Here is a 55,104-nt window from a genome sequence, read left to right as displayed (position 1 = left end):
ATCGCGCGGACTTCCTTGATCACGTTGATCTTGGATGCGCCTGCCGATTTCAGGATGACGTCGAATTCGGTCTGTTCTTCGGCCGCGTCGCCGCCGCCGTCGCCTGCAGGACCAGCCATCATCACCGCGCCGCCTGCGGCGGGCTCGATGTCGTATTCGTCCTTCAGGATGGTTTTCAGTTCTTGTGCTTCGAGCAGCGTCAGGTTGACGATCTCTTCTGCCAGCTTTTTCAGATCAGCCATTTTCTCATGCTTTCCGTTTAGATGTGTTCCAACGTCGGGTTTTCAACCCACTTGCCGGATCGTTCCAGTTGCTTATGCCGCTTCGGCCTTCTCTTCGATGGTCGAAAGGATGCTCGCGATGTTGCTTGCAGGCGCGCCGATGGCCCCGGCGATGTTCGAAGCAGGTGCGCCGATGCAGCCCACGATCGACGCGATGAGTTCATCGCGCGAGGGCATTTTCGACACGGCCTCGACACCGGCCTGGTCCAGAGCGTTCTCACCCATTGCGCCGCCAAGGATCTGGTACTTGTTGTTATCCTTGGCAAACCCCTGGGACACCTTGGCCGCGGCCACGGGATCCTCGGAATAGGTCAGAACGGTCATGCCCGTGAGGTATTCTGCAATGCTTGCGCACGGCTTGCCCTCGAGGGCGATCTTGGCGAGCTTGTTCTTGGCAACGCGAACAGATGCATCGGCCTCGCGCGCACGCGCGCGAAGATCCTGCATCTCCACAACTGTCAGACCCGTGTAGTGGGCAACCACCACGACGCCAGAGCTTTCGAAGATCTGGCCGAGTTCCTCGACCACTTTCTCTTTCTGGGCTCTATCCACAGTTTCACTCCAAATTTGGGGGTTTCCCCCCGGCTCAGTAGAGGGTGTGACGGATGTCACGCCCGTTTCGGGTCCAATTTCAGGGTCCCGAGCCGAAGATCACCCGAAGGCGGCGCCTTCGTCCGGAAATCTCATCTCGTTCCCCATCTCGGGAAGGAATTATTCAAGGGGCGTCGCCCCCGGAACCCTCCGTCTCGGACAGGACAGGGCCGGTGTTCTGGCCCTGCCATCCCCGGCGGACATGGCGCCCGCCGGAAATCTCTTGATCGCCGCGCTCAGCCTGCTGCGGAGGCGTCGGCGACGTCGATGCTCACGCCCGGCCCCATCGTCGAGGTCAGGCTGATGCGCTTCAGATACGATCCCTTGGCGCCGGCCGGCTTGGCCTTGGCCACCGCGTCGATGAAGGCGCGCACGTTCTCGATCAGCTTGGCCTCGTCGAAGGACGCCTTGCCGACGCCCGCGTGGACGACGCCGGCCTTCTCGGCCTTGAACTGCACCTGGCCGCCCTTGGCCGCCTTCACGGCCTCCGCCACATCCATGGTCACGGTGCCGACCTTGGGGTTCGGCATCAGGTTGCGCGGGCCCAGGACCTTGCCCAGGCGGCCGACGATCGGCATCATGTCCGGCGTGGCGATGCAGCGGTCAAAGTTGATCTCGCCGCCCTGGATGGTCTCCATCAGGTCTTCGGCGCCCACGATGTCGGCGCCGGCGGCCTCGGCCTCCTCGGCCTTGGGGCCGCGGGCGAAGACGGCGACGCGCACGGTCTTGCCGGTGCCGTTGGGCAGGCCGACGACGCCGCGCACCATCTGGTCGGCGTGGCGCGGATCGACCCCGAGGTTCATCGCGATCTCGATGGTCTCGTCGAACTTGGCGTTGGCGTTCGCCTTGACCAGCTTGACCGCGTCCTCGACGCTGAGGTTGCTCTTGCCGTCGAAGGCTTCGCGCGCGGCGCGGATGCGTTTTCCGGGTTTTGCCATCTTACTTCACCTCGATGCCCATGCTGCGCGCGGAACCGACGATGATCTTCATCGCGGATTCGACGTCATTTGCGTTCAGATCCTTCCACTTGGCCTCGGCGATCTCGCGGACCTGCTTGACGCTGACCGAGCCGGCGGTCTCGCGGCCCGGGGTCTTGCCGCCCGATTTCAGCTTGGCCGCCTTCTTGAGATAGTAGGCCGCCGGGGGCGTCTTGATCTCCATCTCGAAGGACTTGTCCTGGTAATAGGTGATCACGGTCGGGCACGGCGCGCCAGGCTCCATGTCCTGCGTCTTGGCGTTGAACGCCTTGCAGAATTCCATGATGTTGATGCCGCGCTGCCCCAGCGCGGGGCCGACGGGCGGGCTGGGATTGGCTTGCCCGGCTTTCACCTGGAGCTTCATCGTGCCAGCGAGTTTCTTGGCCATTGGCCTTCTCCTGTCTTAACAACGGCTTCGGGGCGCGCCCCTCTGCCACTCGGTTGTCGTGGTCCGGTCCGGGCACCGCGGCCCCCTCGCCTTCCACATCATGCCCGCGACCGCGGGCTGCGGACGCCGGACCGAAGCCCGGGCCGCGCGCTTCACGCCTGCTTGGTGACCTGCGTGTATTCCAGTTCGACCGGCGTCTGCCGCCCGAAGATCGACACCGACACCTTGAGGCGCTGGTTGTCGTCGTCCACTTCCTCGACCATGCCGTCGAAATCCTCGAACGGGCCGTCGTTGACCTTGACCTTCTCGCCGACCTCGAAATGGATGAGCGTGCGCGGGCTTTCCTCGCCCTCCTGCACGCGACCCAGGATCGCCTGAACCTCGGCGTCGCGCATCGGCATGGGACGGCCCTGCGGCCCGAGGAAGCCGGTCACCCGGTTGATCGAGTTGATGAGGTGATAGCCCTTGTCCGACATCTCCATGTGAACCAGCACGTAGCCCGGCATGAAGCGGCGCTCGGCGGTCACCTTCTTGCCGCGGCGCACCTCGATCACCTCTTCGGTGGGGACGAGAACCTCGTCGATATCGTCCTCGAGACCCTGCTCGGCGACGGATGTCCTGATCTGCTCGGCGATCTTCTTCTCGAAGTTCGAGAGGACGCTCACCGAGTACCACCGCTTTGCCATGCCGACCCAATTCCTCGTCTCGACCGGCCAAATGCCGGTAATTCCAGTCTTTTATCCGGCGCCCGATCAAAGCGCCCTGAACAAAAAGCGGCGCGCAACCCGAATCGCCGCGCGCCCTGTTCATGTGATGAGCAGCCGCTTACCGCGCATTCCGGGACGTTTCAAGGGGGCGCGCGCAGTTTCCGACGTATCGGCGGCGTCCCCCGCCCCGCGGCGGCGCGCCGTTCAGCCGAAGAAGCCCAGGATGGCCTGCAAACCGCTGCGGATCCCCAGATCGACCAGCGCAAAGAAGACCGCCGTGAGCGCCGCCATGATGAACACCATGACCGTGGTGAGGAAAACCTCGCGCCGGGTGGGCCAGACAACCTTGCTGACCTCGGCGCGGGTCTGCTGGATGAACTGGAGCGGATTGGTGCGTGCCATGCGTTGCCTACTCTCGATGCCTGTTCGGAGCGGACGGGGCCGCGTCGGCCCCTGCCCGTCTGCGCGACATACGCGCCGCGCCGTCCGAATTCAAGGGGTCTGGGGCGCGTCGTCCTTGCGGCCGCGGAGCTCGGCCGAAAGCCGGTCGAACGGATCGGGCCGTCCGGCAAAGGCGTCGGGGTTCAGGTTCTCGCGGCTGAAGTCCGGCAGGTAGAGCCCCGCCGTCCAGCGTTCCGGCAGCCGGTCGAGAATCGCATCGAGCCGCAGCGCGCCGCGATCGAGCGTCGCGCGCAGACGCTCCGCCCGCTGCGGCCAGCGCGCGTCGAGCCAACGGTAGAAGCCAAGGCACGCCGATGACGCGCCGTCATGGCCGGCGAGGATGAAGACCACCAGACCCAGCCAGAACAGGGCCAGCAGAACCAGCGGAACGAACCAGGGCCAGAAATAGAGCAGGCTGACCAGAAGCCCCCCGAGCGCGATGCGCCGCAGCCTGCGCCGGGCGCGCACGCGCTCGGTCCGGGGGGGCGCCTTGGCGACGGGCGCCTCCTCCTCGGGTATCTCGACAGGCGCCCCGGCGTAATTCTCGACCCGCGTAAGGCAGGCGAGGTCGTCGTCCGTGACATCGCTGTCCGCCCTGCGGCGACGTTCGGGCGCCGGCGGCGGCGGCGCGACGGCCTCCGCCTCCGCGGCCTTGCGGTTCGCGGCGAGCGTGTCTGCGATGATCGCGTCGACCTCCTCGTCCGAGAGCGTGATGCCCGGCGACTCGAGCGGATCGAGTTGCAGGCCAAAGCGCAGGGCGCGCCGATCCGCATCCCGCATCAAAATGTCATTCAAGCCAGACATGGCAGCCCAACTTCCCGTGTGACGCCCCCACGCACACCCGGTCCGCCCGCAGGCCGGGACCGATTGCATTATTTCTACGGCGCGATTCTGGCGAAATTAAGGCAGACTTGTCCAAGTCGAGGCAATCGCGCGGAAATTCGTCGAAAACGTGGCGGCTGTCCTGCGTCAATCGCGACACATGACGCCCCCGGCCGGTCAGGGGCGGCTTCGGCGAGAGTATTTGAAGCAAGAAGCAGCGGGGCGTGGCAGGGGCAGCAGGGTTCGAACCCGCGACCTACGGTTTTGGAGACCGTCGCTCTACCAACTGAGCTATACCCCTTCACGCGGCTCGGGGATTAAGCCAACTCGGGCGGCGGCGCAAGGGGCGATTGGAGATATCGGCCCCCGAATACGAAGAAGGGCGCCTTCCGGATGGAAAGGCGCCCTGGTCCTGTCTCTGCCCCCGGTGCCGACCGGGCTCTCGTCATTTGCCCTTGGCGAACGACCGCCACCCCGCGCACACGGGCGACATCGCTAGTGCGATGTCACTCGATGATCTTCGCGACCACGCCGGCGCCGACGGTGCGGCCGCCTTCGCGGATGGCGAAGCGCAGGCCGTCTTCCATCGCGATCGGCGCGATCAGCTCCACCTCGAACTTCAGGTTGTCGCCCGGCATCACCATCTCCGTGCCCTCGGGCAGCGTCACCGTCCCGGTCACGTCCGTCGTGCGGAAGTAGAACTGCGGGCGGTAGTTGGCGAAGAACGGCGTGTGACGGCCGCCCTCGTCCTTGGTCAGGATGTAGGCTTCGGCCTCGAACTTCGTGTGCGGCGTCACCGAACCCGGCTTGCACAGCACCTGCCCGCGCTCCACGCCGTCGCGGTCGATGCCGCGCAGCAGCGCGCCGATGTTGTCGCCCGCTTCACCACGGTCCAGCAGCTTGCGGAACATCTCCACGCCCGTGCAGGTCGTCTTCTTGGTGTCGCGGATGCCCACGATCTCGATCTCGTCGCCCACGTTGATCACGCCGCGCTCGACACGGCCGGTCACAACCGTGCCGCGGCCCGAGATCGAGAACACGTCCTCGACCGGCATCAGGAACGGCTGATCCACGGCGCGCGCCGGGGTCGGGATGTATTCGTCCACCGCTTCCATCAGCGCGCGGATCGAGTTCTCGCCGATCTCGGGGGTCTCGCCGTTCATCGCCGCCAGAGCCGAGCCGCGGATCACCGGCACGTCGTCGCCGGGGAACTCGTAGGAGCTGAGCAGCTCGCGGATCTCCATCTCGACCAGCTCGAGCAGTTCCTCGTCATCCACCTGGTCGACCTTGTTCATGTAGACCACGATGTAGGGGATGCCCACCTGGCGGCCGAGCAGGATGTGCTCGCGCGTCTGCGGCATCGGGCCGTCGGCGGCGTTCACCACCAGGATCGCGCCGTCCATTTGCGCCGCGCCGGTGATCATGTTCTTCACGTAGTCGGCGTGGCCGGGGCAGTCCACGTGCGCGTAGTGGCGGTTGTCGGTCTCGTACTCGACATGCGCGGTGCTGATCGTGATCCCGCGGGCCTTCTCCTCGGGCGCGCCGTCGATCTGGTCATAGGCGCGGAAGTCGCCGAAATACTTGGTGATCGCCGCCGTCAGCGTCGTCTTGCCGTGGTCAACGTGACCGATCGTGCCGATGTTCACGTGCGGCTTGCTGCGGTCGAACTTTTCCTTTGCCATGGTGCTGGCTCCTCTTCTCTGTCAGGGTGGTGGGGACAGACCCCACCCTACGGGTGCTGGGCAGGGCGGGGATCACCCCCGCCACCCGGGCGCTTGGCGCGCCGTTTATTGCGCCGTGCGGCAAAAATCAAGCGTTTCCGAATGCCTCTCAGCCGTCCTCCTCGGGCGTCGCGGCAGGGGCCGTTTCGGGTCTGGCGCGGGCGCGGACGGCCTTGGGCGTGGGGCCGCCGAACCACTTCTTCGCGTGCATCTCGCGCACCATCCAGTTCTGGATCAGCTTGGCCGCGTTGCGGCTGAGGTTGCGCATCTGCACCTCCTTGGACTGGGTGAGCCCGGAGCCGAGGATCGTATTGCCGGAAATCGTCTCCACGACGGTGATCTGCTCGGGCTCTTCGTTCAGCTTCTTGCCGGCTGCGTCGTCCCAGACGGTCACGTTGATGATAAGCGCGGATTTCGGGGACGCGACCACCGGCACGCCCGGCACCGCCAGCACGTAGCCCTCGACCGACGCCGCGATGTGATAGAACCTGTCGCCGTCATAGCGGCGGAACCGCTCGTCGATGGCGGCCTTCATCGACGCGATCCATTCTTCCTTGCTGGCGTCGCGCGAAGCCGGCCCCTTGGTCAGGTTGGGAGCGACGACCACGTCATGCCCGAGCTTGAAATCGCCAAGGTCGACCGGCGCGCGGTCGAGATCGTCCGGGTTGGTGCAGCCCCCCAGCACCGCGAGCAGCGCGAACAGGGCCAACAGGCGCGTGAACAGGGATCGGGTCATGGGACATCCTCGCAGCAAAGACTCCCTGCGGATACAAGAGCGGCGCGGCGCGCGCAATGCGCGCCGCCCGATTTGTCCGCGCAGGCGCGGGCGGCTATATCTGGACCACCAGGAGCCGGAGCCCCAGATGCGCAGCGATAGTCCCGTTCACGTCCCCCTCGTTACCCGCCCCATGGGCGTTCTGGCGAGCCTCGGCGCCGCGCGGCGCAACGTGCTCAGCATCATTCCCGAACTCGCCACCCGGCAGCCGATGGTCTCGGGGCGCACCGGCAAGCGGTGGCACATGGTGATGGATCCCGACGCGCTGCGCCGGGTGCTGCTCGAGGAGATCGAGAACTACCCCAAGTCGCTGGTGACGAAAAACCTGCTGAAGCCGGCCATCGGCGAATCGCTCTTCATCGCGGAGGGCGCACATTGGCGCTGGCAGCGGCGCGCGGCAGCGCCGGCGTTCTCGCACCGCAACGTGATGAACCTCGCGCCGATCATGTCCGCCGCCGCCACCCGCAGCGCCGAGCGCATCGCCGCCGCCGGGCCGCGCGCGGTGGACGTCGCCGCCGACATGGTGCGCACCACCTTCGACGTGATCGCCGACGTCACCTTTTCCGGCGACGGCAGTTTCGACGCGGACGCCGTGCACAACGCCATCGACGCCTATATCGCGGAGGCGGGCAAGATATCGCTCTTCGACATCCTCGGCTTTCCCGACTGGGTGCCGCGCCCGGGCCGCATCATGTCGGGCGCGGCGTTGCGTCAGATGAAGTCCATCGCCGACGAGGCCGTGGAGGCGCGCCGCGCGCGCGGTCCCGAGGGCGTGCCGGACCTGCTCGACCTGCTGCTGGCGGGCGAAGACCCCGAGACAAAGCGCAGCATGAACACCGCCGAGTTGTGCGACAACCTGCTGACCTTCATCGTCGCCGGGCACGAGACGACCGCGCTCACCCTGGCGTGGTCGCTCTATCTCTGCGCCTTCGACCCCGACGTGCAGGACCGTGCGCGCGCAGAGGCGCAATCGGTGTTGCAGGGGCGCGCCGCCACCGGCGAGGACGTGGCGAACCTGCCCTTCATCCGCCAGATCGCGGACGAGGCGCTGCGCCTCTATCCGCCCGCGGCGATGGTGTCGCGCACCGCGCGCAAGGCCGATACCCTTTGCGGGCGCGAGGTGCGCGCGGGCGATACAGTCATCCTGCCGATCTACGCGCTGCACCGGCATCATCAGCTCTGGGACGATCCGGACGCGTTCCGCCCCGACCGCTTTGCCGATCGCAAGGCGATCCGGCGCTATACATACCTGCCTTTCGGCGACGGGCCGCGCGTCTGCATCGGCGCCAGTTTCGCCATGCAGGAGGCGGTGATCGTGCTGGCGACGCTCTTGTCGCGCTTCCGCTTCACCCCGGTGGCGGGCCGCGATCCCGAACCCGTGATGATCCTCACGCTACGCCCCGAAGGCGGCGTGTGGTTGCAGGCCGAACCGGCGACGCGGCCCGAATGACGCCCCCCTGCCCCCGAATGTCGCGCCGCGGCGCAATCGCTGTTATCATGCCGCCCGACAGGGCATGATCTGCCCGCGTCGCTCTGAAAGAGGGAACGAATGGTCCTGAATCCCCGCGTCAGCGCCCAGCCCGGCCGCAGCGAAGATAGCACGAACACGATCATAATTCTGAGGTTACCCTCCGATTCCTCCATCCAGCTTACACATTACCGCGCATCTCACGAGTCCACCCAGAGGAGATACCCATGTCCTATCCCATCGACCTTTCGGTGAAACCCGACGTCTCCCCGCATTTCGACGCGGCCAGCAACACCATCAGCTACATCGTGAAGGATCCCGCCAGCGATCATTGCGCCATCGTGGACAGCGTGCTCGACATGGACTACGCCGCCGGGCGCATCACATATGACCACGCCGACGGGCTGATCGCCGAGGTAAGGGAGCGGGGGCTCACGCTCGACTGGATCATCGAAACCCATGTGCATGCCGACCACCTCAGCGCCGCGCCCTACATCCAGGAGAAGCTCGGCGGCAGGATCGGCGTCGGGGCGCAGATCCTCGTGGTGCAGGAGACCTTCGGCAAGTTGTTCAACGAGGGCACCGAATTCCAGCGCGACGGCAGCCAGTTCGACGCGCTGTTCGAGGACGGCGACACCTACATGATCGGCGACATGCAGGTTTTCACCATCTACACGCCGGGACACACGCCCGCCTGCATGGTGCACGTGATGGGGGACGCGGCCTTTGTGGGGGATACGCTCTTCATGCCCGATGGCGGCTCGGCGCGGGCCGATTTTCCGGGCGGGGACGCCGGGACGCTCTATGACAGCATCCAGAAGGTGCTGGCCCTGCCCGATGAGATGCGCCTGTTCATCTGTCACGACTACGGCCCCGACGGGCGCGAGATCGCCTGGGAAACCACCGTGGCGGAGGAAAAGGCGCACAACATCCATGTCGGCGGCGGCAAGACACGCGAGGAATTCGTGCGCTTTCGCACCGAACGCGACGCCACGCTTGCCATGCCGCGGCTCATCATTCCCTCCCTGCAGGTCAACATGCGCGCGGGCGAAGTGCCGAAGGACAAGGACGGCAGGCCGATGCTCAAGGTGCCGATCAACAGGCTCTGAACCGGCGCGCGCTCAGTCCCAGGGCTTCGGGTCCGCGGGATGCGCCCCCGGCCCGCCGGGGCGGAACCAGACCACGAAACCGCCCGTCGCGCCCCAGTCGCCGTCGATGTCGCGGTAAACCACCTGCCGCGGGATCACGATCGTCGCGCGCCGCCTGTCGTCGCCGGGGCGCCAATCGCGTTCGCTGACGACGCAATTGCCGGTCTGCCCGGCATAGTCCGGGGCCGGCGCGACCTTGCGCAGGAAGGTGAGACCGTTCGCGACCGCCTCCCCGTCCAGCACCACCGCGCCGGTCGCCACCACGTCGCGCGCGCGTCCGCGAGTCATCACCGACTGGCTTTCGCTTTCGGCCCAGACGCCGCAAACGCCTGTTTTCCCGCCGATATTCACAATGTCCAGCGCAACGCTGATCCCGCCCGGAGACGAGAACGTGCCGCCCCCCGTGACCGGGGCCTCGCTCAGCACATGGGTGCCGGCGGGCTGCGTGACCGTGCAGGCCGCCACGAAGGACATGACCGCAAGGCTGGTGGAAAGAACTGCGCGTCGCATGGCGTCACCCTTGTTCATGAATACCCAAAGCTCGCGCCATTGAGGCCCGCGAAGCGCCGGATTGCAAGGGGCGCCCGCGCGATCACGCCTGCGCGCCCGCCGCGAATTCGGCGGTGTCCTTCAGCATCTCGGGATACCATTCCTCGATCGTTTTGGGAAAGGCCGCCCGGATGCGTCCCACCTGCTCCGGCGTGAGGTCGTCGCGCCACACGCCCGCCTGCCCCTTGGCGAAAAAGTTCTGCATGCCCTCGGGACGTTCGGCAAAACCCTTTTCGCGTTCCTGCTTTTGCATGTTTGCAAAGCTGGTGGCCTTGATCGCGCGCGCGAGCTTGGGTTTGTTCACCTGCACCCGCAGGAATTTCGACAGCAGGTCGCTGAAGGTCTTGCCCGGCCGCGCGAGCATGTCCTCGTAGCGCACGACATGGCGCGGCAGCCCCGGCGCGCGGGTCCAGCTCGCCACATGGCCGTCCCAGCTCCCGAGTGCTTCGTAGATGCCGGCGGGCGTGCCCATGATCGTGTCGGGGTTGGCCATCCGCTCGATCGCGGTGTCGATGTCGCAATTCTGGTGCCGCGCGAAGGACGGGGCGAGGTCGAACGGGTTGCGGATGATGTAGATCGCCGCCGCCGTCACCTCGGGCGGGATCAGATCGACGCCCATGAACTTGATCGCCTGGCAGTGGGTCTTGACGAAGTGATGGTCGGGCTTGGACGCCGCAATCAGGCGCAGCGCCCGCGGACGCACCTTCAGCCATTCCTCTGGGTCGCCGGCGCTGAAGCTGCCGCCCGCCGCGCGGTCGAAGAAGTCCTGCCGCACGTCGCCGGTGGTGAACTGGCGCAGGTTGTTGATGTCGGGCGCCTGCCCCGCAGGCATCATGTAATGCGCCAGCAGGCTGCGCATCCAGGTGTTGCCGGACTTCGGATAGGAGGCCAGCCAGATGATGCGCCGTAAGTCTTCCATCAGAGATACCCGTGCTTTTTCATGACCTTGCGATGCGCCCGCTTCACCCGCGCCACGAGGTCGGGGGCAAGGTCGCTCTCCCACTGCCCGCTCGCGCCCTTGGCGAAGAAGCGTTCGCTCTGCTTCGATTTCTCGACGAATCCGCCCTGCGCTTCCTGCTTGGACAGTTCCTTGAAGCTGGCGAATTCAATGGCTTTCTTCAGCCGCGCCGCATCCACCGGCACGCCGATATGCTTGAGCAGCTTCCCAAAATGCGTTTCGGGATCGGCCAGCAGGTCTTCGTAGCGCAGCACCAGCACCGGGTAGGGCGACGGGCTCGTCCAGCTTTCGACATGTTCGGACCATGTGCCGAGGAACTGCGCCACGCTGCTTTCGTCGGCGGCGTTGGCGTTGTCCACGTTGGCGATATGACTGACCGCCGTTTCCGGGGTCATGCCGTAATGGCGCGCGTAGGACAGCACCATGTCAAGCGGGTTGCGCAGGATATAGACCGCCGAGCGGGTGAATTGGTCCGGGATCAGCGGCACGCCGCGCGCCGCGCTGCGGATATTGTGGGTCTTGACGAAATTGACGTCGGCGTTGTTGGCCACGATCGCGCGCAACACGCGCGGGCGCAACGTCAGCGTCAGGTCCACGTCGTTGAGGTCGATCGGACGCCCCGCGACCTTGCGATACATCGCCGCCACGGTATCGCCCATGCAGAACCGGTGCGCCTGGTTGATCGGCAGCGGCGCGTCCGGGTTGGCGAGATAGTTGGCGAGGAAAATGCGCGCCCACGTGTTGCCGGATTTCGGGTAGGAGGCCAGCCAGATGATGCTCGGTTTCATCAATCAATCCCGATAGTCGCTTTGGGTTGAGACCACATAAAAGAAAACGGGGGGGACATACATCCCCCCCGTCCGGTTTTCCCGAAGGAACCTGTGCTTAGAAGCTCAGGTTGATCGCGGTACCGATGACGGTGCCTTCGATCTCGGTCGCTGCCGTGGTTTTGTCGTCAGCTTCCGCCCAGATCGCGTAGATGTCCCAGTCAACGCCCGGGCCCAAGTCGCGGCTCGCGCCGATGCGGTAGGCGATGTACTCTTCTTTCGCGCCAGGCGCGGCAGCAGTACCAACACCACCGGTTCCGGAGCTTTCACCTTGGAAGGTCAGAGCTTCGAACGCCCAGGGGCCAGGTGCGTCGTAGGTTGCACCAAAGCTCCAGCCTTCCTGGTCGCCAAAGCCGTTCCCATAGCCGTTGTCGTTTTCAGCATAGTGAGCACCAACGGTGAAATCACCGAAGCCGATCTGCGCACCGATACCCCAAGTGTCGAGGTCGCCTTGGTTGACAAGTTGACCATCACCGGTGCCATAGCGTGCGCCGATGTTCACGCTGGTGGTGCCGAAGGTCTGGCTGTAGTTCACGCCGATATCAAAGATGTCCTTGACGCTGGCGGCGTTGTTGTTGTTGGCGTTGTTGACAGCGTTGCCGCCGTTGTTACGCGCATAGGACACACCGACGGTCAGGCCGTTGAAGGACGGCGTGTAGTAGGTGATACGCTGCGTATCGTTGTTACGACCAACTTCGGTGTAGGCCGAAACCATCGCGCCGCGGAAGATGCCGGGGAGCGGGCCACCGGTCGAAGCCGAGAGCGGAATGAACGCGGAGACCGACGGCGAGTTGATGGCCATCGAGGTCACTTCAGGTGCGGCAACCATCGATTTGTAACCGGCGGAGTTTTCCGAACCGATGTCGATGCGGCCAAGCGTGTCACCCGAGATCGACATGTAGGTTTCGTCGATGCCGTCCGCACCGCCACCACCGTTCTCACCTTCCATCTGGATGTTGATCCCGAAGGTCAGGCCATTATCCAGGGTAACGGAGGGTGTGAAGATGATTTCGCTGGACGAGTGGAAGCCGATGCCGTCGTTGTCGACTTGGCCAACGCCGGTGCCGGACATCGTGCCGCTCAGGTCGGTGTAGGCGACGTGCTGGCTCATGAAACCGCCCCAGGCCAGGTCCCATTGTTGGGCCGTTGCCGGAGCAGCCATTGCGCAACCGATGATCGCGCTGGTGCAAAGCAGATGCTTTTTCAAGGTGTGTCCCTCCTCATAAGCAGGAATGTGTGTCATGATCCGCCGCCTCCATAGATCGACGCGGCTTGGGCATCAAATGCCGCCTTTCGCCCCCTTCTGTCAACGCGCGCCGCCAGCCCCGCGATGTTGTTGCCCCGGTTGTGGCGCATAAACCACACAACCTGCCCCGCGCGGGCGCAAGCGCGCCGAAAACCTCGGAAAATCAGGCGATTTCAGGGCGTCGGGACGGCGCGCGCTGTCGCGAGGACCGGGCTGGCTCGCCCCCGTTCGGGCCGGAAAGGTCGGGTGATTCCACCGAATCCGCGCGCTCGAACGCAGCTCGGCGCGATCCCGCCGCGCGCCTTGGCTCACGTCGCGCGCAGTCCCAGAATCGCGCGCGCCTGCGCCGGCGTGGCGACGGGGCGGCCGTATCGCGCGCAGATGTCGGCGGCCCGCGCGATCAGCGCCGCGTTCGACGGCGCCAGCGTGTCGCGGTCCAGCCGCACGTTGTCCTCGAGCCCCGCGCGCGTGTGCCCGCCCGCCGCGATGGCCCATTCGTTGACCACCACCTGGTTGGCGCCGATTCCCGCCGCGCACCACTGCGCTTCGGGGGCGCGCGCGCGCATCAGCGACACGTAGAAATCGAATACCTCGCGGTCGGCGGGCATGGCGTTCTTCACGCCCATCACGAACTGCACGTAGAGATTGCCATAAAGAGCGCCCGCGCGATGCAGGCGGATCGCGTGAAGGATATGGCTGAGGTCGAACGCCTCGATCTCGGGCGTGACCTCGTGCGCGCGCATCTCTCCGGCCAGCCATTCGACCAGGTCGGGCGGGTTTTCATAGACGCGGGCGGGAAAGTTGTTGGACCCCACCGACAGCGACGCCATGTCGGGCCTGAGCGGCAGCATCCCGCCGCGCGTCCGCCCCGCCCCGGACCGCCCCCCGGTCGAGAACTGCACGATCATGCCGGGGCAGTGTTTTTCCAGCCCCTCCTTCAACGCGGCGAAACGGTCGGGGTCCGAACTCGGCGTCCCGTCGTCGGCGCGCACATGGCAATGCGCGATGGCGGCTCCCGCCTCGTATGCGGCATGGGTCGATTCGACCTGCTCGGCCACGGTGATCGGCACCGCCGGGTTGTCGGCCTTGGTCGGCACCGACCCGGTGATCGCGACGCAAAGGATGCAGGGGGCGCTCATGGACGGGCTCCTTTCGGGGGCAAGGCGGCGGGGAATCGGCGCCGCATCTTACAATTCGCCCGCTTCCTCCAACACCTTGCGCGCCGAGCGGAAGCACTCGATCCCCTGCGGCACGCCGCAATAGATCGCGACGACATGGACGATGGCGCGAATTTCCTCCTTGGTCACGCCATTGGTCAGCGCGCCGCGGCAGTGGGTCTCCCATTCATGCCACTTGCCCAGCGCCCCCAGCATGGCGAGGTTCATCATGCTCCGCGTGCGCGGCGGGATCGCCTCGTCGCCCCAGCCGAATCCCCAGCACCAGGCGGTCATCGCCTCTTGGAACGGGCGGTTGAACTCGTCCGCGGCGGCGAGGTTCTTCTCCACGTATTCCGCGCCCAGCGTGGCCTTGCGCTGCTCCAGCCCCTTGCGGAACAGGTCCTCGTCAAACATGTCTGCCATGATGCTTATCCTTTCATGCGTACCGGGCGGGCGCCCCGCCCCTGTCGCGCCCATCCTGCGCCCGCGATCCGGCGAACCGCAAGCCTTGCCGGCGGAATTGGCATCCCCCGCGCGAATCGCGCAGTATGATGGCGAAGCCGCCATCACATGCCCAAGACAGGAGCCGCGCCATGATTTCCCACACCGTTCCCGCCCATACCCAGGCGCTCACCAATATCGCCCACTGGCAAGAACGGGTCGAACTTGCCGCCGCGTTCCGCTGGACCGCGCGCCTGAACATGCACGAGGCGGTGGCCAACCATTTCAGCCTCGCCGTCAACGACGACGGGACAGAATTCCTGATGAACCCCAACCAGGTGCATTTTTCCCGCATCCAGGCCTCGGACCTGCTGCACCTTGACGCCAACGACCCCGAGGCGATGGAAAAACCCGGCGCCCCGGACCCGACCGCGTGGGGGCTGCACGGCTCGGTGCACCGCCACGTGCCGCATGCGCGCTGCGTCATGCACGTCCACTCGATCCACGCCACCGTCCTGGCCAGCCTCGCCGACAGCACGCTGCCGCCGATCGACCAGAACAGCGCGACCTTCTACAATCGCATCGTGGTGGACGAGGGCTATTCCGGTCTCGCCTTCGAGAGCGAGGGCGAACGCTGCGCGCAGATGCTGACCGATCCCAAGGTCAAGGTGATGGTCATGGGCAACCACGGCATCCTGGTGCTGGGCGATTCGGTCGCGGACGCGTTCAACCGGATGTATTACTTCGAACGCGCCGCCGAGACCTATATCCGCGCCCTGCAAACCGGCCAGCCGCTGCGCGTCCTGTCCGACGAAATCGCCGAGAAGACGGCGCAGGAGCTCGAAAGCTACCCGGGCCAGGGCGAACGTCACCTCGCCGAACTGATGGCGATCCTCGACGAGGAGGGTTCGACCTACGCCAGCTGAGCGACGGCCGCCGCCACTTCCTCGACCCGCGCGACGTTGTCCCGCGCCACCGCGCCCGAGCGCATGAGGATGTTGTTCTCGAACCCCACCCGCAGCTTGCCGCCCGCGCGGCACGCTGCGAGCAGGCATTCCGTCTCGGCGCGCCCGAAGGCGCAGACCGCCCAGTCGGGGGACATGTCCCGCGCGCGCATCTCGTGCAGGAACGGGTCGAGGTCCGCGGGCGCGCTCTCCTGTCCTTCGCTGTAACGCCCGAGCACGAAGATCAACTGAAGCGCCGGATCGCTCACCGCGCCCGCGCCCAGCGTCTCCGCCAGGAGCGCGACGTCCGCCACGTCGTAGAGGATATGCTGCACCGCGATCCCCGCATCCGCGCAGCGCGCGTAGAATTCCCGCGCCTCCGCAGCGTCGATATCGCTGCGGATCTCGCGGATCGACACCGAGACGAGCCGCGCCCCCGCGCCAAGCGCCACCGCCATCTGGTGCTGCGCGCCATAGCGCCCGGCGGCCTCGGTCGTGACCTGCACCACCATGCCCGGCACAGAGTCGGACAGCCGCGCCAGCGCCGCGCGATAGGCCCCCGCGTCAAGCAGATGCGCGCCCTCGGCGTCCCGCAGGTGGAGGTGCAGCCCGTCCGCGCCCGCCTTGAAGCAGGCGCGCGCGGTGGCGACCACCTCCGGCAGCGTCACCGGCAGCGCCGGGTGATGCGCCTTGCCGTGGCGCGCGCCGTTCGGCGCGACCATCAGCCGGGGCAGCGGCGTCATTCCAGCACCGCGCGGAAGGCCGTCCCGAGTTTCTCGACCAACTCGTCCAGTTGCGCATCGTCGAGGATGAAGGGCGGCGCGAGCAGCACGTGATCGCCGCGCTTGCCGTCGATCGTGCCGCCCATCGGGTAGCACAGCAGTCCCGCCTCCATCGCCGCCTTCTTCACCGCCTTGTTGACGCCGCGCGCCGGATCGAAGGGCTCTTTCGTCTCGCGGTCCTCGACGATCTCGAGACCGCGGAACATGCCGCGCCCGCGGATGTCGCCGATATGCGGGTGCTGCCCGAAGGCCGCCCGCAATTTCGCGTCCAGCGCCTCGCCCAACTCCGCCGAACGCCGGGTCAGCCCGCCCTCGGTCAGCTTGCGCAGCACGGCAAGGGCGGCGGCGCAGGCGACGGGGTGGCCGATATAGGTGTGGCCATGCTGGAAGAACCCGCTGCCGTCCCGGATCGCGTCGTATATCGCGCCCGAACAGAGCGTCGCGCCGATCGGCTGATAACCCGCGCCCAACCCCTTGGCGATGGTCACGATATCCGGGCGCACGCCCTCCCGTTCGCAGGCGAACAGCGTGCCGGTCCGGCCCATGCCGCACATCACTTCGTCAAGGATCAGCAGCACGCCGTGACGGTCGCAGATCTCGCGGATGCGTTTGAAATAGCCCGGCGCGGGGGGCACGGCGCCCAGCGTGGCGCCGACAACGGGCTCGGCGACAAAGCCGATCACCGTCTCGGGGCCGACCCGCTGCAATTCCGCCTCGAGCTCATCGGCGGCGCGTCGCCCGTAGTTCTCCGCGCTCTCGCCGTCCTGCTGTTCGCGATAAGCGTAACAGGGCGCGATATGGCTGGTGTCGATCATCAGCGGCGCGAAGGGCTCCTTGCGCCAGGCGTTGCCGCCGGTGGCGAGCGCGGCCAGCGTGTTGCCGTGATAGCTCTGCCTGCGCGCGATGAAGCGGCTGCGCTCGGGCTGGCCGGTCTCGAGCATGTATTGCCGCGCCAGCTTCAACGCCGCCTCGACCGCCTCGGACCCGCCCGAGACGTAATAGACCCGCTCAATCCCTTCGGGCGCGTTGGCGATCAGCAGATCGGCCAGTTCCTCGGCCGGCTCGGAGGTGAAGAAGGACGTATGCGCATAGGCCATGCGCGCCGCCTGGTCCTGCACCGCCTTGATCACGTCCGCGTCGGAATGGCCCAGGCACGACACCGCCGCGCCGCCCGACCCGTCGAGATAGGCGCGCCCCTCGGCGTCGTAGAGATACGCGCCCTCGCCGCGCAGGGCGGTGCGGGGCGGGGTGCGGGAATGGCGGGGGAAGACATGGCTCATGGTGCGGCCTCCTGACCGGACGGTGAGTCGCGCGCATCCGCGACCATGAGGTATGAAACATATCAATCTAATATTGACAAGAGATGAAACACTTGAAACACTGCGACGCCATTCCTTTGGTAGGGGAGTCCGGGTGGAAGACACGTTCGAGGCGCGGCTGACGGCGCAATACGACCGGCTGAGCGACCGGCTCCGGCAGGCGGGCGATCACGTGATGGCCAACCCGCTGGACACCGCCACGCGCTCGCTGCGGGCCATCGCCGCCGGTGCGAACCTGCCGCCGGCGACCTTCTCGCGGCTGGCCCGCCGGCTCGGCTACCCGTCCTTCGACGCGCTGCGCGACTCCGTGCGCCTCAAGATCGACCGCCAGATCGACCGCCCGCATCACAGTTTCGCGGACCGTGCGCGCGAATTGCAGACCGGCGACGCAACCGGCGCGCTTGACTTTCTCGGCGCGCATCGCAACGCTTGCCTTCTGAATATCCGGGCGCTGGCCGGTGATATCGACCCGGCGACGCTGAACGACGCGGTGGACCGCCTGCTTGGCGCGCGCCGGGTCGTACTGATGGGCGCACTGGGATCAACGGGGATCGTGGAACATATGGCATACATGGCCAATTTCCTGACCGACAACTGGCGCCTCGCGGGGCGGATGGGGGCGTCGGTGGGAAGCGCGCTCGCCGGGCTGTCCTCGCGCGATGCGCTGGTGATCGTGACCAAGCCGCCGTTCGCGCGCAAATCCATCCTCGCCGCTCGGCAGGCGCGCGCGCAGGGCGTGCAGGTGCTGGTCATCACCGACAGCCATGCCTGCCCCGCCCTCGCCGACGCCGATTGCGCGCTGCTGGCGCCCAGCGACAGCCCGCATTTCTTCTCGTCCTACGTCGCCACGCTGTTCCTGGTCGAAACGATCATCGGCATGCTGGCCAGCCGACTCGGGTCCGAGGCGGCGGGACGAATCGCCGAGGTCGAAAGACAAAACCGCCTGCTCGAGGAAGCGGGCGGCTGAACCACCGACGAACATCAACAACAAAGGGAGAAAATGATGTTTTCAAAGCTGAAACTCACACTGGCCGGCGCAGCCGTCGCCGCGATAATGGCCCCGGCGGCGCACGCCGAAGAGTTCATCACCATCGGCACCGGCGGCGTCACCGGCGTCTATTACCCCACCGGCGGCGCGATCTGCCGCCTCGTCAACAAGGAGCGCAAGGAACACGGCATCCGCTGCTCGGTCGAATCGACCGGCGGGTCGGTCTACAACATCAAGACCATCCGCGCCGGCGAGCTCGAATTCGGCGTGGCCCAGTCCGACTGGCAGTACCACGCCTATAACGGCACCTCCAAGTTCGAGGAGGACGGCCCCTTCGAGAAGCTGCGCGCGGTGTTCTCCGTGCACCCCGAACCCTTCACCGTCGTGGCGCGCGCCGATTCGGGGATCAAGACCTTTGACGATCTCAAGGGCAAGCGCGTCAATATCGGCAACCCCGGATCGGGCCAGCGCGGCACGATGGAGGTGCTGCTGGACGCCAAGGGCTGGACCACCGACGATTTCGAACTCGCGACCGAGCTGAAGGCGGCCGAACAGTCCGCCGCGCTCTGCGACAACCAGATTGACGCGATGGTCTACACCGTCGGCCACCCCTCGGGGTCCATCCAGGAGGCGACGACCGCCTGTGACAGCGTGCTGGTCGAAGTGGCCGGCCCCGTCGTCGACAAGCTGGTCGAGGAAAACCCCTTCTACCGTACCGCCACCATCCCCGGCGGCATGTATCGCGGCAATGACGAGGACGCCAAGACCTTCGGCGTCGGCGCCACCTTCGTCACCTCCGCGGATGTGAGCGAGGACGCGGTCTATGCGGTTGTGAGCGCGGTGTTCAACAATTTCGACACCTTCAAGGGCCTGCACCCTGCCTTCGCCAATCTCGACCCCGAGGAAATGGCGACCGCCGGCCTCTCGGCGCCGCTGCATCCCGGCGCGGCGAAATACTACAAGGAAAAAGGCTGGATCGAGTGATCCGGACATGACCCCGGCCGGGGCGCGGACCTCTCGCGCCCCGGCCAACCAATTGACGCGCCAACGATAAAACCAAGGCCAGCGCAGCCAATGCGCGGCGGGACAGGGAGACTTCGGCATGGCCGACCAACCACAGGGCAAGGGCCCGCTCAGCGAAGAAGAACTTCAGGAACTCGTCGCCTCGTCCGACGCGGGCGGGCGGAACCCCTCCGCGCCCTCCGTGGCGATGCTGCTGGCCGTGGTGGCCACGGTCTGGTCGCTCTTCCAGGTGTTGCTGGCCTCGCCGATCTCGAACTATGTCCTGCCCGGCGATGTGGTGAACAACTCGCGCCAGATCCACCTGGCCTTTGCGATGTTCCTGGCCTTCACGGCCTACCCCGCGTTGAAATCCAGCCCGCGCACCTACATCCCCATCCAGGACTGGATCATGGCCGCCGTCGGCGCCTTCATCGCGCTCTACGGCTTCTTCTTCTACGAGAAGATCGTCGGCAACGGCGGGCTGGCCGACGACACCGACAAATGGTTCGCCCTTGTCGGCCTCGTCCTGCTCTTCGAGGGCGCGCGCCGCGCGCTCGGCCCCGCGATGGCGATCATCGCCACGATCTTCCTCGCCTACGTCTTCTTCGGGTCGTCCGAATGGGTGCCCGAGGTCATCCGCTGGAAGGGCGCGTCGCTGCAAAAGGCGATGAGCCACATGTGGACCACCTCCGAGGGCGTGTTCGGCATCGCGCTCGGCGTGTCGACCAAGTTCGTCTTCCTCTTCGTGCTCTTCGGCGCGATGCTGGAGAAGGCGGGCGCGGGCAACTACTTCATCAAGATGGCCTTCGGCGCGCTCGGCCACCTGCGCGGCGGCCCGGCCAAGGCGGCGGTCGTCGGATCGGCGGCCACCGGCCTCATCTCGGGCTCGAGCATCGCCAACGTGGTCACGACCGGCACCTTCACCATCCCGCTGATGAAGCGCGTGGGCTTTTCCTCGGAAAAGGCCGGCGCGGTCGAGGTGGCCTCCTCGGTCAACGGCCAGATCATGCCCCCCGTCATGGGCGCAGCGGCCTTCCTGATGGTCGAATATGTCGGCATCTCCTATGTCGAGGTCATCACCCACGCCTTCCTGCCGGCGGCGATCTCCTACATCGCGCTGGTCTACATCGTCCATCTCGAGGCGGTTAAGAACAACATGCCCACGCTCGGCGACCGCGTCGTGAGCATGGGCAAGACGATCGGCGGCATGGCGCTGTTCTTCGCGTTCTTCGCCGCGCTCTGCTACGGCGTGCAGTATCCGGTGAAATGGATCGTCTCCGTCACCGACAATTCGGGGCTGATCCTGTCGATCCTGACCGTGCTGGCCTATCTCGCGCTGCTGTGGATCGCGGCGCAGGGGCCGGATCTCGAACCCGACGACCCCAACGCCGAGGAGGTGAAGCTGCCGGTGGTGAGCGAGATCTACAAGTCCGGCCTCTATTACCTGCTGCCGATCATCGTGCTGGTCTATTTCCTGATGATCGAGCAGAAATCGCCGGGCCTCTCGGCCTTCTGGGCGACGATGCTTCTGTTCGTGATCCTGCTCACGCAGCGCCCGCTCAAGGCCATGTTCCGCGGCGCCGGCGAGACGATGGAGCATTTCCGCGCGGGGCTGATCGATCTCTGGCAGGGGCTCATCGACGGGGCGCGCAACATGATCGGCATCGGTCTCGCCACCGCAACCGCGGGCGTGATCGTGGGCACCGTGACGCTGACCGGCGTGGGCCAGGTGATGGCCGACCTGGTCGAGTTCCTGTCAGGCGGCAACCTGATCCTGATGCTGGTGATGGTCGGGCTGCTCAGCCTCGTGCTTGGCATGGGACTGCCGACGACCGCCAACTACATCGTCGTGTCCTCGCTGATGGCGGGCGTGGTGGTGCAGCTCGGCGCGCAGTCGGGGCTGATCGTGCCGCTGATCGCGGTGCATCTCTTCGTGTTCTACTTCGGCATCATGGCGGACGTGACGCCACCCGTGGGACTGGCGAGCTTCGCCGCCGCCGCCGTCTCCGGGGGGGACGCGATCAAGACAGGATTCATCGGCTTCTTCTACTCCTTGCGCACCGTGGCCCTGCCCTTCGTGTTCATCTTCAACACCGACCTGCTCCTGATCGACGTCGGATGGGCGCAGGGCATCCTTGTGGCGATCACCGCCACGATCGCGATCCTCGCCTTCACCGCTGGCACGATGAACTATTTCCTCGTGAGGAACCGCATCTACGAAAGCGTGGCGCTGATCCTCGTGGCCTTCCTGCTGTTCCGGCCCGACTACGTGATGGACCGCATCCAGCCGCCCTTCCACATCGTGGAGCCCGACGCGCTCGAGCAGACGCTGGACGCGGCCGCTCCGGGCGACGAGATCCGCCTGGTGGTGGCCGGCCCGGATTTCGATACAGGCGAGACGACCGAGACGCGGCTCGCGCTTCAGATCGAGGGTGACGGGACCGGCGCGGAGCGGCTCGAAGAATTCGGCCTCATCACGATGAACGAGGACGACATGGTGAAGCTGGACGAACCGATGTTCGGCACGCCCTTCGCCGACACGCTCTCGGCCTTCGACTTCTACGCCGACGAACCGGTCCGCATCTCGACGGTCAAGGCGACGGCGCAACAGATGCCCAAGGAACTGGTGTTCATCCCGGCGCTGCTGCTGCTGGCGCTGATCGCCCTGCTCCAGAGGGCGCGCATGAACAATGGCCGCGACGACATCACCGAAGGAGAGACCGCATGACCGCCAAACCCGTCCTCTGCGCCGTCGACGTCAGCAACCCGGACGAGGATATCGACACCCTGCGCGAAGCTGGCCGCATGGCCCGGCTGAACGACGCGCAGCTCGATGTCATCACGGTGTTGCCCGACATGGGAATGAGCGTCATCGGCGGCTATTTCGACCCCTCGCATCACGACAAGGCCGTCGCCGAAGCCAAACGTCTGATGCGCGACATGGTCGAGAAGGCCCTCGGCGGCGCGGAGACGAACAAGAACATCCGTCATCTGGTCGCGACCGGACGCGCCTACGAAGAGGTGCTCAAGACCGCCCGGGCGGCCGGCAGCGGCCTGATCGTGATCGGCGTGGCGAAGAAGCTCGAGATGAGCGACTATATCCTCGGCCCCAACGCCGAGCGCGTGGTGCGCCACGCGCGCTGCTCCGTCTACGTGGTGCGCTGACCCGCGCGCATGCGCCCAATTCTCTTTTCCAAAGAGAATTCCCAAGACTTTTTCAAAAGTCTTGGCGCCTCAGGCGTCGCTCTGCGCCTCGATTTCGAGATCGGCCTCGGGCACGTCAAGCGTCGCCCACGTCTCGTCGTGCGGCGGCGGGTCCGGCATCTTGCAGGTGCGGTGATGGAGATGCACCTTGGCGATGAAATTGGCCGAGATCGGCGCGGTCACGAACAGGAACCCCATGATCAGCAATTCGTGCAGCGATCCCTGCTCGAAGGTGTAGGAATGGATCATCGCGGCGAGCAGCAGGCCCCCCACGCCCATCGTGCCTACCTTGGTCGGCGCGTGCAGACGGACCATCGAATCGCGAAAGCGCAACAGCCCGATGGCCCCGACAAGGCAGAAAAACGATCCGATCAACAGGCTGATCGCGATGGCCCATGTGGCGATGATTCCGGCGGTCATTCGATGATGTCCCCCCTCAGCACGAACCGCGCATAGGCGACGGTCGAAACAAAGCCCAGCATGGCGATGATCAGCGCCGCCTCGAAATAGATGCGTGTGCCCTGCGATATGCCCAAGAGCACGATCAGCCCGATCGCGTTCACCACCATCGTGTCGAGCGCAAGGATCCGGTCCGCCGTGTCCGGGCCGACCACCAGCCGGACCATCGACAGGAGTTGCGACAGGACCACGGAAACGAAGGCGACGATGAGCGCGATATCCATCGCTTGCGTGGCGAGGGTCATAGGAAAATCTCCTTCAGGCGGCGCTCGTATCTCCGCTTGATCTCGTCGCGCACGCCCTCGGGGTCGTCGGTGTCCAGCGTGTGCACCAGCAGGCTGTGCCCCTCGTTCGACAGATCCGCCGAAATCGTCCCCGGCGTCAGCGTGATGGTCCCCGCGAGAATTGTGATCGCCTCCGGGCGGCGCAACTCCAGCGGAATGACGACCCAGGTCGGGCGCAGCTTGTCATTGGGCCGGGTCAGGACGATCCACGCAACCTGAATGTTGGCGACGATGATATCCCAGAGCACCAGCAGGACATAGGGGATCATGCGCGTGATGCGGAAGCTGCGCGGCGCGTCGGGCCACCACGGCGAGGTGATCTTGGGGATGACGATCCCGAGGATCACGCCGAAGACGAACATGCCGGGCGTGAACGCGCTTTGCAGCAGCGACCAGACCACCGCCAGCAGGATCGTCAGCAGCGGATGCGGAAACAGCCAGTGTAACGCGCCTCTCATGTCAGTGCGTCTCCTTTCCGGGCGATGGTGCGCTCATCTTGCCCGGCGTGTCCAGAACCTTGCGGATATAGGGCTCGGACGAGAACAGCTGTCCCGCGGTCCGGGTCATGTAGTCATGGATCGGCCCGGCAAGCACCGTGTGCGCGCCCAGCAGCGCGATCAGCCCGCCCACCGCGACATAGGCCAGCGCCGAGGGGCGCGCGGCCGGCTCCGCTCCTTCGGGTTGCTCCACGCTGCGCGCCTTCCAGAACAGCATGCTGCCCGCGCGCGAAAAGCCCACCAGCGCGACAAGGCTCATGCTCAGCACCACGGCCCAGACCCAGACCATCCGCGGCGTGTCCGAGGCCGCGTCGAGGATCAGCAGCTTGCCGAGGAACCCTGACAGCGGCGGCAGGCCGACCATCGCGATCGCGGCGGCGAAGAACAGCGCCGCCGTCAACGGCGCGCCCGCGACCGGCGGCCGCGGCGCCAGCACGAGGTCGGCCCGCCCCGCGCGCACGAGGTCGCAGAGCAGGAACAGCGCCGCGGCGGTCAGCGTCGAATGCACGATGTAATAGAGCGACGCCGCGATGCTCTCGGGCGTGAAGAGCGAAATCGCCACCATCACCATCCCCATCGACCCGATCACCGCATAGGCGACCAGCCGGTCGAGCTTGCGCACCGCCAGCACCCCGAACATCCCGATCGCCAGCGTCGCCAGCGCCGCGGGCAGCAGCCAGTCGCCCTGCAATCCGGACGTCACGGCGAGGTCGGGCGGGAAGACGATGGTATAGACCCGGATGATCGCGTAGGCGCCGACCTTGGTCATGATCGCGAACAGCGCCGCCACCGGCGCGGGCGCCTCGGCATAGCTCGACGGCAGCCAGAAATGCAGCGGCACGATGGCCGCCTTGATCGCGAAGACCAGCAACAGCAGCACGGCGGCGATCCGGATACCCGCCGACGCGTCCGCCCCGATCAGCGTCACCCGCTCGGCGACGTCCGCCATGTTGAGCGACCCGGTCGCCGCATAGAGCGATCCCAGCGCGAACAGGAACAGCGTCGACGCCAGCAGGTTGTAAAGCACGTATTGCACGCCCGCGCGCAGCCGCACATGGCCGCCCGAATGGATCATCAGCCCGTAGGACGCGATCAGCAGCACCTCGAAGAACACGAACAGGTTGAAGAGGTCGCCAGTCAGGAACGCCCCCATCAGCCCCATCAGCTGAAACTGGTAGAGCGCATGGAAATGCCGCCCCCGCGTGTCCCAGCCCGATCCGATGGCGTGCAGCATCACCAGCAGAGCCAGCACCGCCGTCAGCAGCACCATCAGCGTCGAAAGCCGGTCCGCCACCACCACGATCCCGAAGGGCGCGGCCCAGTCGCTCAGCCGGTAGAGCGTGATCGTCCCGTCCGACGCCTGCCACGCCAGCCCCGCCGCGATGGCGATCAGCGCGGAAATGCCCGCAATCGACACCGCCCGCTGAATGCCGATGTGATAGCGCGCGGCCAGCACGATGAACGGCGCCAAGATCGCGGGCAGCACGACGGGCAAAACGATCCAGTGATTCATCGCGGATCTTCCCCGGTCTCGGCGCCGACCTCGGGCGGGTCGTTCACATAGTCGTCATCCGCGCCCAGGTAAGCCCCGAGCGCGATCATCACAACGACCGCCGTCATGCCGAACGAGATCACGATCGCCGTCAGCACCAGCGCCTGCGGCAGCGGGTCGGTATAGCTCTCGACGCCCTTCATCAAGATCGGCGGCGCGCCGATGGTCAACCGCCCGGAGGCGAACAGGAACACGTTGACCGCGTAGGTCAGCAGCGACATGCCCATGATCACCGGAAAGGTCCGCAACCGCAGCACCATGTAGACGCCCGCGGCGGTCAGAACGCCGATGGCCGACGCGACGAGAAACTCCATGCTCAGACCTCCCCTCTTGCCGGCGCCGGGGCGGAGGGCGGATCGTCCCGTGACGGGTCGACGTCCATCGGGTGATCGCTCTCGGGCTCATGCGCGCGCCGCGCCAGCCGCGAGAAGCTCTCGAGCGACAGCATCACCGCGCCCAGCACCGCAAGGAACACGCCAAGGTCGAACAGCGCAGCGGTGGCCAGCTCGAACTTCTCGAAGGGCGGGATGCGCACATAGGTGAAATCCGAGGTCAGGAACGGCTTGCCCACGAACCACGACCCGATGCCGGTGAGCCCGGCCACCAGCACGCCCGCGCCGATGATCCCGTGATAGGGATAGCGCTGCCGCGCCGCCGCCCATGCGAACCCGCTCGCCATGTATTGCATGACCACGGCGATCGACACGATCAGCCCGGCGATGAACCCGCCGCCCGGCTCATTGTGGCCGCGCAGGAAGATGTAGAACCCGATCAAAAGCACCACCGGCATGATCACCCGCGTCAGCACCACCATCATGGTGGGGTGCATGTCGCCCGCCCGCGGCTGGTCCGGCTTGCGGTTGAGCAGCCTCGCGCGCACGCGCCCGCCCAGCAGCGTCTCGGTCAGGGCGTAGATCAGCAGCGCGGCGATGCCCAGCACGATGATCTCGCCGTAAGTGTCAAAACCCCGGAAATCCACGAGGATCACGTTCACGACGTTGTCGCCGCCGCCGCCGTCATGGGCGTTCTCCAGATGGAACCCCGACAGGCTTGGCGCGACCGCGTCGCGCAGCAGGAAATGCCAGGACAGCCCCATCGTCGCCAGCCCCGCCGACAGCGCCACCACGATGTCGCCCGCGCGACGCCGCGCGCCGCTTTCCTTCGGCGTGCGATTGGGCAGGAAGTTGAGCGCGAGAAGCAGCAGGATGATCGTCACCACCTCGACGGTGATCTGCGTCATGGCCAGGTCCGGCGCGCTGAGATAGACGAACCCGATCGACACCATCAGCCCGACGATGGCGATAAGGATCAGCGACAACAGGCGGTTGCGGTGCAGGAAAACCATGCTGATGGTCGCCGCCACCAGCATCGCCCAGCCCGCGGTCGCCACCGCCCCCGCCGGCTGCATCTCGCGCGTCGGCGCGGCGACGGTCCCGGTGCTCCACGCATAGACGCCCGCCGCCACGGTGAACAGCGCCATGATCGCGCCGTAGCGGCTGAACGATCCGTCATGCAGCGGCTCCATGACGGCGCGCGCGGCCGCGACGGACCAGCGGATGACGCGGTGAAAGATCGCCTTCGCCTCGGGGCGCGGCGCGCGGTCCCAGAGTTCGAGCGCCGGCGCGTAGAGCCACAGCAGCACCAGCGCCCCGGCGACTGCCAGGATCGACAGCCAGAGCGCCGGAACCAGACCGTGCCAGATCTTGAAATGCGCGTTCGACGCCTCGACCGCGCCGCCAAGGACCGAATCCGTCACCAGCTTGATGAACGGCTCGGCGAGGAACGGCGCGACGCCGATCGCCACCACGGGCACGATCAGGATCGCGGGCGGCAGCCACATCCCGGCGCCCGGATCGTGCGGCTCGGCGGCGTGATTGCGGTGCTCAGGGCCAAGGAAGGTATGCGCGATCAGCCGGAAACAGTAGGCGGCCGAAAAGAGCGACCCGATCACTGCCAGCACCGGCACGAGCCAGGGCAGGCCGAACAGCGTGGTGTGCAGCGCCTCCTCGAGCATCATCTCCTTGCTCAGGAACCCGTTGAGCAGCGGCACGCCCGCCATCGACAGCGCCCCCAGCGTGGCGAGGACGAAGGTGATCGGCATCATGCGCCGCAACCCGCCAAGACGGCGGATATCGCGCGTATGCACCGCGTGATCGACAATTCCCGCGCACATGAAGAGCGCCGCCTTGAAGGTCGCGTGGTTGAGGATGTGGAACATCGCCGCCAGCGCACCGAACGCCGTGCCGGTGCCCAGCAACATGGTGATGAGGCCAAGATGGCTCACGGTCGAAAACGCCAGCAGCGCCTTCAGGTCATGCTTGAACAGCGCGATCACGGCGCCCAGCACCATCGTGACAAGACCCGCCGTGGTCACGATCATGAACCACTCCGGCGTGCCCGACAGCACCGGCCACAACCGCGCCATCAGGAAAATGCCCGCCTTCACCATCGTCGCCGAATGCAGGTAAGCGGAAACCGGGGTGGGCGCCGCCATGGCGTGCGGCAGCCAGAAATGGAACGGGAACTGCGCGGATTTCGTGAAACAGCCCAGCAGGATCAGGATCAGCGCCGGCAGATATAGCGGGTCGGCCTGGATCAGGTCGCGATGTTGCAGGATCACGCTCAGGTCGTAACTGCCCGCGATCTGCCCGAGGATCAGCATCCCCGCGATCATCGCAAGCCCCCCCATGCCCGTCACCACCAGCGCCATCCGCGCGCCCTGCCGCCCGTCCGGCAGGTGCTTCCAGTAGCCGATCAGCAGGAAGGACGACAGCGACGTCAGCTCCCAGAACACCAGCAAAAGCAGGATGTTGTCGCTGAGAACGATCCCCACCATCGCGCCCTGGAACAGCAGCAGGTAGGTGAAGAACTCGCCCATGTGGTCGTCGCGCGAGAGATAGAAGCGCGCATAGGCGATGATCAGCAGGCCGATCCCGAGGATCAGCGCGGCAAAGAAGAACCCCAGCCCGTCGAGCATCAGGTTCATGTTCAGCCCCAGAAGCGGCAGCCACGCGATCCGCGCCGTCAGAACCTCGCCCGCAAGAACCGCCGGAAGATGCGACAGAAGCCCCACCATCGCCAGCAGCGAGACCATGAACGTGACCCCCGCGCAGGCCTGGCGGCCGGCCGAATTCATCAGCCCCGGCAGGAGCGCGCCAAGAAACGGCAGGGCGACGATCAGGAAAAGGGACAAGGGCGTCTCCGGCTGTGGCGCGCAAAGTTCCGTCCGTTGTGTGACAAACGGCGCGCAGGCTCAAGCGAAACCGGCCAAAACATCAGAAAACTATCAATTCGGCCCCGACGCGGCGCACCGCGACGGGCCTCGTATGGGGCCCCGCCGGTACTTCTTCTTGCCCCGAATATCCCCGCTGGAGGCAAGAAAATCTAATCGAACCGCTGCGGGGCGAGCGCGGTCAGCAGGGTTTCGTCCACCGGCGCCGCGCCCGCGACCAGCCCCGCGGCGATGCGCGCCAGCGCCGGCGCCGTCTGCACCCCGTAGCCGCCCTGCCCGGCCAGCCACAGGAACCCGTCGACGCGCGAATCAAAGCCCACCACCGGGCTTGCGTCGGGCGCGAAGGTGCGCAGCCCGGCCCAGCTGCGCTCGACCCGCGTGACCGGGACCGTGACGGCGCATTCATAGCGGTGCAGCCCCTCGGCCAGCACCATGTCGTCGGGCCAGGCGTCATGCGGCTCCACCGGGTCGGCGTCGGCGGGGCTGACCATCAGCTTGCCCGCGTCGGGCTTGGCGTACCAGTTTTCCACCACGCCTCCGAACAGCGGCCAGGCGTCGATGTCGCGCTCCTCGGGCGCGGGCAGCAACGCCGCCGAGCGCCGCTTGGGCGTGAGCGTGATCGGCGCTGCCCCGGCCATCCCGGCCAGACGTCCCGCCCAGGCCCCGGCGGCGTTGACGATCAGCGGCGCGGCATGGTCTTCGCCCCCCGCCGTGACATGCCAGGCGCCGCCCTCGCGCCGCAGCGCGGTGACCGGCGCCCCGGTGACGATGCGCCCGCCGCGCGCCTTCAGCAGCCGCGTATAGCCCTGCAACAGCAGGTCCACGTCGATATTCTGCGCGTCACTCTCATACACCGCCGCCGCGATCGGGTCGGGGCGCAGGATCGGCACCAGGTCGCACGCCTCGGCCGCGCTCAGCCGTTCCAGCCCCTCCGCTCCGTCGGCATAATCCTCGAGCGCGTCGAGCTCGTCCTCGGCGGCCAGCAGCAATTCGCCGCGCGGCGACAGCAGCGGGCCGTCGGCGATCTCGCCGGGATCGTCAAAGACCGGCGCGGCCAGCGCGTTGAGCGCGCGCAGCGTGGCGTTGCCGTAATTGCGGATGAAGATCGCCGCCGAGCGTCCCGTCGAATGATAGCCCAGATGCGGCTCGGACTCGAGCAGGAGCACCTCGCGGTCCGCGGCGATTTCGGCCGCCGCGCTCGCCCCCGCGATGCCGCCGCCGATGACGATCACGTCCGCATTATGTCTAGTCATATTCCACCGAATCCTTCCAGCGCGCGCGTCAGGTTCGCGCCCAGCGTGTCCGACACATACCCGCCCTCCTGCACGAAGAGAGCCGGCAACCCGGTCTTCGCGAAAGCGGCGCCGATGCGCGCGAATCCGTCCTGCGTGACCGCGAACCCCTTGAACGGATCATCGACGGAGGCGTCAAGCCCCAGCGCCACGACGATCACCTCCGCGCCGAAGCCGTCGACCCGCTTGAGCGCGGTGTCGAGCGCGGCGAGGAACGCCGCGTCATCCGTGCCGCGCGGCAGCGCGAGGTTCAGGTTCGCGCCCAGCCCCGCGCCCTCCCCGCGTTCCTGCGCGTGGCCCCAGAAGAACGGGTAGAACCGCGCCGGGTCGGCGTGGATCGACACGGTAAGCACGTCGCCGCGCGCGTAGAAGATGCCCTGCGTGCCGTTGCCGTGATGCACGTCCACATCCACGATCGCGGCGCGCAGCCCCTTGCTGCGCAGGCGCTGCGCAGCGATGGCGCTGTTGTTGAGAAAGCAGAAGCCGCCGGCGAGGTCGGCAAACGCGTGATGCCCCGGCGGGCGCGACAGCGCGTAGGCGGAACTGCCCGAGGCGACGTGATCGGCCCCCGCGATGGCGCTCTGCGCGGACCAGTAGGCGGCCTCCCACGTGCCTTCGGCGATGGGACAGGCGGTGTCTGCTTGGTGCCAGCCGGCCTGCCCGACGGCGGATTTCGGATAGCCGTCGGTGCGGTTGGCGGGGTGGATGTTGGGGATCACCTCGTCGCCCGCGCCCTCGATCCGCCGCCAGCGGGTGTAGATGTTGCGCAGGAAGGTGAGATACTCGGCCGTATGGATCGCCGCGACAGGCCCCAGCCCGGCGTCCTTCGGCGTCTCGAAGACGCAGCCCGCCGCCTCGGCCCCGGCCTTCAGGATCTCGATCCGGCGCGGCTGTTCGGGGTTGGGCAGAAGCGCGCCGTTGGCCATGAAGTTCTGCGGATCATGCGCCCATTGCCGGTCGTCGAAATAGCCTTTCATCCGTTTGCCTCCAATGCCTTGCACTTCTCCGGGTCGAGCACCATCTCGGTGGCGCCCGAAGCGGGGCGGAACCCGAGCCGGTCATAGAAGGCGCGCGCGCCTTCGCTGCTGTGATAGACGGCGAGCTTGATCGCCTGCGCGCCCCAGGCGGCGCGGGCGTCGCGACAGACCGCGCCAAGCAGGCGGCGGCCCAGCCCCGAACCGCGCCGCGCGGGCGCCAGCCAGAGATCCGAGACAAAGACCATCGTCATCCCCCGCGAGGTCGACATCAACGGCGAATAGAGCGCCGCGCCCGCCACCTCGCCATCCGCGTCTTCGGCGAGGATCGCGCGAAAGACGGGATTCGCGCCCCAGCCGGCGCGCGCAAGGTCGTCATCCGTCGCGCGGTGCGGATCGTTCAGCGCGTCCGAAAGCTGCGCCAGCGCCGCGTTGAGGCGGGCGGCGTCCGCGCGCTCGGCGAGGCGGAAGCGCAGCTCGGTCATATCGCTGTCGCGTCCGCGCCCTTGAGGCCAAGCATCGCGCGCGCCTGCGCCGGGGTGGCGGGGGCGCGGCCCAGCGCGTCCAGCTCCGCACGGATTGCCTCGACCAGCCGCGCGTTGGAGTCCGCCAACTCTCCGCGCGCAATCATCAGGTTGTCCTCCAGCCCGACGCGCACATGCCCGCCCATCGCCGCGGCCTGCGCGGCCATCGGGATCTGGTGCCGCCCGGCGGCGAGCACGGAAAACATGTAGCCATCGCCGAAAAGCTTGTCCGCCATCAGCTTCATATGCGCGAGGTTGTCCGGGTCCGGCCCGATTCCGCCCAGCACACCGAAGACGAATTGAAGGAAGACGGGCCCCTGCACCAGCCCGCGATCCATGAAGTGACGCAACATGTGCAGGTGACTGACATCATAACACTCGAATTCGAACCGCGCGCCGCGCGCCTGCCCCAGATCGCTGAGGATGCGGGTAATGTCGCGCGGCGTGTTCTTGAACACGAGGTCATCCGAGTTCTCGAGAAACGGCTTTTCCCAGTCGAATTTCCATTTGTCGATCTTTCCGGCCATCGGGTAGAGCGCGAAATTCATGCTGCCCATGTTGAGGCTGCACATTTCCGGTTCCGCCTTGAGCGGCGCGGCGAGCCGCTGATCGAGGCTCATCACGGCGCTGCCGCCGGTGGTCATGTTGATGACGGCGTCCGTTTCCGCCTTGATCCGCGGCAGGAACCCGTCCCAATGCGCGGGGTCCGAGGACGGGCGGCCGTTTTCCGGGTCGCGCGCATGCAGATGCAGGATCGCCGCGCCGGCCTCGGCCGCCGCGACCGCCTCGTCCGCGATGTGATCGGCCGCGTAGGGCAGATGGGGCGACATCGACGGCGTGTGGATCGAGCCGGTGATCGCGCAGGTGATGATGACCGGATCGCTCATGCCACCCCCTGCGACGCCGGCAGTTCGGCGGTGTATTGGCGCAGCGACAAGTCCAGCATTTCGATGATTTCATCGAGATGCGTGTCGGTCACCGTGAGCGGCGGACAGACGAGGATGTGATCGCCCTCGACCCCGTCGCGGGTGCGCCGTGAATAGACGATGAGGCCGTTTTCATAGGCGATTTCGACAAAGCGCAGATGCGCGTTCCAGTCCTTCGGCAGCGGCGCCTTGGTCGCGCGGTCGGACATGAACTCGAACGCCAGCAGCAGCCCGTTGCCGCGCACGTCGCCGATGATCTCGTGGCGCTGCATCAGCGCGTTGAGCCGCGATTTCAGCTTCGCGCCCTTCTCGGCGGCGTTGTTGATGAGGTCCTGGCGGTCGAGTTCCTCGAGCACGGCGTGCCCGGCGGCGCAGGCCAGCGGGTTGCCCGCGTAGGTGAAGCCATGCGCGAAGCCGCCCGCGTCAAGCACCGGCGCGACAAGGTCGTCGCGCGCAACGATCCCGCCAAGCGGCGCGTATCCCGCGGCGAAGCCCTTGGAAAGCACGACGATATCCGGCGTCATGTCCCAATGATCGCCGCCGAGGAAGGCGCCGGTGCGCCCGGCGCCGGTCATCACCTCGTCCATGATAAGCAGCACGCCGTGGCGGTCGCAAATCTCGGCCACGCGTTCCATGTAGCCCGTGGGCGGGACCAGCGCGCCGGTCGAGGCGCCGCCGACCGGCTCCATCAGGAAGGCGAGCACGCTGTCGGCGCCCTCCTGCGCGATGCAGTCCTCCAGCATGTCGGCGTAATGCGCGCCGGTGGCCGGATCATCCGGGTCGCGCCCGTCGAGATAGGCGCGCGGCGCGGGGATCTTCGGCATCTCGCGCATCATCGGCGCGAAGGGCTCCGACAGCGCGGCGTAGCCGGTGACCGCCAGCGCGCCCAGCGTGCAGCCGTGATAGGACGGGCGGCGCGAGATCACCTTCCAGCGGCTGCCCTGCCCGGTGGCGACCGCGTGCTGGCGGGCCAGTTTCATGGCGCTTTCGACCGCCTCCGATCCGCCGGAGACGAAGAACACCTTATTGAGCCCTTCCGGCATCTTCTCGACCGTCTTGGCGGCGAGCCGTTCGGAGGCCTCGGTCTCGAAATGCAGGCGGTAGCCGAAGGTCGCCTTTTCCATCTGGCGGCGCATCGCCTCAAGCACGTTCTCGTTGGAGTGGCCGATATTGCAGACCATCGCGCCGGATGAGCCGTCGAGATAGCGCTTGCCGCCCTCGTCCCACATGTAGACGCCGCGGGCCTGCGCGAGCATCGGCTTGCGCTGCCGTCCCTGGTAGAAAAGGTGGCTCATGCCGGCGCCAGCGCAGAGCCGTCCTGCGGGCGGAATCCGACCGTGGCGGCGCTGCCTTTCTCGAAGGGGCGTTCGTCGATCATGTTGAGCGCCTGCAACTGCGCATCGCCCACGCGGACGAAATAGCGCACCGTCTGGCCCTGGTAGTCCACCGTCTCGATCGTGGCGGGGGCGGTGATCAGGCCCTCGGGCGCGGCGCCCTCCTCCATGACCTGCAATTTCTCGGCCCGAAGCACCAGCTTGGCCGGGCCGGCGCCGCTCAGCCGGACGGATTTCTCCGCGGGCAGCGTCACCTTGCCGAAGAGCGGCGTGTCGAGCTGCGCGCCCTCGGCGTTCTTGGCGCGGCATTCGGCGTCGATCACGTTGGAGGCGCCGAGGAAGTTGGCGACGAATTCGCTGGCCGGGTTGTTGTAGACCTCTTCGGGGGCGCCGACCTGCTCGACCCGGCCCGCGCTCATCACGACGATCTGGTCGGACATGGCCAGCGCCTCGGACTGGTCGTGGGTGACGAAGAGGGTGGTGACGCCGATCTGGTCCTGGATGCGTTTGAGCTCCACGCGCATGTCCTCGCGCAGGTTGGCGTCGAGCGCCGACAGCGGCTCATCCAGCAAAAGCACGTCGGGTTCGATCACGATGGCGCGGGCGAGCGCGATGCGCTGCTGCTGGCCGCCCGACAACTCCTTGGGGTAGCGGCTGCCGACGTCAGGCAGTTGCACGAGGTCGAGCGCATCCTGCACCTTGCCGGCGATCTGGTCCTTGGGCACGTCGCGGTATTTCAGGCCGAAGGCGATGTTGTCCGCCACCGTCTTGTGCGGGAAGAGGGCGTAGTTCTGGAACACGATCCCGAGGTTGCGCTTGTGGATCGGCACGTCGTTGACGCGCTTGCCGCCGATCAGGATCTCGCCCTCGGTCGGGTCGAGCAGCCCGGCGATCATCCGCAGGTTCGTCGTCTTGCCGCAACCCGACGGCCCCAGCAGGGTGACGAAGGCGCCCTCGGGAATTTCCAGGTCGGTCTGGTGGACGGCGGTGAAACTGCCGAACCGCTTGACGATATTTTTGAGGGTGACGGAGCTCATCGGCTGGGTATCCTGGTGGAGCGGTTGGCGAAAACCCCGCCCCGGAGCGTTCTCCGGGACGGGTCGGGAAGGCCCGGTTCAGTAGCCCTTCTGCACCCGGCCGAAGGTCTTGGACCAATCCGCCTCGTGGCCGTTCCAGTAGGCGGGATCGGCGAAGGTCAGATTGTCGAGCGTACCGGTCGGATCGAAAGCCGGAAGTTCCGGGATCTTGTCGCCCAGATCGACCTTCTGCGGGTCAAGCGCGGGCGGGTAGCTCTGGCCCTCGGCCACCGCGATCGAGGTCTCGGGCGACAGCATGAAGTTCAGCAGTTCCTCGCAGGCCTCCATCGGGCTGCCCTTGATGACGAACATGCATTCCTGCCAGCCATAGCCGTTCTTGGGATCCATGTAGCCGATGTCGTGGCCCTGCTCCTGAAGCGCATAGACGCGGCCCGACCAGGCCTCGGTGACGTAGATTTCCTCTTCCGCCAGCAGGCTCATCAGTTCGGCGCCCGAGGTCCAGTATTTCAGCGCCAGGTCGCGGTGCTGGCGCACGGCGTCCCAGATCGCGTCCATGTCCTGGATGTCGTTGGGATCCTGGCCGGTTTGCAGCGCCGCCATCCAGACGCGGGTGCGCCATTCGGCCCAGCCGCCGATCTTGCCCTTGTAGGCGTCGTCGATCAGCAGGTTGGCGCCCTTCTCCTTGGCCTCCTCGTCCGAGATATGCGCGCGGTTATAGGCGATGCCGGTGGTGCCGTAATCGTAGGGCACCGCCGAGAGCTTGCCGTCGGTATATTGCGCGAGCACGTCCACCAGCTTGGGGATCGCGAGTTCGAGGTTGGGGATGTTGTCCCGGTTCAACTCGCTCGCGTAGCCGAGATCGGCGTAGCGCGCGTAATCGAACACGCCCGAGAGGTGGGCGATGTTGAATTCGCCCGGCTGGCTCGCCTTCAGGCGGCTGAGGAATTCATCGGAGCCGCCGAAGGTGCCGTCGACCACCTTCATGCCGGTTTCCTTCTCGAACGGGTCGAAGGCGTATTTGCGCAGCGCCTCGGAGACGACGCCGCCCCAGCCGTCGAAACGCACCTCGGTCACTTCCTGCGCCAGCGCGCGGTAGGGCGTGACAAGGCCATAGGCCGCCCCCGCCGCGCCCAAGAGCCCGAGGAAGCGGCGCCGGCTGAGGTCGCCGTTCATGTAGCGTTCGCGCAGGCGTTCGTAGCGCGTGGTGTTGTCCATCTTGGTCATTGTCTGGTCTCTCCTTATTGGTTTCGTTGCAGGGTCCGGCGGCTCAGAGTCCGCTCTTCTTCGACATTTGCCGGGCGATCGCCGCCCCCACCAGGGGCAGCCCGACGGTCATGACGATCATCACCGTGCCCAGCGCGTTGATCTCGGGGCTGATGGAGTTGCGCAGCATCGCGAAGATCTGCGTCGGCACCGTCTCCACCCCGCCGGGTTTCCAGAACAGCGTTCCGGTGATGTCGTCAAAGCTGATGGTGAAGGCGAAGAGCGCCCCGGCCATCACCGCGGGCAGCATCAGGGGCAGCGTGACCTGGAAGAAGGTCTGCACCGGCGATGCGCCGAGGCTGAGCGCCGCCTCCTCGATGTCGCGGCGGATCGCGACGAGCCGCGCTTGCACCACGAGGATCACGAAGGGCAGCGTGAAGATCACGTGCCCGAAAAGCAGCAGCCCGAAGCTCTTGGGAACGCCGAGGAAATTGAGGAACAGCAACAGCGCGACCGCAAGCACCACCTCGGGCACGAGGATCGGCGCGATGAGGATCGTCGATATGGTGTTGGCGCCCGGCACCTTGTAGCGCACGAGCGCGAGGCTCGCCAGAACGCCCAGCGTGGTCGAGATGAGCGCGGTCAGCAGCCCCAGCACCAGCGAGGTGCGGAAGGCGCGCAAAATCGCCTCGTTGTTCCACAGCTCTCCGAACCAGCGGAACGAGAAACCCGTCATCGGGAAAGAGCCGAACTGCGATGCGTTGAAGCTGAGAAGCACCACGACGATGATCGGCAGGAACATGAAGAGATAGACCGCCATCGCGTAGCCGCGGATGAGGTGCCAGCCGAGCGAAGAGTCACGCGCCGCCATCAGCCCAGCCCCTTCATCAGTTGCGCCATCCCGAGATAGCGGTTGTAGACCATCACCAGCAGGCCCAGCACCACCAGCAGCATCAGCGACAGCGCGCTGCCCAATGGCCAGTTGAGCTGGGTGATGATCGCCTCGAAGACGAGGTTGGCGAACATCGCGTCGCTCGGCCCGCCCAGCACCAGCGGCGTGATGTAGGTTCCCGCGCCCAGCACGAAGCAAAGCAGCCCGCCCGCGGCGAGTCCCGGCAGCGACAGCGGCAGCGTCACCTGCAGGAACGCCTGCCAGCGCGTCGCGCCGAGCGAATTGGCCGCGTCCTCCAGCGTCTCGTCGATGCCGTCGAGGCTGACGAACACGTTGAGCACCATGAATGGCAGCAGGAAGTGGATGAGCCCGAGCACCACCGTCGCCTGGTTGTAGAGCATCTGAAGCGGCTCATCGATTATGCCGATCCACAGCAAAAAGGTGTTGAGCGCGCCCGACACGCCGAGGATGTTGATCCAGCTCATCGTGCGGATGATGTAGCTGATCCAGAAGGGCAGCATCAGCAGCAACAGCAGGATCGCCTTGTTCCCCTTGGAGCGGGCGATGAAATAGGCCGCCGGGTAGCCCATGACCGCGCAGAGGATCGTGGTGATCGCCGCGATCTTGAGCGTGTAGAGCAGGATGTCGCGGTAGAACCGATCGGTCAGCGCCTCCTGCCAGTTGTCGAGGAAGAACCCGACCTGGTCCGCGCCGGTCGCCGTGCGCAGCCAGAAGCTGTAGACCGCGATGAAGACCAGCGGAATGAACAGCAGCAGGGTGATCGCCGTCAGCGCGGGCGACAGCAATATCCACGGCTGGCGCCTTTCACGCGCTTCGACCGACATTCCAGTGATTCCCCCCGTTTCTCGCCGCAAGGATGGAACGGGGAATAATATTGCGCAAATAGATATTTAGAATTATGACTATCATCCATGTCTATACCTGCCGATCAGGATCATCGCTACAGCCCCCGCCGCATCGCGCGCGAACTGGACTGGAACCTCCTGCGCACCTTCGTGGTGCTGGCCGAGTCCCGCTCGATCACCGATGCGTCCGCACGGCTGCGGCTGAAACAGCCCTCGGTCTCGACCGCGCTCAAGCGGCTGGAGGACCGGATCGGACGCAAGCTGATCGACCGCCGCCCGGGGCATTACACGCTGACCGATGCGGGGCGCCTGCTCTACCGCGAGGCGCTCGATATCAACGGGTCGATCCTGCGGCTCTCAACGCTCCTGCGCGAGATGACGGACGACGTGCGCGGCCACGTCGTTCTGGCGGTGGCGAGCCACGTGGTCTGCCCGCTTTTCGACCGGGTCCTGGCCGCCTTCCACCGCGCGCATCCGCAGACCACGCTCACGATCAACGTGCTCTCGAGCGTGGAGGCGATCCGCGAGGTGCAGGCGAAACGCGCCTCGCTCGCGCTCTGCCTTGTCGGCGACCGCAACGCGCGTCTGGAATACCGCCGTCTGTACCGCGAATTCTTTGCCCTCTACTGCGGCCCCGGGCATCCGCTTTTCGGCCGCAAGGGGCTGACGCCCGCCGATCTCGAGGGGCTGGCCAGCGTCGGGTTCGAGACCGATCGCATCTCGGACGTGCTCAGCCCCGTCACCTTGATGCGCGCGCAGTCGAGCATGCGGGAACACATCGTCGGCACGTCCTCGAACCTCGAGGAAGTGCGCCGCATGATCTGCGCCGCCATCGGCGTAGGCGCGCTGCCGATGCATGTCGCGGCCCCCGATGTCGCCGCAGGGAGGCTCTGGCAGGTTCCGCCCTACGAGGATTTGCCGGCCATCGACGTGCATCTCGTCTGGAACCCGCACGCGGTGATGAACCGGGCCGAGCAGATCCTGGTCGACATGCTCAACGCCGAGATCGAGAGCACCCCGATCGAAGAGCGCACCTATCGCTGAAAACGCAGGCGCACAGGCTCCAACCCGTCGATCCGCCCCTCGAGCGCGGCGCCGGGGCCGACGGGGCCGACGCCCGCGGGCGTTCCGGTATAGATCAGGTCTCCGGGCGCGAGATGGTAGAAGCGCGACAGGTGCGCGACGATTTCGGGCGCGGACCAGATCATGTCGGCAAGCGTCGCCTCCTGCACCCGCGCCCCGTCCAGGTCGAGCGTGATCGCCTGCGCCCCCACCGCGCCGAAATCCGCCGCAGGCGTGATCGGGCCCATGACGGCGGCGTTCTCGAAATCCTTGCCGAGATCCCAGGGACGGCGCTTGTCCTTGGCCGCGGCCTGAAGGTCGCGCCGGGTGAGGTCGATGCCGCAGGCGAAGCCCCAGACCGCGTCCATCGCGTCCTCCTTCGCCACCTCGAAGGCATCGCCGCCGATGGCCATCACGAACTCCATCTCGTAGTGGCAGTCCGCGGTGCCCGGCGGATAGGCGATCTCGGCCCCCGAGAGGGCCAGCGCATGCGCGGACTTGGTGAAGTAGAACGGCGCCTCGCGGTCGACCTCGTTGCCCATTTCGGCGGCGTGGGCGGCGTAGTTGCGCCCGACGCAGAAGACGCGCCGCACCGGGAAGGCGGCGTCGCGTCCGGTGACGGGGATCATGGGCGGGGACGGCAGGTCAAAGAGCGGCTTGGCGGTCATGGGGGCCTCGTGGGTGATGATGCGCCTCCTTATGCGGCGGTCGCGCCCGCCTGTCAAAGCCCGCGCCCTTGGACCGCATCCCCGCCTGTGCCAAGAAGGCGGGAGTCGCAGGAGGCAGCATGTTCCGTCGCTACGCCGTCTACTACACCCCGCCCGAAAATGACGCGCTGGCGCGCTGGGGGGCGGCGTGGCTCGGCTGGGACATCGCGCGGGGCCGGGAGGTTGCGCATCCGGAAATCAACGGGCTGCCCGCGCCGGCGGCGGACCTCACCGCCACGCCGCGCCGTTACGGCCTGCACGCCACGATGCGCCCGCCCTTCGCGCTCGCCCCCGGTCAGCGCCCCGACGAGGTCGAAACCGCCTTTGCCGCGCTTTGCGCGGAACATGCCCCGGTCGAACTGGCCGGGCTGGAACTGGCCGCGCTGGGGCGGTTCGTCGCGCTTGTTCCCACCGGACCGACGCCGGCGCTCGACGCGCTGGCTGCGGAGGCGGTGCGCCGGCTCGACATGTTTCGCGCCCGGCTGAGCGACGCGGAGTTGAGCCGCCGCCGACAGGCCGTGCGCAGCGAGCGGCAGGCGGCCAACCTCATGCGCTGGGGCTATCCGCACGTGCTGGAGGCGTTCCGCTTTCACCTCACGCTGAGCGACAAGCTACCTCGCGCGCAGACCGCGGCGCTGCACGGCGCGCTCGCCCCGCATGTGGCGCCACTGCTGCCCGCCCCGATGACGATCGACGCGCTCAGCCTCGTGGGCGAGGATGCCGCGGGCCGGTTTCGCCTGATCCTGCGCACGGCCCTCACAGGATAGACCGCGCTTTCAATGTTCCCGAAATACTCGAATCCGGCGCGTGCCGCCCGCGCGCCGGAGCGTCCCTTGCGCCCCGTCCGGCCACGTTCTAGATCACGCGCATGACGCTTGCGAAAACCCAACGGTTGACTCGGGACGCCTGGATCGGGACCGGCCTTGCGGCGCTGGCTTCGGACGGCCCCGAAGCCCTGCGCGCCGAGCCGCTGGCGCGACGTCTGGGTGCAACCAAGGGGTCGTTCTACTGGCATTTCGACGACCTTCCGGCCTATCACGCGGCGCTGATCGAGACATGGGAACAAGCCGAGACGGCGCGGATCACCGAAACGCTCGCCGCGGAAGAAACCGACCCGAGCCGGTTGCGCCGCCTTGCGCAGATCATTGCCGAAGACCCCGCCCGCGACGGCGCGGCGGTGGAGCCGGCGATGCGCGCCTGGGCGCTGGGTCACGCGGGGGCGCAGGCGGCGGTGGCGCGGCTTGACGCGGCGCGGCTCGACCGGCTGGGCGCGCTGTTGCGCAGCGTCGGGGTCGGCAATCCGGAAATGGCGCGGATCATCCATGCCGCCGGGCTTGGCATGGCGGCGCTCGCGCCCGACGCGCGAGGCGACGCGCCAGGTGCGATCGGATCGCTGGTCGATCTCATCCTGGCGCTGCGCTGATGCGGCGCGCGCTGCTGCTCGCGGCCTCGCTCGGGCTGACCGGCTGCCAGGGCGACCAGACGGTGACCGGGCACGGCGGCGCCGGCGCATGGGAGCTGACGCTGATCGCGGGCGCCGCGCCGCCCGCGTCGCTGACGATGCGCCTGCTCGACGATGGCGCGGTCGAGATCAGCGGCCCCTGCAACACCATGCGCGCGCGCCAGACCGCGCCTTACCCGTGGTTCCACCTGACGGACGCGGTGCAGACCGAACGGGCCTGCGCCGCGCTCGAGCAGGAAGAACGGCTGTTCGACGCCCTCGCCGCGGCGTCGCTGGTCGAGGTCGCGGGCGACGTGCTGATCATCACCACCTCGTCGGGCAAGGAAATGGTGCTCGAGGCCCGCCGCCCCTGAGCGGGATCGCGCAGGCCGGGTCAGCGCGCCGCGTGGCTCCGCGCGGCCCGCGCCGCGAAACGATCGACGAAGCGCTGGCGCGCTTCCGGCAGGGGCCGGTCGCCGAGTTCGGGCGCCAGGTGGGTGTGCAGGAAATGCCCGGTAGTGCGCAAACCGTCGACGATTTCCGCATCCGGCGCGCCGCCCTGCCCCATGAGACAGGGCGGCAGCGGCAACAGGCGATCCGCCCATTCCCCGGCGCCCGCGCGCGACACCGCCCGCCCCGAACGCGGCGACACATAGCTCAGGTCGTTCGCCGCCGGCCCCATCACCGCGCAACCGCTGAGGTCGAGGCCAAAGCCCAGCTCCTCGAGCAGCGCCAGTTCCCATTGCAGGTAGGCCAGCGGCCAGACCTCGCCCTGGCCCAGCAGGTCGAGCAGCGCCTCGGTGCGCCGGTAGAGCGTCGGGTGAGCCTCGCGCTCGGGCAGCCCGAAGAGCAGCAGCGCCGTCACCGCGTTGAGACCCGCCAGCGCCAGGCGATCCCCCAGCGAGGCCGCCGCGCGGGAGCGGACGGGTTCGACCGTGAAGGCGCCGAGATGCTCCTCGAGCCGCGCGCGCCAGGCAAGGTCGAGCTGCGCGCCCGGTTGCAGCACCGGGGCCAGCCGCCGCGACGCCCCCCCGCGCACCACGCCCGCGTGCCTGCCGTGCGCGGGCGTCAGCACCTCGATGATCGCCGCGCTTTCGCCGTGTCCGCGCGCCGACAGCAGAATGCCCTGATCGCGCCACTCCATGATCGCTCCGCCTGTTTTCCGCTCGGGTCCAGTATCGCATCGCGGGACGGCGGATGCCAAGCGCGTTAAGCCGCCTGAAACAGTGGATAAACGTCGCGACTTGTGTTTGACTTGCCGCGATACATCGACCTCGGGGGATCTCCATGAAACGTCTTGCCGCCCTTTTCGCCGCCTGCGCCAGCCTTGCCGCGCCCGCCGCCTTCGCGGAGGAGGATGTGATGATCGTCTTCGACGGCTCCAACTCCATGTGGGGCCAGATCGACGGCGCCGCCAAGATCGAGATCGCGCGGGGCGTGATGAAGAATTTGCTGGGAGACTGGACCGCCGAGCGCAAGGTCGGCCTGATGGCCTATGGGCACCGCCGCCGCGGCGACTGCGCGGATATCGAGACGCTGATCGCCCCCGCCGCCGGCACCGCCGCCGACATCCAGGCCCGCATCGACAAGATCACCCCCACCGGCAAGACTCCCCTGACCGATGCGGTCGAGATGGCCGCAAAGCAAATGGCCTATACCGACCGACCGGCGACCGTGGTGCTGATCTCGGACGGGCTGGAAAGCTGTGAACGCGATCCTTGCGCGCTGGCTGGCGAACTCGCCAAAAGCGGCGTGGGGTTCACCGCGCATGTGGTCGGCTTCGGCCTCGGCACGTCCGAGGACACCGCATCGCTTGCCTGTATCGCCGAGGAAACCGGCGGCAAGTTCATCGAGGCCGGCAACGCCAGCGAACTGGGCGAGGCGCTGAGCACGCTGGGCGACACGGTGGCCGAGGCCCCTGCCCCCGAGCCCGCCGCCGAACCCGAGCCCGAGCCGGAACCGCAGGCGCCGCAGATCGCCGTCACAGCGCCGGCCACCGCGTTGGCGGGGTCGGATTTCAAGGTCGCATGGGACCGCGCGCCCCATCCGCGGGACTACATCACCATCGTCCCCGCAGGCGCGGACGAGGGCGTTTATACGCATTACATCCGCGTGAAGGACGATTCCGAAGGCATGCTGCGCGCGCTCGGCGACGCCGGGCTCTACGAAGTGCGCTACGTGCAGCAGGAAACGAAGAAGACGCTGGGCAGCAGCGCGATCGAGCTGCTCGAACCCGAGGTCACGGTGAGCGGGCCGGAGAGCGCGTTGACAGGCAGTGTCGTCGGCGTGTCCTGGAGCGGGAACGTGAACGCGCGCGACTTCGTCACCATCGTGCCGATGGGGGCGGATGAGGGCGCCTCGGCCGATTACATCCGCGTGAAGGACGACTCCGAAGGCAAGCTGCAGATGCCCGCGGAAACGGGAATGTATGAGCTGCGCTACGTCCTCGATGAGGGCCGGCGGACGCTGGCTAGCCAACCCATCGAGATCACCGCGCCAGAGGTCACGGTGAGCGGGCCGGAGAGCGCGTTGACAGGCAGTGTCGTGAGCGTTTCATGGAGCGGAAACGTGAACGGGCGCGACTTCGTCACCATCGTCCCGATGGGGGCGGATGAAGGCGCCTCGGCCGATTACATCCGTGTGAAGGACGAGTCCGAAGGCAAGCTGCAGATGCCGGCGGAGACGGGAATGTACGAACTGCGCTACGTGCTCGACAAGGGCCGGCGGACGCTGGCCAGCCAGCCCATCGAGATCACCGCGCCCGAGGTCACCGTGAGCGGGCCGGAGAGCGCGTTGACAGGCAGTGTCGTGAGCGTTTCATGGAGCGGAAACGTGAACGGGCGCGACTTTGTCACCATCGTGCCGATGGGGGCCGATGAGGGCGCCTCGGCCGACTATATCCGCGTGAAGGACGACTCCGAAGGCAAGCTGCAGATGCCCGCGGAAACGGGAATGTATGAGCTGCGCTACGTGCTCGACAAGGGGCGGCGGACGCTGGCCAGCCAACCCATCGAGATCACCGCGCCCGAGGTCACGGTGAGCGGCCCGGAGAGCGCGTTGACAGGCAGTGTCGTCGGCGTGTCCTGGAGCGGAATCGTGAATGGCCGCGACTTTGTCACCATCGTGCCGATGGGGGCCGATGAGGGCGCCTCGGCCGACTATATCCGCGTGAAGGACGACTCCGAAGGCAAGCTGCAGATGCCCGCGGAAACGGGAATGTATGAGCTGCGCTACGTGCTCGACAAGGGGCGGCGGACGCTGGCCAGCCAACCCATCGAGATCACCGCGCCCGAGGTCACCGTGAGCGGGCCGACCGAGATCCGCGCCGGCGACCGGCTGCGCTTTTCCTGGACGGGAGCGGTCAACCCGCGCGACTTCGTCCGCATCGCGCCGATGGGGAGCGACGACAGTGTGAGCGGCGATTACGCCCGCGTCGGCGACGCAAGCGAGGCGGAACTGACCGCGCCCAAGCAGACCGGCGTTTACGAGCTGCGCTACACGCTCGACAAGGGGCGCCGGGTGCTGGCGCGGCACCGCTTCGAAGTGCTGGCCGCGGACGCCGCGCTCACCACCGGGGCGGAGCTGAGCGCGCCGGACGCCGCCGCGCCGGGCAGCACCATCGAGGTGGGCTGGACCGTCGAGAGCGAAAGCGCGGACCAGCGCATCACGCTGGCGCGCGGCGACCAGGCGATATTCACCTGGATCACCGCGATCAGGATCGAGGGCGAACCGCCGGTACGGATGCCGCTGCCCGAAGAGCCGGGCAGCTATGAGCTGCGCTTCCTCGATCTCAGCGGGCAGGAGGTTCTGGCGCGCAAGGTGATCGTGGTGGAGTGACGCAAGGCGCGCCCCCACAAGTCCGAAGGCTACCCCGAGGCGGGCGCATCCGCACTGCGACCGCGTCGCCGGCGTGCGGGGTGCGCAGGGCGCGACATGGCGGATCGCGAGGCGGGACGGGTGGGGGCCAATTCTCTTTTGCAAAGAGAATTGGGAAGACTTTTGGAATAAAAGTCTTGGGCCTCAGTCGCCGAGGCCGGGAGCGTCAAGCAGGTGGCGGCCCGCGCGGTCCTCGACCTCGATCACCCAGAGGTCGGGATCGAAACCGCGCTGGCGGGCGATGGCGGCGTCGACCTCTGCCTCGGGACCGGAGGTGAGCTCACTCCAGCGCCGCGCGCCGGTCATGAGGTCGAACCCGCGCTGGTAGGCGACGGCGTTTCCATCCAGCGTCGAGAGCTTGACCAGCACCGCGCCGGCGGTGTCGTCGCCATGCGCGACGACGAAAGCGGGGATATCGGCGAGGCGCAGCCGCGCGAGATAGGCGTGTACCCAGAAATTCGCCGTGAGCCGCGTCATCGCAAGCCGGGGATCCGAGTATTTTCGGAACATTGAAAGACGTGCATGCGCATCAATTCCCGTCCCTGAAGTCGAGACCCATCTCGGTGTAGCGTTCGGCCTCGTCGAGCCAGTTGGGGCGCACCTTCACCTGCAGGAAGAGGTGGACGCGCCGCCCCAGGAATTCCTCGAGCTCCTCGCGGGCGGCCTTGGAGACGGCCTTGGCGGTCTCGCCGCCCTTGCCCAGCACGATGCCCTTGTGGCCGTCGCGCATGACATAGACGATCTGATCGATCCGGGCCGAGCCGTCCTTGCGCTCTTCCCAGTTCTCGGTCTCGACGGTGAGCTGGTAGGGCAGTTCCTGATGCAGCCGCAGGGTGAGTTTTTCGCGGGTGATCTCGGCGGCGATCATTCGCATGGGCAGATCGGCGATCTGGTCCTCGGGGTAGAGCCACGGCCCCTCGGGCAGCGTTTGGGCGAGCCATGCGCGCAGGGCGTCGACGCCGTGGCCCTTCTCGGCGGAGATCATGAAGGTTTCGACAAAGGGAAAACGATCGTTGAGTTCCTTGGTGAGGGCGAGGAGCGCCTCGGATTTCACGCGGTCGATCTTGTTGATGGCGAGCGCGACGGGGCGGCCGCGGGCGACCTCGCCCAGACCGTCGAGGATGCGCTTTACGCCCTCGGTCGCGCCGCGATGCGCCTCCACCAGCAGAACGACCACGTCGGCGTCCGCCGCCCCGCCCCAGGCGGCGGCGACCATCGCGCGGTCAAGCCGGCGGCGCGGCTGGAAGAGACCCGGCGTGTCGACGAAGACAAGCTGCGCGTCGCCTTCGATCGCGACGCCGCGGATGCGCGCGCGGGTGGTCTGGACCTTGTGAGTGACAATGCTCACCTTGGCGCCCACCATGCGGTTGAGCAGGGTGGACTTGCCCGCGTTGGGCTCTCCGATCAGGGCAATGAAACCGGCGCGGGTGGTCATGGGCGGATCCTCGGGGTTGCGGAGGTCAGCCCTAGCGCATGGCGCGCCGCTTTGCCAGAGGCGTCAGGCGTCCGGCATGCCCTCGACGCGGGCCAGAAGCGCGGTCGCGGCGGCCTGCTGGGCGTGGCGCTTGGAGCCGGCGCTGGCGCTTTGGGACATGCCGTTGGCGAGCGTTGCGGTGATGGTGAAAACCGGCGCGTGGTCCGGGCCGCTGCGGGCGGTTTCGGCGTAGTCGGGCGGCGGCAGGCCACGGGCCTGCGCCCATTCCTGGAGCGCGGTCTTGGCGTCGCGCGCGTCCGCCTCGACCGCGCCAATGCGCGCGCCCCAGAGGGTCAGCACGATCCGACGGGCGGCCTCGAACCCGGCGTCGGTATAGACGGCGGCGATCACGGCCTCCATCGCATCGCCAAGAAGCGCCTGCTTGCGCCGCCCGCCCGATAGCATCTCGGAGCGACCGAGCTTGAGCACCGCGCCGAGATCGATCTCGCGCGCGACGTCGGCGCAGGTTTCCTTGCGCACCAGCGCGTTGAAACGCGGGGCGAGCTGGCCTTCGGCAGCGTCGGGATCCTCGGCGAGCAGCGCCTCGGCCATCACGAGGCCGAGCACCCGGTCGCCGAGGAATTCGAGCCGCTGGTTGTCGCCGCGCGCGGGCGTGGACATCGACGCATGCGTGACCGCCTGCACCAGGAGCGCGGGCCGCGCGAAGTCATGCCCGAGCCGGCGCGAGAACGCCGCCAGTTCGCGCGACAGCTTCACTCGAGCGCCTTGAAGAAGCGATCCCCCCGCCACGTCCAGAAATAGAGCATCGAGTGGCCCGCCGAGGAGAAGATCACGCGGTTCGCGCGCCCGATCAGGTTCTCGAAAGGCACGAAGCCGACGCCGCCCACCGTCTGCGGAAAGCGCGAATCGGTGGAGTTGTCGCGGTTGTCGCCCATGAAGAAGTAATGCCCTTCGGGGACGGTGAAGACATTGGTGTGGTCCGAACGCTGATCGGTGATGTTGAGGATGTGGTGCGAGCGTCCGTTCGGCAGCGTCTCGACCTGGCGGGATTTCCTGCAGATCGCGCCTTCGCCGACGACGCCGTTCTCGCAGCGCGGGCGCGAGCGCATGGGTCCCTGGGCCTCGTAGACCTCCTCGAACACGCCCGCGGGTTCGAGCTCGACCGGTTCGCCGTTGATGCTGAGCACGCCGTCCTTGACCTGCACCTTGTCGCCGGGCAGGCCGATCAGGCGCTTGATGAAATCGGTGCCCTGCACGGGGTGGCGAAAGACGACGATATCGCCGCGCTCGGGTTCGCTGCCGAAAAGACGGGTGTTGTCGCCGTCGAGGAATCCGCAGATGTCCTTGGCGTCGATGTCCAGACCGATCGCGCCGATCTTGATCGACGGGCAGGAGGCGTAGGAATAACCGTAGGCCATCTTGTTCACGAAGAGGAAATCGCCGATCAGCAGCGTGTCCTTCATGGAGCCGGAGGGAATCCAGAACGGCTGAAAGAACAGCGTGCGGAAGATGCCGGCGATCAACAGGGCGTAGACGACGGTCTTGATCGTCTCGACGATGGGATTGCTCTTCTTGGCGTCGCTTGCCATCGGGGGTCTCCGCCTCGGGTCAGGTCGCGTGCTTCATGGGCGCGCGGCGGGCGGGTGTCAAGGCGCGGTCTCGGGCGCGCGGGGACGCGCCTCGATCACGACGAAGGCCTGCGCCCAGGGGTGATCGTCGGTGAGCGTGACGTGGATGATCGCGTCATGCCCCGGCGGGGTCATCGCCGCCAGCCGGTCGGCGGCCCAGCCGGTCACGTGCATCACCGGCTGGCCGGTGGCGAGGTTGCTCACCGCCATGTCCTTCCAGGCGATGCCCATCCGCAGCCCTGTCCCCAACGCCTTGGAGCACGCCTCCTTCGCGGCCCAGCGCTTGGCGTAGGTGCCGGGCGTGTCGGCGCGACGTTCGGCCTTGGCCTGCTCGGTTTCGGTGAAGACGCGGTTTCGGAAACGATCGCCGAAGCGGTCGAGCGTGGCTGCGATACGGTCGATATTGGCCAAATCCGTGCCGATGCCGAGTATCATGGCGACGCCGTCCCCGTCATTGCGTCGAGCCGGCGGTCGATTGCTCGGGGGTGAAGCGGGTGGAGCGGAGCATCGGGTCAGACCTTGTGCGACGTGGTGAGGATCATCAGCCCCGCCGCGCCGAAGAGCAACGCGAAGGCGCCCTCGAAACCGCGGCGCAGGCGCAGGTAGCCGCGCGCGATGCGCGGCGTCGAGAAGAGCAGCCCGTAGCCGAAGAAGATCGCGCCCGACACGGCCAGCAGCAGGGCGAACAGCTTCCACACCGCAAGCGGCGCTGCCGCGGGCGGTAGCGCGATGGCGTAGACCGCGCCCCAGGCCAGCACCGCCTTGGGGTTGGTGACGTGGATGAGCGCGCCCCTGAGCCACAGCCGCCGCAGCCCCGGCGCGGTGTGAACCGGCGCCGCACTGGGCGGGTGAACGGCGCGGCGCAGCGCCTTGAACGCCAGCCACAGCAGGTAGGCCGCGCCGGCCAGGCGGATCGCCTCGAACGCCCAGGCGTGCGCCATCATGACCGCGCTCATCCCCGCGCCGGCGGCGATCCCCCAGAAGGCGGAACCGGCAAAGACGCCCGCGGCGATGGCGAACCCCGCGAGGCGGCCCTCGGCCATCGCGGCGCTGGAGATCGCCAGCGTCGCCGGGCCGGGGCTGCCGGCGGCCACGGCCCAGGCGATCAGCAGAAGGATCAATTCGTGACCGCTCATCCCCCGCCCCCGCGCTCCTGCCGGGCGAGTTCGGTCGAGACGCCCAGCCCGAAGAAGAACCGGTTGCAGATGAGATACGCGCCCGCGTAGAGGCCGAGCAGGATCGCGAATTGTCGCGAGCCGAACGGCGCGATCGCGAGCTTGCCGAATTCCGGCAGCAGCCCGCCGGCGCCATAAGCCAGCGCGAGGTTGAGCGCGGTCGCGACCCCGGTGGCGATCCAGGCGAAATTCCAGAACTGCCCGCGGTCGGGGCGGGCCCGCGCGACCCTGGCGCCGCGCTGCCCCTCGACCAGCGCGGCGATCATCGCGGGCACGATCAGTTGCGCCGCCGACGAGCCCAGGCCGGACACGCGCCCTTCGAGCAGGCGCACCGCCAGCCCCGCGCCGATGGCGACGGCGACGAACACGAGGGCGTAGCGCGCGTAGATCATCCCTGCGACCCGCGCCGCGCCGCGTCCATGCGGGCGCGCATCTCGGCGATGGCCGGCTCAAGGCCGCGAAAGATCGCCTCGCCGATGAGGAAATGGCCGATGTTGAGTTCGCGCACCTCCGGGAAGGCGGCGACGGGGGCGACGGTGTCATAGGTCAGCCCATGGCCGGCATGCACCTCGAGCCCGAGCGAATGGGCGTGAGCGGACATGTCGCGCAGGGAGCGCAGTTCGGCATCGCGGTCCTCGATGCGCCCCTCGGCATGGGCGTCGCAATAGGCGCCGGTGTGCAGCTCGATCACCTCGGCGCCGATGCGCTGCGCCGCCTCGACCTGGGCCGCGTCGGCGGCGATGAAGATCGACACGCGGCTGCCAGCCTCGCGCAGCGGCGTGATGAACCGGGCGAGGCGGTCCTCCTCGCGCATGATGTCGAGCCCGCCCTCGGTGGTGCGCTCCTCGCGCTTTTCGGGGACGATGCAGACGGCGTGAGGCTTGTGGCGCAGGGCTATGGCCTGCATCTCGTCGGTGGCGGCCATCTCGAAGTTGAGCGGCACGCTCAGCGCCTCCATCAGCCGGTCGATATCGGCGTCCGAGATGTGGCGGCGATCCTCGCGCAGATGCGCGGTGATGCCGTCGGCGCCCGCCTCCTCGGCCAGCCTGGCGGCGCGCACCGGATCGGGCGTATCGCCGCCGCGCGCGTTGCGCACGGTCGCGACATGGTCGATGTTGACGCCGAGGCGCAGTTCGGGGCTGTCCATCATCTCAGGGCTCCGCAAGTTGATCCGAGTCGGGCCAACCCTAGGATACCGCCCCGCGACGCGCAAAGGCCAAACGGCGCTCGGCGGGTCGTCAGCCGTCCGCGCCGGTGTCCTCGTTGCGCAGTTCGGCCTTCTTCTTCAGTTCGTCCCACTTCTTGCGCAGCCGCACCCGGCGCCGGTTCTGGTAGACGATCAGCAGCGGCAGGCTGAAGTAGTAGCAGGCCAGACCGGCGATCACGCCGGGGATGAGCCCGCCGATCATGTAGGGAAAGAACACGTCGTCGTAGAAGACGTGCAGCTTGCTCCAGTGCGCGTCGCCGCCGGTGAAGAGCGCGAGGAGGTTGTCGTGGAAATCTTCGCCCGCGTCGACGAATTTCCCGCCCAGCGAGCGATGCGATTCCTCGGGCAGCGCCCCGCCGCGCCCGAGCAGGAAATGCCCGGTCTGGAGCGAGATCGTCGCGATCGCGAGAAAGGTCAGCGGGTTGCCGAAGAACGTGGCCAGCAGCGCGGCGATGATGTTGCCGCGCAAAATCCACGCCAGCACCGCGGCGCCGAAGAAATGCAGCCCGAAGAACGGCGTGAAGGAGACGAAGACCCCGGCGAAGATGCCGCGCGCGATGCGGTGCGGCGGGTCGGGCAGCCGGCGCAACCGGTGCTTGACGTAGAGCGCGGCGCGCGTCCAGCCGCCGCGGGGCCAGAAGAAATCGGCGATGGCTTTCCAAACGGGTCGCTTGTCTCGACGTTTGAAGACCACCTTGTCGGGCTCCTAGTATTCGTTTCCGCCGGTTGCGTCGCGGCGCGCGTTGTCCCTGCGGCGGGCGACTTCGGCGACGTCGCTTTCGGCGTCGAGCGCTGCGATGACGCTGTGCAGCTGTTCGGCGTCGCGAAGCTCGACATCGATCAGCAGGCGGTAGAAGTCCGGCTTGCGGTCGATGAACGTCAAATTGGAGATATTGGCGTTGCGCTCTCCGATCAAGGTGCAAATGCGGCCCAGCACGCCCGCGTCATTGCCCATGGTGACGTCGAGCGTCGCGTCATAGGCCGCTTCGTGCGTGCCCGAATGCCATTGCAGGTCGAGCCAGCGGCCCGGCTGATCCTCGAAGGCCGTGAGGCTGGCGCAGTCAATGGCGTGCACCACCACGCCGCGGCCGCGATAGGTGATCCCGACGATCCGTTCGCCCGGCAGCGGCTGGCAACAGGCCGCGCGGTCGAAATACTGGTCGGGGCCAAGGCCGATCACCGCGCGTTCGCGGCTGATCTCGGGACCGGCCGCCGGGGTGAGATCGGGATAGAGCGCGCCGACCACCTCGCGCCCGGTCAGTTCGGCGCGCCCCATCCGCGCCAGCAGGTCGGTCACGTCCTCAAGGTGCAGCCGGTCCGCTGCCGCGCGCAGCGCCTTTTCCGTCGCGCGTTTGCCGACATGCTCGAACGCGGCGCGGGCGAGCTCGCGGCCCAGCTTCACATAGCGGTCCCGGTCGAGATCGCGCAGCGCGCGGCGGATCGCGCTGCGCGCCTTGCCGGTGGTCGCGATGTCGAGCCAGGCGGCCTGCGGCGTCTGGCCGTCGGCGGTGATGACATCCACCGACTGCCCGTTCTTGATCCGGGTCCAGAGCGGCACGCGCATGCCGTCCACCTTGGCGCCGACCACGGCGTTGCCGATCCTCGTGTGGATGGCGTAGGCGAAATCGATCGGCGTCGCGCCGCGCGGCAGTTTCACCACGTCGCCCTTGGGGGTGAAGCAGAAGACCTTGTCGGCATACATCTCGAGCTTGACCGCCTCGAGGAAATCCTCGTGGTCTTCCTCGGCGGTGAACTGCTCGGTCAGGGTGTTGATCCAGTCGGCGGGATCGACGGCAAAGGGATTCTCGGTGCGCACGCCGTCGCGGTAGGACCAGTGCGCCGCGACCCCGGTTTCGGCCACGTCATGCATCTGGCGGGTGCGGATCTGCACCTCGACCCGCTTGCCGTCGCGCCCTGATACGGTTGTGTGGATCGAACGGTAGCCGTTGGATTTCGGCTGGCTGATGTAGTCCTTGAACCGCCCCGGCACCGCGCGCCAGCGCCGGTGGATCGCGCCGAGCACGGCGTAGCAGTCCGGCTCGGACCCGGTGATGACGCGAAAGCCGTAGATGTCGGACAGGCGCGAAAAGCTGGTCTGCTTCTCCTGCATCTTGCGCCAGATCGAGTAGGGTTTCTTGGCCCGGCCCAATACCTCGGCTTCGATCCCGGCCTTCTTCAGCTCCTTGCGCATGTCCCCGGCGATCCGCTCGATGACATCGCCCGATTCGCGTTGCAGAACGATGAAGCGCCGCATGAGCGAGGCGCGCGCGTCCGGATTGATGACGCGGAACGCGAGATCCTCGAGTTCCTCGCGCATCCACTGCATGCCCATGCGCCCGGCCAGCGGCGCGAAGATGTCCATCGTCTCGCGCGCCTTCTGCACCTGCTTTTCCGAGCGCATGGCGCGGATGGTACGCATGTTGTGCAGCCGGTCGGCGAGCTTCACGAGGATCACCCGCAAATCGCGCGACATCGCCATGAAGAGCTTGCGGAAATTCTCGGCCTGCTTGGTCTCGGTGCTGCCGAGTTGCAGGTTCGTCAGCTTGGTCACGCCATCCACGAGATCGGCGATCTCCGGGCCGAACCGTTCCTTGACGGTGGCGTAGGAGGCGCCGGTGTCCTCGATGGTGTCGTGCAGCAGCGCGGTCACGATCGTCGCGTCGTCCAGCCGCTGTTCGGCGAGGATCGCGGCCACCGCCACGGGGTGCGAGAAATAGGGCTCGCCCGAATGGCGATACTGCCCCTCGTGCATCTCGCGGGCGTAGCCATAGGCCGCGCGCAGCAGGCTCTCGTCGGTCTTGGGGTTGTAGGCGCGGACCAGTGCGATGAGATCTTCGACAGCGATCATGCGGCGCGCGCCCCGGTTCGAGTCCCCCGCAGGGGACCGGGCGTCAGCCCTGGCCCTGCGCCTCCATCAGCGCGCGCAGCAGCTTTTCCTCGGACAGGTCGTCGTCCTGGGGTTTGTCGGCCTCGCCGCCCCCGCCGAGCAGCAGCGACATGTTGTCGTCCTCGGGTTCGTCGACCTCGATCTCGGTCTGGTTGCTTTCGATCAGCCGTTCGCGCAGGTCCTCGGCGCTCTGGGTTTCCTCGGCGATCTCGCGCAGGGCGACGACGGGGTTCTTGTCGTTGTCGCGGTCCACGGTCAGCGGCGCGCCTGCGGCGATCTCGCGCGCGCGGTGCGCGGCCAGCATCACCAGATCGAAACGGTTGGGAACCTTGTCGACGCAATCTTCGGTCGTTACGCGGGCCATGAGACCTCCGGGGGCTGAATCATCTGCAGGAAGGCCCGTATTTACGCCCTTGCCTCGGGATTTACAAGCGACGAATCAGAGCGCGACGACCGCCGCGCGTTCCGAAGCGGGCAGCGCGTCGAGCATCTCGCGCACGCTTGTCCCGAGAACCGGGTGCCGCCAGTCCGGCGCGACGTCCGCGAGCGGGACCAGCGCGAAGGCGCGGTCCTGCATGCGCGGATGCGGCAGGATCAGCCGGTCAGGGGCGGTTTCGGCCTGACGGTCGGGCGGCAGATCGCACCACCTGCGGCAAGTTGCCGCATCAGGAAGCACCGCGTCCCCCGCCGCCAGCAGGTCCAGATCGAGCGTCCGCCGACCCCAGCGCCGCACCCGTTCGCGCCCGAAATCCGCTTCGACCTTGTGCAGCAACTCAAGCAACGCATGCGGCCCGCCGGAGCGGGTGAACCCCGCGGCCGCATTGACGTAATCCGGCCCTGCGCCGGGGGGGAAACAGGGCGTGCGATAAAAGCGGCTGACCGTCATGTCGCGACATCCCGCCCGCTCCAGCGCATCGAGCGCCGCGTGCAGCGTGCGCTCGGGCTGGCCCAGCGCGCTGGGCAGGTTTCCGCCCAGCGCGATCAGAAAACTGCCGGTTTCCGTGGCGTCAGACATGTTCACTCCTGCGTTACGGGCTTGTCGCTCCGGATTACACGGCCTACGTAACCCGCATCATCCGTCACCTTCACCACCACCACTCACATCCATCCCGGGAAGGGCGGTTAAAGCATTCGAAAGGACATTTTGATGTTTTACAAGGACGAGCGGCTCGCGCTGTTCATCGACGGCTCGAATCTCTACGCCGCCGGCAAGGCGTTGGGGTTCGACATCGATTACAAGCTCTTGCGATCCGAATTCATGCGCCGCGGCAAACTGCTTCGCGCTTCCTACTACACGGCGCTGCTGGAAAACGACGACTATTCGCCGATCCGCCCGCTGGTAGACTGGCTGCATTACAACGGCTACGCGATGATCACCAAGCCGGCCAAGGAATACACCGACAGCCAGGGCCGGCGGAAGGTCAAGGGCAACATGGACATAGAACTGACCGTGGACGCGATGGAACTCGCGCCGCGCGTCGATCATATGGTCCTGTTTTCCGGCGACGGGGATTTCCGCCCCCTTGTCGAAAGCCTGCAACGCCAGGGCGTCCGGGTTTCGGTCGTCTCCACGATCCGCAGCCATCCGCCGATGATCTCGGACGAGCTGCGCCGCCAAGCCGACAATTTCATCGAGCTGGAGGATCTCAAGGAGGTGATCGGCCGTCCGCCGCGCGAACCTCAGCACGATCGCTCGGAAGAGATGGCGGATCAGGACTGACCGGCGGGCCATGGCGTGGCGCGGGCGATCGACCCTGATCGCTGGCGCTGCTTCTTCCGCGATTGCGCGCGCCCTCGGGGACGGCAACGTCCCGCGAGGTCCGGGTAAGTCAGACCACTGCAAGCCCGGGCATTTCACAACGGCTTTGCCTGTCGCCC

The 55,104-nt window shown here is 67.1% G+C and carries 59 protein-coding genes and 1 tRNA gene (1 of these 60 cut by a window edge); 13 read left to right on the top strand and 47 right to left on the bottom strand.

What is annotated here, in order from left to right:
- From rplL to D6850_RS07520, 10 genes are all read right to left on the bottom strand, one after another.
- Positions 1 to 242 carry the 5' portion of a 50S ribosomal protein L7/L12 gene (rplL, locus tag D6850_RS07565; RefSeq protein WP_121165499.1) on the bottom strand. Its footprint begins 139 nt before the window's first position, so 242 of the gene's 381 nt are visible here — the first part of the coding sequence; it begins with the start codon at positions 240 to 242; its stop codon lies beyond the left edge, outside the window.
- A gap of 72 nt (positions 243 to 314) precedes the next feature.
- A complete protein-coding gene (rplJ, locus tag D6850_RS07560) occupies positions 315 to 833 on the bottom strand; it encodes a 50S ribosomal protein L10 (RefSeq protein ID WP_121165497.1) in 519 nt (172 codons plus the stop codon).
- 275 nt (positions 834 to 1,108) lie between these two features.
- Positions 1,109 to 1,810, bottom strand: coding sequence for a 50S ribosomal protein L1 (gene rplA, locus D6850_RS07555; RefSeq protein ID WP_121165495.1), 702 nt, complete (start codon positions 1,808 to 1,810; stop codon positions 1,109 to 1,111).
- 1 nt (position 1,811) lies between these two features.
- Positions 1,812 to 2,237, bottom strand: coding sequence for a 50S ribosomal protein L11 (rplK, locus tag D6850_RS07550; RefSeq protein WP_121165493.1), 426 nt, complete (start codon positions 2,235 to 2,237; stop codon positions 1,812 to 1,814).
- Positions 2,238 to 2,389: 152 nt separating this feature from the next.
- Positions 2,390 to 2,923, bottom strand: a complete 534-nt coding sequence (gene nusG, locus D6850_RS07545) for a transcription termination/antitermination protein NusG (protein WP_121165491.1) — start codon at positions 2,921 to 2,923, stop codon at positions 2,390 to 2,392.
- A gap of 225 nt (positions 2,924 to 3,148) precedes the next feature.
- Positions 3,149 to 3,346: a preprotein translocase subunit SecE gene (secE, locus tag D6850_RS07540; RefSeq protein ID WP_121165489.1), complete on the bottom strand. Its 198-nt coding sequence runs from the start codon at positions 3,344 to 3,346 to the stop codon at positions 3,149 to 3,151.
- Positions 3,347 to 3,436: 90 nt separating this feature from the next.
- Entirely contained in the window at positions 3,437 to 4,165 is a 729-nt protein-coding gene (locus tag D6850_RS07535) for a hypothetical protein (RefSeq protein WP_121165487.1), read from the bottom strand.
- Positions 4,166 to 4,432: 267 nt separating this feature from the next.
- Positions 4,433 to 4,508 (bottom strand) — tRNA-Trp (locus tag D6850_RS07530).
- Between the two features lie 205 nt (positions 4,509 to 4,713).
- Complete coding sequence (tuf, locus tag D6850_RS07525; RefSeq protein ID WP_121165485.1) at positions 4,714 to 5,889, bottom strand: elongation factor Tu; 1,176 nt, start codon at positions 5,887 to 5,889, stop codon at positions 4,714 to 4,716.
- A 148-nt stretch (positions 5,890 to 6,037) separates the two neighbouring features.
- Positions 6,038 to 6,664 (bottom strand): hypothetical protein, encoded by a 627-nt coding sequence (locus D6850_RS07520; RefSeq protein WP_245964130.1) that lies wholly within the window; start codon positions 6,662 to 6,664, stop codon positions 6,038 to 6,040.
- Positions 6,665 to 6,791: 127 nt separating this feature from the next.
- Between D6850_RS07520 and D6850_RS07515 the strand changes: the two genes are divergently transcribed.
- Both D6850_RS07515 and D6850_RS07510 read left to right on the top strand, forming a co-directional pair.
- Positions 6,792 to 8,153 carry a cytochrome P450 gene (locus tag D6850_RS07515; RefSeq protein WP_121165483.1) on the top strand — a complete coding sequence of 454 codons (1,362 nt, stop codon included), beginning with the start codon at positions 6,792 to 6,794 and terminating at the stop codon, positions 8,151 to 8,153.
- 245 nt (positions 8,154 to 8,398) lie between these two features.
- The gene (locus D6850_RS07510; RefSeq protein ID WP_121165481.1) at positions 8,399 to 9,280 is read left to right on the top strand and encodes an MBL fold metallo-hydrolase; all 882 of its coding nucleotides are present in this window, start codon (positions 8,399 to 8,401) and stop codon (positions 9,278 to 9,280) included.
- Between the two features lie 12 nt (positions 9,281 to 9,292).
- Here D6850_RS07510 and D6850_RS07505 read toward each other — a convergent pair whose 3' ends face one another.
- From D6850_RS07505 to D6850_RS07480, 6 genes are all read right to left on the bottom strand, one after another.
- Positions 9,293 to 9,829 (bottom strand): hypothetical protein, encoded by a 537-nt coding sequence (locus D6850_RS07505; protein ID WP_147438874.1) that lies wholly within the window; start codon positions 9,827 to 9,829, stop codon positions 9,293 to 9,295.
- Between the two features lie 82 nt (positions 9,830 to 9,911).
- Positions 9,912 to 10,787 (bottom strand): sulfotransferase domain-containing protein, encoded by an 876-nt coding sequence (locus D6850_RS07500; RefSeq protein ID WP_121165477.1) that lies wholly within the window; start codon positions 10,785 to 10,787, stop codon positions 9,912 to 9,914.
- Positions 10,787 to 11,614, bottom strand: a complete 828-nt coding sequence (locus D6850_RS07495) for a sulfotransferase domain-containing protein (RefSeq protein ID WP_121165475.1) — start codon at positions 11,612 to 11,614, stop codon at positions 10,787 to 10,789. Before D6850_RS07495 ends, D6850_RS07500 begins: the two co-directional genes overlap by 1 nt.
- 97 nt (positions 11,615 to 11,711) lie before the next feature.
- Entirely contained in the window at positions 11,712 to 12,896 is a 1,185-nt protein-coding gene (locus tag D6850_RS07490) for a porin (protein ID WP_245964129.1), read from the bottom strand.
- Between the two features lie 311 nt (positions 12,897 to 13,207).
- On the bottom strand, positions 13,208 to 14,038 hold the full coding sequence (locus D6850_RS07485; RefSeq protein WP_121165473.1) for a 3-oxoadipate:acetyl-CoA acetyltransferase: 831 nt from the start codon (positions 14,036 to 14,038) through the stop codon (positions 13,208 to 13,210).
- A gap of 48 nt (positions 14,039 to 14,086) precedes the next feature.
- Positions 14,087 to 14,479, bottom strand: coding sequence for a carboxymuconolactone decarboxylase family protein (locus D6850_RS07480; protein WP_121165471.1), 393 nt, complete (start codon positions 14,477 to 14,479; stop codon positions 14,087 to 14,089).
- A 170-nt stretch (positions 14,480 to 14,649) separates the two neighbouring features.
- Here D6850_RS07480 and D6850_RS07475 point away from each other — a divergent pair, with 170 nt between their 5' ends.
- Positions 14,650 to 15,423, top strand: a complete 774-nt coding sequence (locus D6850_RS07475) for a class II aldolase and adducin N-terminal domain-containing protein (protein WP_121165469.1) — start codon at positions 14,650 to 14,652, stop codon at positions 15,421 to 15,423.
- Here the strand turns inward: D6850_RS07475 and D6850_RS07470 are convergent.
- Entirely contained in the window at positions 15,411 to 16,184 is a 774-nt protein-coding gene (locus D6850_RS07470; protein ID WP_121165467.1) for a beta-keto acid cleavage family enzyme, read from the bottom strand. The two genes, D6850_RS07475 and D6850_RS07470, sit on opposite strands and share 13 nt — an antisense overlap.
- Positions 16,181 to 17,503, bottom strand: coding sequence for an aspartate aminotransferase family protein (locus tag D6850_RS07465; RefSeq protein ID WP_121165465.1), 1,323 nt, complete (start codon positions 17,501 to 17,503; stop codon positions 16,181 to 16,183). Before D6850_RS07465 ends, D6850_RS07470 begins: the two co-directional genes overlap by 4 nt.
- A gap of 133 nt (positions 17,504 to 17,636) precedes the next feature.
- Here D6850_RS07465 and D6850_RS07460 point away from each other — a divergent pair, with 133 nt between their 5' ends.
- From D6850_RS07460 to D6850_RS07445, 4 genes are all read left to right on the top strand, one after another.
- Positions 17,637 to 18,509 (top strand): MurR/RpiR family transcriptional regulator, encoded by an 873-nt coding sequence (locus tag D6850_RS07460; protein ID WP_245964128.1) that lies wholly within the window; start codon positions 17,637 to 17,639, stop codon positions 18,507 to 18,509.
- Positions 18,510 to 18,545: 36 nt separating this feature from the next.
- Complete coding sequence (locus D6850_RS07455) at positions 18,546 to 19,514, top strand: TAXI family TRAP transporter solute-binding subunit (protein ID WP_121165463.1); 969 nt, start codon at positions 18,546 to 18,548, stop codon at positions 19,512 to 19,514.
- Positions 19,515 to 19,632: 118 nt separating this feature from the next.
- A complete protein-coding gene (locus D6850_RS07450) occupies positions 19,633 to 22,260 on the top strand; it encodes a TRAP transporter permease (RefSeq protein WP_121165461.1) in 2,628 nt (875 codons plus the stop codon).
- Positions 22,257 to 22,697, top strand: coding sequence for a universal stress protein (locus D6850_RS07445; protein ID WP_121165459.1), 441 nt, complete (start codon positions 22,257 to 22,259; stop codon positions 22,695 to 22,697). The genes D6850_RS07450 and D6850_RS07445 overlap by 4 nt, the downstream gene beginning before the upstream one ends.
- A gap of 69 nt (positions 22,698 to 22,766) precedes the next feature.
- Here D6850_RS07445 and D6850_RS07440 read toward each other — a convergent pair whose 3' ends face one another.
- The 15 genes from D6850_RS07440 to D6850_RS07370 form a co-directional block, all read right to left on the bottom strand.
- Positions 22,767 to 23,156, bottom strand: a complete 390-nt coding sequence (locus tag D6850_RS07440; RefSeq protein WP_121165457.1) for a Na+/H+ antiporter subunit G — start codon at positions 23,154 to 23,156, stop codon at positions 22,767 to 22,769.
- On the bottom strand, positions 23,153 to 23,440 hold the full coding sequence (locus D6850_RS07435) for a K+/H+ antiporter subunit F (RefSeq protein WP_121165455.1): 288 nt from the start codon (positions 23,438 to 23,440) through the stop codon (positions 23,153 to 23,155). Before D6850_RS07435 ends, D6850_RS07440 begins: the two co-directional genes overlap by 4 nt.
- On the bottom strand, positions 23,437 to 23,937 hold the full coding sequence (locus tag D6850_RS07430; RefSeq protein ID WP_121165453.1) for a Na+/H+ antiporter subunit E: 501 nt from the start codon (positions 23,935 to 23,937) through the stop codon (positions 23,437 to 23,439). Before D6850_RS07430 ends, D6850_RS07435 begins: the two co-directional genes overlap by 4 nt.
- A gap of 1 nt (position 23,938) precedes the next feature.
- Complete coding sequence (locus tag D6850_RS07425; RefSeq protein WP_121165451.1) at positions 23,939 to 25,489, bottom strand: monovalent cation/H+ antiporter subunit D; 1,551 nt, start codon at positions 25,487 to 25,489, stop codon at positions 23,939 to 23,941.
- Positions 25,486 to 25,842, bottom strand: a complete 357-nt coding sequence (locus D6850_RS07420) for a Na+/H+ antiporter subunit C (protein ID WP_121165449.1) — start codon at positions 25,840 to 25,842, stop codon at positions 25,486 to 25,488. The genes D6850_RS07425 and D6850_RS07420 overlap by 4 nt, the downstream gene beginning before the upstream one ends.
- A gap of 2 nt (positions 25,843 to 25,844) precedes the next feature.
- Positions 25,845 to 28,721, bottom strand: a complete 2,877-nt coding sequence (locus D6850_RS07415) for a monovalent cation/H+ antiporter subunit A (protein WP_121165447.1) — start codon at positions 28,719 to 28,721, stop codon at positions 25,845 to 25,847.
- Between the two features lie 191 nt (positions 28,722 to 28,912).
- Positions 28,913 to 30,013, bottom strand: coding sequence for an NAD(P)/FAD-dependent oxidoreductase (locus D6850_RS07410; protein WP_121165445.1), 1,101 nt, complete (start codon positions 30,011 to 30,013; stop codon positions 28,913 to 28,915).
- Positions 30,010 to 31,029 (bottom strand): histone deacetylase family protein, encoded by a 1,020-nt coding sequence (locus tag D6850_RS07405; protein WP_121165443.1) that lies wholly within the window; start codon positions 31,027 to 31,029, stop codon positions 30,010 to 30,012. Before D6850_RS07405 ends, D6850_RS07410 begins: the two co-directional genes overlap by 4 nt.
- Positions 31,026 to 31,511, bottom strand: a complete 486-nt coding sequence (locus D6850_RS07400) for a GNAT family N-acetyltransferase (protein ID WP_121165441.1) — start codon at positions 31,509 to 31,511, stop codon at positions 31,026 to 31,028. The genes D6850_RS07405 and D6850_RS07400 overlap by 4 nt, the downstream gene beginning before the upstream one ends.
- Positions 31,508 to 32,437, bottom strand: coding sequence for a 3,5-dioxohexanoate:acetyl-CoA acetone transferase (kce, locus tag D6850_RS07395; protein WP_121165439.1), 930 nt, complete (start codon positions 32,435 to 32,437; stop codon positions 31,508 to 31,510). Before kce ends, D6850_RS07400 begins: the two co-directional genes overlap by 4 nt.
- Positions 32,434 to 33,771 carry an aminotransferase family protein gene (locus D6850_RS07390; protein WP_121165437.1) on the bottom strand — a complete coding sequence of 446 codons (1,338 nt, stop codon included), beginning with the start codon at positions 33,769 to 33,771 and terminating at the stop codon, positions 32,434 to 32,436. The genes kce and D6850_RS07390 overlap by 4 nt, the downstream gene beginning before the upstream one ends.
- Positions 33,768 to 34,847, bottom strand: a complete 1,080-nt coding sequence (locus D6850_RS07385) for an ABC transporter ATP-binding protein (RefSeq protein WP_121165435.1) — start codon at positions 34,845 to 34,847, stop codon at positions 33,768 to 33,770. Before D6850_RS07385 ends, D6850_RS07390 begins: the two co-directional genes overlap by 4 nt.
- A 78-nt stretch (positions 34,848 to 34,925) precedes the next feature.
- Positions 34,926 to 36,071 carry an extracellular solute-binding protein gene (locus tag D6850_RS07380; protein WP_245964127.1) on the bottom strand — a complete coding sequence of 382 codons (1,146 nt, stop codon included), beginning with the start codon at positions 36,069 to 36,071 and terminating at the stop codon, positions 34,926 to 34,928.
- Between the two features lie 43 nt (positions 36,072 to 36,114).
- Complete coding sequence (locus tag D6850_RS07375; RefSeq protein WP_121165433.1) at positions 36,115 to 36,921, bottom strand: ABC transporter permease; 807 nt, start codon at positions 36,919 to 36,921, stop codon at positions 36,115 to 36,117.
- Complete coding sequence (locus D6850_RS07370; RefSeq protein WP_121165431.1) at positions 36,921 to 37,787, bottom strand: ABC transporter permease; 867 nt, start codon at positions 37,785 to 37,787, stop codon at positions 36,921 to 36,923. The genes D6850_RS07375 and D6850_RS07370 overlap by 1 nt, the downstream gene beginning before the upstream one ends.
- Before the next feature lie 87 nt (positions 37,788 to 37,874).
- Between D6850_RS07370 and D6850_RS07365 the strand changes: the two genes are divergently transcribed.
- The gene (locus D6850_RS07365; protein WP_121165429.1) at positions 37,875 to 38,852 is read left to right on the top strand and encodes a LysR family transcriptional regulator; all 978 of its coding nucleotides are present in this window, start codon (positions 37,875 to 37,877) and stop codon (positions 38,850 to 38,852) included.
- Here D6850_RS07365 and D6850_RS07360 read toward each other — a convergent pair.
- Positions 38,843 to 39,538: a fumarylacetoacetate hydrolase family protein gene (locus tag D6850_RS07360; RefSeq protein WP_121165427.1), complete on the bottom strand. Its 696-nt coding sequence runs from the start codon at positions 39,536 to 39,538 to the stop codon at positions 38,843 to 38,845. The two genes, D6850_RS07365 and D6850_RS07360, sit on opposite strands and share 10 nt — an antisense overlap.
- Positions 39,539 to 39,657: 119 nt before the next feature.
- Here D6850_RS07360 and D6850_RS07355 point away from each other — a divergent pair, with 119 nt between their 5' ends.
- From D6850_RS07355 to D6850_RS07345, 3 genes are all read left to right on the top strand, one after another.
- Positions 39,658 to 40,344 (top strand): DUF1045 domain-containing protein, encoded by a 687-nt coding sequence (locus D6850_RS07355; RefSeq protein ID WP_121165425.1) that lies wholly within the window; start codon positions 39,658 to 39,660, stop codon positions 40,342 to 40,344.
- 101 nt (positions 40,345 to 40,445) lie between these two features.
- Complete coding sequence (locus D6850_RS07350; RefSeq protein WP_121165423.1) at positions 40,446 to 41,000, top strand: TetR/AcrR family transcriptional regulator; 555 nt, start codon at positions 40,446 to 40,448, stop codon at positions 40,998 to 41,000.
- Positions 41,000 to 41,392 (top strand): META domain-containing protein, encoded by a 393-nt coding sequence (locus tag D6850_RS07345; protein ID WP_121165420.1) that lies wholly within the window; start codon positions 41,000 to 41,002, stop codon positions 41,390 to 41,392. Before D6850_RS07350 ends, D6850_RS07345 begins: the two co-directional genes overlap by 1 nt.
- A gap of 20 nt (positions 41,393 to 41,412) precedes the next feature.
- Here D6850_RS07345 and recO read toward each other — a convergent pair whose 3' ends face one another.
- On the bottom strand, positions 41,413 to 42,162 hold the full coding sequence (gene recO / locus D6850_RS07340; RefSeq protein ID WP_121165418.1) for a DNA repair protein RecO: 750 nt from the start codon (positions 42,160 to 42,162) through the stop codon (positions 41,413 to 41,415).
- A gap of 143 nt (positions 42,163 to 42,305) precedes the next feature.
- On the opposite strand from recO, the gene D6850_RS07335 reads away from it, so the two are divergent.
- Positions 42,306 to 44,855, top strand: coding sequence for a VWA domain-containing protein (locus D6850_RS07335; RefSeq protein WP_121165416.1), 2,550 nt, complete (start codon positions 42,306 to 42,308; stop codon positions 44,853 to 44,855).
- A 183-nt stretch (positions 44,856 to 45,038) separates the two neighbouring features.
- Here D6850_RS07335 and D6850_RS07330 read toward each other — a convergent pair whose 3' ends face one another.
- The 12 genes from D6850_RS07330 to folK form a co-directional block, all read right to left on the bottom strand.
- The gene (locus D6850_RS07330; RefSeq protein ID WP_121165414.1) at positions 45,039 to 45,371 is read right to left on the bottom strand and encodes a DUF1491 family protein; all 333 of its coding nucleotides are present in this window, start codon (positions 45,369 to 45,371) and stop codon (positions 45,039 to 45,041) included.
- Between the two features lie 52 nt (positions 45,372 to 45,423).
- Positions 45,424 to 46,329 (bottom strand): GTPase Era, encoded by a 906-nt coding sequence (era, locus tag D6850_RS07325; protein WP_121165412.1) that lies wholly within the window; start codon positions 46,327 to 46,329, stop codon positions 45,424 to 45,426.
- 63 nt (positions 46,330 to 46,392) lie between these two features.
- Complete coding sequence (gene rnc / locus D6850_RS07320) at positions 46,393 to 47,085, bottom strand: ribonuclease III (protein ID WP_121165410.1); 693 nt, start codon at positions 47,083 to 47,085, stop codon at positions 46,393 to 46,395.
- Positions 47,082 to 47,918 (bottom strand): signal peptidase I, encoded by an 837-nt coding sequence (gene lepB, locus D6850_RS07315; protein ID WP_121165408.1) that lies wholly within the window; start codon positions 47,916 to 47,918, stop codon positions 47,082 to 47,084. Before lepB ends, rnc begins: the two co-directional genes overlap by 4 nt.
- Before the next feature lie 57 nt (positions 47,919 to 47,975).
- The gene (gene acpS / locus D6850_RS07310) at positions 47,976 to 48,392 is read right to left on the bottom strand and encodes a holo-ACP synthase (protein ID WP_121165406.1); all 417 of its coding nucleotides are present in this window, start codon (positions 48,390 to 48,392) and stop codon (positions 47,976 to 47,978) included.
- 77 nt (positions 48,393 to 48,469) lie between these two features.
- A complete protein-coding gene (locus D6850_RS07305; protein ID WP_121165404.1) occupies positions 48,470 to 49,093 on the bottom strand; it encodes a LysE family translocator in 624 nt (207 codons plus the stop codon).
- Positions 49,090 to 49,524, bottom strand: coding sequence for an ABZJ_00895 family protein (locus D6850_RS07300; protein ID WP_121165402.1), 435 nt, complete (start codon positions 49,522 to 49,524; stop codon positions 49,090 to 49,092). The genes D6850_RS07305 and D6850_RS07300 overlap by 4 nt, the downstream gene beginning before the upstream one ends.
- Positions 49,521 to 50,279, bottom strand: a complete 759-nt coding sequence (locus tag D6850_RS07295) for a pyridoxine 5'-phosphate synthase (protein WP_425452379.1) — start codon at positions 50,277 to 50,279, stop codon at positions 49,521 to 49,523. Before D6850_RS07295 ends, D6850_RS07300 begins: the two co-directional genes overlap by 4 nt.
- A gap of 91 nt (positions 50,280 to 50,370) precedes the next feature.
- The gene (locus D6850_RS07290) at positions 50,371 to 51,033 is read right to left on the bottom strand and encodes a DUF2062 domain-containing protein (protein ID WP_121165398.1); all 663 of its coding nucleotides are present in this window, start codon (positions 51,031 to 51,033) and stop codon (positions 50,371 to 50,373) included.
- A gap of 12 nt (positions 51,034 to 51,045) precedes the next feature.
- Positions 51,046 to 53,187, bottom strand: a complete 2,142-nt coding sequence (locus tag D6850_RS07285; RefSeq protein ID WP_121165396.1) for a RelA/SpoT family protein — start codon at positions 53,185 to 53,187, stop codon at positions 51,046 to 51,048.
- Positions 53,188 to 53,230: 43 nt separating this feature from the next.
- Entirely contained in the window at positions 53,231 to 53,590 is a 360-nt protein-coding gene (gene rpoZ / locus D6850_RS07280) for a DNA-directed RNA polymerase subunit omega (RefSeq protein ID WP_121165394.1), read from the bottom strand.
- Between the two features lie 75 nt (positions 53,591 to 53,665).
- A complete protein-coding gene (gene folK, locus D6850_RS07275) occupies positions 53,666 to 54,241 on the bottom strand; it encodes a 2-amino-4-hydroxy-6-hydroxymethyldihydropteridine diphosphokinase (RefSeq protein ID WP_121165392.1) in 576 nt (191 codons plus the stop codon).
- A 132-nt stretch (positions 54,242 to 54,373) separates the two neighbouring features.
- Here folK and D6850_RS07270 point away from each other — a divergent pair, with 132 nt between their 5' ends.
- A complete protein-coding gene (locus D6850_RS07270; RefSeq protein WP_121165390.1) occupies positions 54,374 to 54,946 on the top strand; it encodes a LabA-like NYN domain-containing protein in 573 nt (190 codons plus the stop codon).
- Positions 54,947 to 55,104: the final 158 nt, after the last annotated feature.

The sequence above is a fragment of the Roseovarius spongiae genome, from assembly GCF_003651245.1.
In the GTDB taxonomy this organism is placed as follows: domain Bacteria; phylum Pseudomonadota; class Alphaproteobacteria; order Rhodobacterales; family Rhodobacteraceae; genus Roseovarius; species Roseovarius spongiae.
This window is presented reverse-complemented; position numbering and strand designations above follow the sequence as displayed.

Coding starts and splice junctions, on each gene's coding strand:
- rplA (WP_121165495.1), bottom strand. CDS start 1,810: ATGGCAAAACCCGGAAAACGCATCCGCGCCGCGCGCGAAGCCTTCGAC.
- rplK (WP_121165493.1), bottom strand. CDS start 2,237: ATGGCCAAGAAACTCGCTGGCACGATGAAGCTCCAGGTGAAAGCCGGG.
- nusG (WP_121165491.1), bottom strand. CDS start 2,923: ATGGCAAAGCGGTGGTACTCGGTGAGCGTCCTCTCGAACTTCGAGAAG.
- secE (WP_121165489.1), bottom strand. CDS start 3,346: ATGGCACGCACCAATCCGCTCCAGTTCATCCAGCAGACCCGCGCCGAG.
- D6850_RS07535 (WP_121165487.1), bottom strand. CDS start 4,165: ATGCGGGATGCGGATCGGCGCGCCCTGCGCTTTGGCCTGCAACTCGAT.
- tuf (WP_121165485.1), bottom strand. CDS start 5,889: ATGGCAAAGGAAAAGTTCGACCGCAGCAAGCCGCACGTGAACATCGGC.
- D6850_RS07520 (WP_245964130.1), bottom strand. CDS start 6,664: ATGACCCGATCCCTGTTCACGCGCCTGTTGGCCCTGTTCGCGCTGCTC.
- D6850_RS07515 (WP_121165483.1), top strand. CDS start 6,792: ATGCGCAGCGATAGTCCCGTTCACGTCCCCCTCGTTACCCGCCCCATG.
- D6850_RS07510 (WP_121165481.1), top strand. CDS start 8,399: ATGTCCTATCCCATCGACCTTTCGGTGAAACCCGACGTCTCCCCGCAT.
- D6850_RS07505 (WP_147438874.1), bottom strand. CDS start 9,829: ATGCGACGCGCAGTTCTTTCCACCAGCCTTGCGGTCATGTCCTTCGTG.
- D6850_RS07500 (WP_121165477.1), bottom strand. CDS start 10,787: ATGGAAGACTTACGGCGCATCATCTGGCTGGCCTCCTATCCGAAGTCC.
- D6850_RS07495 (WP_121165475.1), bottom strand. CDS start 11,614: ATGAAACCGAGCATCATCTGGCTGGCCTCCTACCCGAAATCCGGCAAC.
- D6850_RS07490 (WP_245964129.1), bottom strand. CDS start 12,896: ATGACACACATTCCTGCTTATGAGGAGGGACACACCTTGAAAAAGCAT.
- D6850_RS07485 (WP_121165473.1), bottom strand. CDS start 14,038: ATGAGCGCCCCCTGCATCCTTTGCGTCGCGATCACCGGGTCGGTGCCG.
- D6850_RS07480 (WP_121165471.1), bottom strand. CDS start 14,479: ATGGCAGACATGTTTGACGAGGACCTGTTCCGCAAGGGGCTGGAGCAG.
- D6850_RS07475 (WP_121165469.1), top strand. CDS start 14,650: ATGATTTCCCACACCGTTCCCGCCCATACCCAGGCGCTCACCAATATC.
- D6850_RS07470 (WP_121165467.1), bottom strand. CDS start 16,184: ATGACGCCGCTGCCCCGGCTGATGGTCGCGCCGAACGGCGCGCGCCAC.
- D6850_RS07465 (WP_121165465.1), bottom strand. CDS start 17,503: ATGAGCCATGTCTTCCCCCGCCATTCCCGCACCCCGCCCCGCACCGCC.
- D6850_RS07455 (WP_121165463.1), top strand. CDS start 18,546: ATGTTTTCAAAGCTGAAACTCACACTGGCCGGCGCAGCCGTCGCCGCG.
- D6850_RS07450 (WP_121165461.1), top strand. CDS start 19,633: ATGGCCGACCAACCACAGGGCAAGGGCCCGCTCAGCGAAGAAGAACTT.
- D6850_RS07445 (WP_121165459.1), top strand. CDS start 22,257: ATGACCGCCAAACCCGTCCTCTGCGCCGTCGACGTCAGCAACCCGGAC.
- D6850_RS07440 (WP_121165457.1), bottom strand. CDS start 23,156: ATGACCGCCGGAATCATCGCCACATGGGCCATCGCGATCAGCCTGTTG.
- D6850_RS07435 (WP_121165455.1), bottom strand. CDS start 23,440: ATGACCCTCGCCACGCAAGCGATGGATATCGCGCTCATCGTCGCCTTC.
- D6850_RS07430 (WP_121165453.1), bottom strand. CDS start 23,937: ATGAGAGGCGCGTTACACTGGCTGTTTCCGCATCCGCTGCTGACGATC.
- D6850_RS07425 (WP_121165451.1), bottom strand. CDS start 25,489: ATGAATCACTGGATCGTTTTGCCCGTCGTGCTGCCCGCGATCTTGGCG.
- D6850_RS07420 (WP_121165449.1), bottom strand. CDS start 25,842: ATGGAGTTTCTCGTCGCGTCGGCCATCGGCGTTCTGACCGCCGCGGGC.
- D6850_RS07410 (WP_121165445.1), bottom strand. CDS start 30,013: ATGACTAGACATAATGCGGACGTGATCGTCATCGGCGGCGGCATCGCG.
- D6850_RS07405 (WP_121165443.1), bottom strand. CDS start 31,029: ATGAAAGGCTATTTCGACGACCGGCAATGGGCGCATGATCCGCAGAAC.
- D6850_RS07400 (WP_121165441.1), bottom strand. CDS start 31,511: ATGACCGAGCTGCGCTTCCGCCTCGCCGAGCGCGCGGACGCCGCCCGC.
- kce (WP_121165439.1), bottom strand. CDS start 32,437: ATGAGCGATCCGGTCATCATCACCTGCGCGATCACCGGCTCGATCCAC.
- D6850_RS07390 (WP_121165437.1), bottom strand. CDS start 33,771: ATGAGCCACCTTTTCTACCAGGGACGGCAGCGCAAGCCGATGCTCGCG.
- D6850_RS07385 (WP_121165435.1), bottom strand. CDS start 34,847: ATGAGCTCCGTCACCCTCAAAAATATCGTCAAGCGGTTCGGCAGTTTC.
- D6850_RS07380 (WP_245964127.1), bottom strand. CDS start 36,071: ATGACCAAGATGGACAACACCACGCGCTACGAACGCCTGCGCGAACGC.
- D6850_RS07375 (WP_121165433.1), bottom strand. CDS start 36,921: ATGGCGGCGCGTGACTCTTCGCTCGGCTGGCACCTCATCCGCGGCTAC.
- D6850_RS07370 (WP_121165431.1), bottom strand. CDS start 37,787: ATGTCGGTCGAAGCGCGTGAAAGGCGCCAGCCGTGGATATTGCTGTCG.
- D6850_RS07365 (WP_121165429.1), top strand. CDS start 37,875: ATGTCTATACCTGCCGATCAGGATCATCGCTACAGCCCCCGCCGCATC.
- D6850_RS07360 (WP_121165427.1), bottom strand. CDS start 39,538: ATGACCGCCAAGCCGCTCTTTGACCTGCCGTCCCCGCCCATGATCCCC.
- D6850_RS07355 (WP_121165425.1), top strand. CDS start 39,658: ATGTTCCGTCGCTACGCCGTCTACTACACCCCGCCCGAAAATGACGCG.
- D6850_RS07350 (WP_121165423.1), top strand. CDS start 40,446: ATGACGCTTGCGAAAACCCAACGGTTGACTCGGGACGCCTGGATCGGG.
- D6850_RS07345 (WP_121165420.1), top strand. CDS start 41,000: ATGCGGCGCGCGCTGCTGCTCGCGGCCTCGCTCGGGCTGACCGGCTGC.
- recO (WP_121165418.1), bottom strand. CDS start 42,162: ATGGAGTGGCGCGATCAGGGCATTCTGCTGTCGGCGCGCGGACACGGC.
- D6850_RS07335 (WP_121165416.1), top strand. CDS start 42,306: ATGAAACGTCTTGCCGCCCTTTTCGCCGCCTGCGCCAGCCTTGCCGCG.
- D6850_RS07330 (WP_121165414.1), bottom strand. CDS start 45,371: ATGACGCGGCTCACGGCGAATTTCTGGGTACACGCCTATCTCGCGCGG.
- era (WP_121165412.1), bottom strand. CDS start 46,329: ATGACCACCCGCGCCGGTTTCATTGCCCTGATCGGAGAGCCCAACGCG.
- lepB (WP_121165408.1), bottom strand. CDS start 47,918: ATGGCAAGCGACGCCAAGAAGAGCAATCCCATCGTCGAGACGATCAAG.
- acpS (WP_121165406.1), bottom strand. CDS start 48,392: ATGATACTCGGCATCGGCACGGATTTGGCCAATATCGACCGTATCGCA.
- D6850_RS07305 (WP_121165404.1), bottom strand. CDS start 49,093: ATGAGCGGTCACGAATTGATCCTTCTGCTGATCGCCTGGGCCGTGGCC.
- D6850_RS07300 (WP_121165402.1), bottom strand. CDS start 49,524: ATGATCTACGCGCGCTACGCCCTCGTGTTCGTCGCCGTCGCCATCGGC.
- D6850_RS07295 (WP_425452379.1), bottom strand. CDS start 50,279: ATGGACAGCCCCGAACTGCGCCTCGGCGTCAACATCGACCATGTCGCG.
- D6850_RS07285 (WP_121165396.1), bottom strand. CDS start 53,187: ATGATCGCTGTCGAAGATCTCATCGCACTGGTCCGCGCCTACAACCCC.
- rpoZ (WP_121165394.1), bottom strand. CDS start 53,590: ATGGCCCGCGTAACGACCGAAGATTGCGTCGACAAGGTTCCCAACCGT.
- folK (WP_121165392.1), bottom strand. CDS start 54,241: ATGTCTGACGCCACGGAAACCGGCAGTTTTCTGATCGCGCTGGGCGGA.
- D6850_RS07270 (WP_121165390.1), top strand. CDS start 54,374: ATGTTTTACAAGGACGAGCGGCTCGCGCTGTTCATCGACGGCTCGAAT.